70 protein-coding genes and 1 pseudogene (1 of these 71 cut by a window edge) are annotated in these 51,210 nt (G+C 61.5%); 33 read left to right on the top strand and 38 right to left on the bottom strand.

What is annotated here, in order from left to right:
* Positions 1–299 precede the first annotated feature (299 nt).
* The 7 genes from nusG to ACOZK4_RS06380 all read right to left on the bottom strand — a co-directional run bounded on the left by nusG (position 300) and on the right by ACOZK4_RS06380 (position 3,434).
* Entirely contained in the window at positions 300–920 is a 621-nt protein-coding gene (nusG, locus tag ACOZK4_RS06350; protein WP_421591110.1) for a transcription termination/antitermination protein NusG, read from the bottom strand.
* 81 nt (positions 921–1,001) lie between these two features.
* Positions 1,002–1,220 carry a hypothetical protein gene (locus ACOZK4_RS06355; protein ID WP_421591111.1) on the bottom strand — a complete coding sequence of 73 codons (219 nt, stop codon included), beginning with the start codon at positions 1,218–1,220 and terminating at the stop codon, positions 1,002–1,004.
* A 2-nt stretch (positions 1,221–1,222) separates the two neighbouring features.
* The gene (locus tag ACOZK4_RS06360; RefSeq protein WP_421591113.1) at positions 1,223–1,762 is read right to left on the bottom strand and encodes a hypothetical protein; all 540 of its coding nucleotides are present in this window, start codon (positions 1,760–1,762) and stop codon (positions 1,223–1,225) included.
* Positions 1,759–2,400, bottom strand: coding sequence for a hypothetical protein (locus ACOZK4_RS06365; RefSeq protein WP_421591114.1), 642 nt, complete (start codon positions 2,398–2,400; stop codon positions 1,759–1,761). The genes ACOZK4_RS06360 and ACOZK4_RS06365 overlap by 4 nt, the downstream gene beginning before the upstream one ends.
* A complete protein-coding gene (locus ACOZK4_RS06370; protein ID WP_421591115.1) occupies positions 2,393–2,920 on the bottom strand; it encodes a hypothetical protein in 528 nt (175 codons plus the stop codon). Before ACOZK4_RS06370 ends, ACOZK4_RS06365 begins: the two co-directional genes overlap by 8 nt.
* The gene (locus ACOZK4_RS06375) at positions 2,917–3,216 is read right to left on the bottom strand and encodes a hypothetical protein (RefSeq protein ID WP_421591116.1); all 300 of its coding nucleotides are present in this window, start codon (positions 3,214–3,216) and stop codon (positions 2,917–2,919) included. Before ACOZK4_RS06375 ends, ACOZK4_RS06370 begins: the two co-directional genes overlap by 4 nt.
* A complete protein-coding gene (locus tag ACOZK4_RS06380) occupies positions 3,213–3,434 on the bottom strand; it encodes a hypothetical protein (RefSeq protein WP_421591117.1) in 222 nt (73 codons plus the stop codon). Before ACOZK4_RS06380 ends, ACOZK4_RS06375 begins: the two co-directional genes overlap by 4 nt.
* A gap of 80 nt (positions 3,435–3,514) precedes the next feature.
* Here ACOZK4_RS06380 and ACOZK4_RS06385 point away from each other — a divergent pair, with 80 nt between their 5' ends.
* On the top strand, positions 3,515–4,141 hold the full coding sequence (locus ACOZK4_RS06385) for a hypothetical protein (protein WP_421591119.1): 627 nt from the start codon (positions 3,515–3,517) through the stop codon (positions 4,139–4,141).
* Positions 4,142–4,143: 2 nt separating this feature from the next.
* On the opposite strand, the gene ACOZK4_RS06390 is transcribed toward ACOZK4_RS06385, so the two are convergent.
* From ACOZK4_RS06390 to ACOZK4_RS06430, 9 genes and pseudogenes are all read right to left on the bottom strand, one after another.
* Positions 4,144–4,329: a hypothetical protein gene (locus ACOZK4_RS06390; RefSeq protein ID WP_050743132.1), complete on the bottom strand. Its 186-nt coding sequence runs from the start codon at positions 4,327–4,329 to the stop codon at positions 4,144–4,146.
* The gene (locus ACOZK4_RS06395) at positions 4,326–4,691 is read right to left on the bottom strand and encodes a hypothetical protein (protein ID WP_421591120.1); all 366 of its coding nucleotides are present in this window, start codon (positions 4,689–4,691) and stop codon (positions 4,326–4,328) included. The genes ACOZK4_RS06390 and ACOZK4_RS06395 overlap by 4 nt, the downstream gene beginning before the upstream one ends.
* Before the next feature lie 2 nt (positions 4,692–4,693).
* Positions 4,694–6,814: a DNA cytosine methyltransferase gene (locus tag ACOZK4_RS06400; RefSeq protein WP_421591122.1), complete on the bottom strand. Its 2,121-nt coding sequence runs from the start codon at positions 6,812–6,814 to the stop codon at positions 4,694–4,696.
* 27 nt (positions 6,815–6,841) lie between these two features.
* Complete coding sequence (locus ACOZK4_RS06405; RefSeq protein WP_421591123.1) at positions 6,842–7,270, bottom strand: hypothetical protein; 429 nt, start codon at positions 7,268–7,270, stop codon at positions 6,842–6,844.
* Between the two features lie 318 nt (positions 7,271–7,588).
* Positions 7,589–7,759 (bottom strand): hypothetical protein, encoded by a 171-nt coding sequence (locus ACOZK4_RS06410; protein ID WP_421591125.1) that lies wholly within the window; start codon positions 7,757–7,759, stop codon positions 7,589–7,591.
* A 127-nt stretch (positions 7,760–7,886) separates the two neighbouring features.
* Positions 7,887–8,213: a hypothetical protein gene (locus tag ACOZK4_RS06415; RefSeq protein ID WP_421591126.1), complete on the bottom strand. Its 327-nt coding sequence runs from the start codon at positions 8,211–8,213 to the stop codon at positions 7,887–7,889.
* Between the two features lie 665 nt (positions 8,214–8,878).
* Positions 8,879–9,121 (bottom strand): annotated as a pseudogene (locus ACOZK4_RS06420) (DUF2312 domain-containing protein); the annotation flags it as partial.
* Between the two features lie 3 nt (positions 9,122–9,124).
* On the bottom strand, positions 9,125–9,418 hold the full coding sequence (locus ACOZK4_RS06425; RefSeq protein WP_421591128.1) for a hypothetical protein: 294 nt from the start codon (positions 9,416–9,418) through the stop codon (positions 9,125–9,127).
* 83 nt (positions 9,419–9,501) lie between these two features.
* Complete coding sequence (locus ACOZK4_RS06430) at positions 9,502–9,723, bottom strand: helix-turn-helix domain-containing protein (protein WP_130519891.1); 222 nt, start codon at positions 9,721–9,723, stop codon at positions 9,502–9,504.
* Between the two features lie 93 nt (positions 9,724–9,816).
* Here ACOZK4_RS06430 and ACOZK4_RS06435 point away from each other — a divergent pair, with 93 nt between their 5' ends.
* A complete protein-coding gene (locus ACOZK4_RS06435) occupies positions 9,817–10,164 on the top strand; it encodes a helix-turn-helix domain-containing protein (protein WP_421591130.1) in 348 nt (115 codons plus the stop codon).
* On the opposite strand, the gene ACOZK4_RS06440 is transcribed toward ACOZK4_RS06435, so the two are convergent.
* Positions 10,115–10,372, bottom strand: a complete 258-nt coding sequence (locus tag ACOZK4_RS06440; protein WP_421591132.1) for a hypothetical protein — start codon at positions 10,370–10,372, stop codon at positions 10,115–10,117. The genes ACOZK4_RS06435 and ACOZK4_RS06440 overlap by 50 nt on opposite strands.
* Before the next feature lie 16 nt (positions 10,373–10,388).
* Complete coding sequence (locus ACOZK4_RS06445) at positions 10,389–10,637, bottom strand: hypothetical protein (RefSeq protein ID WP_421591134.1); 249 nt, start codon at positions 10,635–10,637, stop codon at positions 10,389–10,391.
* 306 nt (positions 10,638–10,943) lie between these two features.
* Between ACOZK4_RS06445 and ACOZK4_RS06450 the strand changes: the two genes are divergently transcribed.
* The 22 genes from ACOZK4_RS06450 (at position 10,944) to ACOZK4_RS06555 (ending at position 22,487) form a co-directional block, all read left to right on the top strand.
* The gene (locus ACOZK4_RS06450) at positions 10,944–11,438 is read left to right on the top strand and encodes a hypothetical protein (RefSeq protein WP_421591135.1); all 495 of its coding nucleotides are present in this window, start codon (positions 10,944–10,946) and stop codon (positions 11,436–11,438) included.
* Positions 11,439–11,526: 88 nt separating this feature from the next.
* The gene (locus ACOZK4_RS06455) at positions 11,527–11,817 is read left to right on the top strand and encodes a helix-turn-helix domain-containing protein (RefSeq protein ID WP_421591214.1); all 291 of its coding nucleotides are present in this window, start codon (positions 11,527–11,529) and stop codon (positions 11,815–11,817) included.
* Positions 11,818–12,403: 586 nt separating this feature from the next.
* Positions 12,404–13,135: a methyltransferase gene (locus tag ACOZK4_RS06460; protein ID WP_421591137.1), complete on the top strand. Its 732-nt coding sequence runs from the start codon at positions 12,404–12,406 to the stop codon at positions 13,133–13,135.
* Positions 13,136–13,200: 65 nt separating this feature from the next.
* Positions 13,201–13,545: a hypothetical protein gene (locus ACOZK4_RS06465; RefSeq protein WP_421591138.1), complete on the top strand. Its 345-nt coding sequence runs from the start codon at positions 13,201–13,203 to the stop codon at positions 13,543–13,545.
* A gap of 5 nt (positions 13,546–13,550) precedes the next feature.
* Complete coding sequence (locus ACOZK4_RS06470; protein WP_421591140.1) at positions 13,551–13,775, top strand: hypothetical protein; 225 nt, start codon at positions 13,551–13,553, stop codon at positions 13,773–13,775.
* Positions 13,768–14,007 carry a hypothetical protein gene (locus ACOZK4_RS06475; RefSeq protein ID WP_421591141.1) on the top strand — a complete coding sequence of 80 codons (240 nt, stop codon included), beginning with the start codon at positions 13,768–13,770 and terminating at the stop codon, positions 14,005–14,007. Before ACOZK4_RS06470 ends, ACOZK4_RS06475 begins: the two co-directional genes overlap by 8 nt.
* A 10-nt stretch (positions 14,008–14,017) precedes the next feature.
* Complete coding sequence (locus tag ACOZK4_RS06480; RefSeq protein WP_421591142.1) at positions 14,018–15,040, top strand: hypothetical protein; 1,023 nt, start codon at positions 14,018–14,020, stop codon at positions 15,038–15,040.
* Entirely contained in the window at positions 15,040–15,996 is a 957-nt protein-coding gene (locus tag ACOZK4_RS06485; RefSeq protein ID WP_421591144.1) for a hypothetical protein, read from the top strand. Before ACOZK4_RS06480 ends, ACOZK4_RS06485 begins: the two co-directional genes overlap by 1 nt.
* A 2-nt stretch (positions 15,997–15,998) precedes the next feature.
* Positions 15,999–16,409 carry a recombination protein NinB gene (locus ACOZK4_RS06490; RefSeq protein ID WP_421591145.1) on the top strand — a complete coding sequence of 137 codons (411 nt, stop codon included), beginning with the start codon at positions 15,999–16,001 and terminating at the stop codon, positions 16,407–16,409.
* Positions 16,406–16,612 (top strand): hypothetical protein, encoded by a 207-nt coding sequence (locus ACOZK4_RS06495; RefSeq protein WP_421591147.1) that lies wholly within the window; start codon positions 16,406–16,408, stop codon positions 16,610–16,612. Before ACOZK4_RS06490 ends, ACOZK4_RS06495 begins: the two co-directional genes overlap by 4 nt.
* Complete coding sequence (locus tag ACOZK4_RS06500; RefSeq protein WP_421591149.1) at positions 16,612–17,040, top strand: DUF968 domain-containing protein; 429 nt, start codon at positions 16,612–16,614, stop codon at positions 17,038–17,040. The genes ACOZK4_RS06495 and ACOZK4_RS06500 overlap by 1 nt, the downstream gene beginning before the upstream one ends.
* Positions 17,037–17,507, top strand: a complete 471-nt coding sequence (locus tag ACOZK4_RS06505) for a hypothetical protein (RefSeq protein WP_421591151.1) — start codon at positions 17,037–17,039, stop codon at positions 17,505–17,507. The genes ACOZK4_RS06500 and ACOZK4_RS06505 overlap by 4 nt, the downstream gene beginning before the upstream one ends.
* Positions 17,504–17,728, top strand: coding sequence for a hypothetical protein (locus tag ACOZK4_RS06510; protein WP_421591153.1), 225 nt, complete (start codon positions 17,504–17,506; stop codon positions 17,726–17,728). Before ACOZK4_RS06505 ends, ACOZK4_RS06510 begins: the two co-directional genes overlap by 4 nt.
* Positions 17,725–18,150, top strand: coding sequence for a hypothetical protein (locus ACOZK4_RS06515; protein ID WP_421591155.1), 426 nt, complete (start codon positions 17,725–17,727; stop codon positions 18,148–18,150). Before ACOZK4_RS06510 ends, ACOZK4_RS06515 begins: the two co-directional genes overlap by 4 nt.
* Entirely contained in the window at positions 18,137–18,490 is a 354-nt protein-coding gene (locus ACOZK4_RS06520) for a hypothetical protein (RefSeq protein WP_421591157.1), read from the top strand. Before ACOZK4_RS06515 ends, ACOZK4_RS06520 begins: the two co-directional genes overlap by 14 nt.
* Positions 18,477–19,484 carry a Lar family restriction alleviation protein gene (locus ACOZK4_RS06525; RefSeq protein WP_421591158.1) on the top strand — a complete coding sequence of 336 codons (1,008 nt, stop codon included), beginning with the start codon at positions 18,477–18,479 and terminating at the stop codon, positions 19,482–19,484. Before ACOZK4_RS06520 ends, ACOZK4_RS06525 begins: the two co-directional genes overlap by 14 nt.
* On the top strand, positions 19,477–20,181 hold the full coding sequence (locus ACOZK4_RS06530) for a hypothetical protein (RefSeq protein WP_421591159.1): 705 nt from the start codon (positions 19,477–19,479) through the stop codon (positions 20,179–20,181). Before ACOZK4_RS06525 ends, ACOZK4_RS06530 begins: the two co-directional genes overlap by 8 nt.
* Positions 20,171–20,518 carry a hypothetical protein gene (locus tag ACOZK4_RS06535; protein ID WP_421591160.1) on the top strand — a complete coding sequence of 116 codons (348 nt, stop codon included), beginning with the start codon at positions 20,171–20,173 and terminating at the stop codon, positions 20,516–20,518. Before ACOZK4_RS06530 ends, ACOZK4_RS06535 begins: the two co-directional genes overlap by 11 nt.
* Positions 20,515–20,718, top strand: coding sequence for a hypothetical protein (locus tag ACOZK4_RS06540; RefSeq protein WP_421591162.1), 204 nt, complete (start codon positions 20,515–20,517; stop codon positions 20,716–20,718). Before ACOZK4_RS06535 ends, ACOZK4_RS06540 begins: the two co-directional genes overlap by 4 nt.
* Positions 20,711–21,016: a helix-turn-helix domain-containing protein gene (locus ACOZK4_RS06545; RefSeq protein ID WP_409530316.1), complete on the top strand. Its 306-nt coding sequence runs from the start codon at positions 20,711–20,713 to the stop codon at positions 21,014–21,016. Before ACOZK4_RS06540 ends, ACOZK4_RS06545 begins: the two co-directional genes overlap by 8 nt.
* Positions 20,908–22,032, top strand: a complete 1,125-nt coding sequence (locus ACOZK4_RS06550; protein WP_421591163.1) for a tyrosine-type recombinase/integrase — start codon at positions 20,908–20,910, stop codon at positions 22,030–22,032. The genes ACOZK4_RS06545 and ACOZK4_RS06550 overlap by 109 nt, the downstream gene beginning before the upstream one ends.
* A 203-nt stretch (positions 22,033–22,235) precedes the next feature.
* Complete coding sequence (locus ACOZK4_RS06555; protein WP_313522432.1) at positions 22,236–22,487, top strand: GlsB/YeaQ/YmgE family stress response membrane protein; 252 nt, start codon at positions 22,236–22,238, stop codon at positions 22,485–22,487.
* 90 nt (positions 22,488–22,577) lie between these two features.
* Here the strand turns inward: ACOZK4_RS06555 and ACOZK4_RS06560 are convergent, their stop codons facing one another.
* Positions 22,578–23,591: a porin gene (locus ACOZK4_RS06560; protein WP_421591164.1), complete on the bottom strand. Its 1,014-nt coding sequence runs from the start codon at positions 23,589–23,591 to the stop codon at positions 22,578–22,580.
* 681 nt (positions 23,592–24,272) lie between these two features.
* Between ACOZK4_RS06560 and ACOZK4_RS06565 the strand changes: the two genes are divergently transcribed.
* Complete coding sequence (locus ACOZK4_RS06565; RefSeq protein WP_421591165.1) at positions 24,273–26,651, top strand: galactosyltransferase-related protein; 2,379 nt, start codon at positions 24,273–24,275, stop codon at positions 26,649–26,651.
* 146 nt (positions 26,652–26,797) lie between these two features.
* Here the strand turns inward: ACOZK4_RS06565 and ACOZK4_RS06570 are convergent, their stop codons facing one another.
* From ACOZK4_RS06570 to ACOZK4_RS06595, 6 genes are all read right to left on the bottom strand, one after another.
* On the bottom strand, positions 26,798–27,328 hold the full coding sequence (locus ACOZK4_RS06570) for a MerR family transcriptional regulator (RefSeq protein WP_313522429.1): 531 nt from the start codon (positions 27,326–27,328) through the stop codon (positions 26,798–26,800).
* 214 nt (positions 27,329–27,542) lie between these two features.
* Positions 27,543–27,881 carry an integration host factor subunit alpha gene (locus tag ACOZK4_RS06575; protein ID WP_244760596.1) on the bottom strand — a complete coding sequence of 113 codons (339 nt, stop codon included), beginning with the start codon at positions 27,879–27,881 and terminating at the stop codon, positions 27,543–27,545.
* A gap of 99 nt (positions 27,882–27,980) precedes the next feature.
* Positions 27,981–28,952: a beta-ketoacyl-ACP synthase III gene (locus ACOZK4_RS06580; protein ID WP_421591166.1), complete on the bottom strand. Its 972-nt coding sequence runs from the start codon at positions 28,950–28,952 to the stop codon at positions 27,981–27,983.
* A 1-nt stretch (position 28,953) separates the two neighbouring features.
* The gene (gene plsX, locus ACOZK4_RS06585) at positions 28,954–30,012 is read right to left on the bottom strand and encodes a phosphate acyltransferase PlsX (protein ID WP_421591167.1); all 1,059 of its coding nucleotides are present in this window, start codon (positions 30,010–30,012) and stop codon (positions 28,954–28,956) included.
* Positions 30,013–30,130: 118 nt separating this feature from the next.
* Positions 30,131–30,685 carry a YceD family protein gene (locus ACOZK4_RS06590; RefSeq protein ID WP_421591168.1) on the bottom strand — a complete coding sequence of 185 codons (555 nt, stop codon included), beginning with the start codon at positions 30,683–30,685 and terminating at the stop codon, positions 30,131–30,133.
* Between the two features lie 21 nt (positions 30,686–30,706).
* On the bottom strand, positions 30,707–31,261 hold the full coding sequence (locus ACOZK4_RS06595) for a ubiquinol-cytochrome C chaperone family protein (protein ID WP_313522447.1): 555 nt from the start codon (positions 31,259–31,261) through the stop codon (positions 30,707–30,709).
* Between the two features lie 152 nt (positions 31,262–31,413).
* Between ACOZK4_RS06595 and ACOZK4_RS06600 the strand changes: the two genes are divergently transcribed.
* Positions 31,414–31,884 (top strand): outer membrane protein assembly factor BamE, encoded by a 471-nt coding sequence (locus tag ACOZK4_RS06600; protein ID WP_421591216.1) that lies wholly within the window; start codon positions 31,414–31,416, stop codon positions 31,882–31,884.
* 77 nt (positions 31,885–31,961) lie between these two features.
* Here ACOZK4_RS06600 and ACOZK4_RS06605 read toward each other — a convergent pair whose 3' ends face one another.
* The 4 genes from ACOZK4_RS06605 to ribH all read right to left on the bottom strand — a co-directional run bounded on the left by ACOZK4_RS06605 (position 31,962) and on the right by ribH (position 36,483).
* Positions 31,962–34,097, bottom strand: coding sequence for a sodium-translocating pyrophosphatase (locus tag ACOZK4_RS06605; protein ID WP_421591169.1), 2,136 nt, complete (start codon positions 34,095–34,097; stop codon positions 31,962–31,964).
* 193 nt (positions 34,098–34,290) lie between these two features.
* Positions 34,291–35,517, bottom strand: a complete 1,227-nt coding sequence (locus tag ACOZK4_RS06610; RefSeq protein ID WP_421591170.1) for an MFS transporter — start codon at positions 35,515–35,517, stop codon at positions 34,291–34,293.
* A 25-nt stretch (positions 35,518–35,542) separates the two neighbouring features.
* Positions 35,543–36,025 (bottom strand): transcription antitermination factor NusB, encoded by a 483-nt coding sequence (nusB, locus tag ACOZK4_RS06615; protein ID WP_313522423.1) that lies wholly within the window; start codon positions 36,023–36,025, stop codon positions 35,543–35,545.
* A complete protein-coding gene (gene ribH, locus ACOZK4_RS06620; protein WP_313522422.1) occupies positions 36,022–36,483 on the bottom strand; it encodes a 6,7-dimethyl-8-ribityllumazine synthase in 462 nt (153 codons plus the stop codon). The genes nusB and ribH overlap by 4 nt, the downstream gene beginning before the upstream one ends.
* A gap of 188 nt (positions 36,484–36,671) precedes the next feature.
* Here ribH and ACOZK4_RS06625 point away from each other — a divergent pair, with 188 nt between their 5' ends.
* Complete coding sequence (locus ACOZK4_RS06625) at positions 36,672–37,175, top strand: cupin domain-containing protein (protein WP_421591172.1); 504 nt, start codon at positions 36,672–36,674, stop codon at positions 37,173–37,175.
* A gap of 4 nt (positions 37,176–37,179) precedes the next feature.
* Here the strand turns inward: ACOZK4_RS06625 and ACOZK4_RS06630 are convergent, their stop codons facing one another.
* The 8 genes from ACOZK4_RS06630 to ACOZK4_RS06665 form a co-directional block, all read right to left on the bottom strand.
* A complete protein-coding gene (locus ACOZK4_RS06630) occupies positions 37,180–38,316 on the bottom strand; it encodes a GGDEF domain-containing protein (protein WP_421591173.1) in 1,137 nt (378 codons plus the stop codon).
* 133 nt (positions 38,317–38,449) lie between these two features.
* A complete protein-coding gene (locus tag ACOZK4_RS06635) occupies positions 38,450–39,064 on the bottom strand; it encodes a riboflavin synthase (RefSeq protein ID WP_421591175.1) in 615 nt (204 codons plus the stop codon).
* Entirely contained in the window at positions 39,064–40,164 is a 1,101-nt protein-coding gene (gene ribD, locus ACOZK4_RS06640) for a bifunctional diaminohydroxyphosphoribosylaminopyrimidine deaminase/5-amino-6-(5-phosphoribosylamino)uracil reductase RibD (RefSeq protein WP_421591176.1), read from the bottom strand. Before ribD ends, ACOZK4_RS06635 begins: the two co-directional genes overlap by 1 nt.
* Positions 40,165–40,644, bottom strand: coding sequence for a transcriptional regulator NrdR (nrdR, locus tag ACOZK4_RS06645; protein ID WP_117369545.1), 480 nt, complete (start codon positions 40,642–40,644; stop codon positions 40,165–40,167).
* 67 nt (positions 40,645–40,711) lie between these two features.
* Entirely contained in the window at positions 40,712–42,010 is a 1,299-nt protein-coding gene (glyA, locus tag ACOZK4_RS06650) for a serine hydroxymethyltransferase (protein ID WP_421591178.1), read from the bottom strand.
* Positions 42,011–42,203: 193 nt separating this feature from the next.
* On the bottom strand, positions 42,204–43,529 hold the full coding sequence (locus ACOZK4_RS06655; protein WP_421591179.1) for a L,D-transpeptidase family protein: 1,326 nt from the start codon (positions 43,527–43,529) through the stop codon (positions 42,204–42,206).
* A gap of 318 nt (positions 43,530–43,847) precedes the next feature.
* A complete protein-coding gene (gene ldtR / locus ACOZK4_RS06660; protein ID WP_298106054.1) occupies positions 43,848–44,360 on the bottom strand; it encodes a transcriptional regulator LdtR in 513 nt (170 codons plus the stop codon).
* A gap of 130 nt (positions 44,361–44,490) precedes the next feature.
* The gene (locus tag ACOZK4_RS06665) at positions 44,491–44,928 is read right to left on the bottom strand and encodes a DUF6163 family protein (protein WP_313522415.1); all 438 of its coding nucleotides are present in this window, start codon (positions 44,926–44,928) and stop codon (positions 44,491–44,493) included.
* Between the two features lie 154 nt (positions 44,929–45,082).
* Here ACOZK4_RS06665 and hemB point away from each other — a divergent pair, with 154 nt between their 5' ends.
* The 6 genes from hemB (at position 45,083) to ACOZK4_RS06695 (ending at position 49,127) form a co-directional block, all read left to right on the top strand.
* Positions 45,083–46,099 carry a porphobilinogen synthase gene (gene hemB, locus ACOZK4_RS06670; protein WP_421591180.1) on the top strand — a complete coding sequence of 339 codons (1,017 nt, stop codon included), beginning with the start codon at positions 45,083–45,085 and terminating at the stop codon, positions 46,097–46,099.
* A 98-nt stretch (positions 46,100–46,197) separates the two neighbouring features.
* On the top strand, positions 46,198–46,662 hold the full coding sequence (locus ACOZK4_RS06675; protein WP_313522413.1) for an RDD family protein: 465 nt from the start codon (positions 46,198–46,200) through the stop codon (positions 46,660–46,662).
* A gap of 99 nt (positions 46,663–46,761) precedes the next feature.
* A complete protein-coding gene (locus tag ACOZK4_RS06680; RefSeq protein WP_421591181.1) occupies positions 46,762–47,526 on the top strand; it encodes an arginyltransferase in 765 nt (254 codons plus the stop codon).
* Positions 47,527–47,544: 18 nt separating this feature from the next.
* Positions 47,545–48,462 carry a DMT family transporter gene (locus ACOZK4_RS06685; RefSeq protein ID WP_421591182.1) on the top strand — a complete coding sequence of 306 codons (918 nt, stop codon included), beginning with the start codon at positions 47,545–47,547 and terminating at the stop codon, positions 48,460–48,462.
* 54 nt (positions 48,463–48,516) lie between these two features.
* Positions 48,517–48,738 carry an AbrB/MazE/SpoVT family DNA-binding domain-containing protein gene (locus ACOZK4_RS06690; protein ID WP_421591183.1) on the top strand — a complete coding sequence of 74 codons (222 nt, stop codon included), beginning with the start codon at positions 48,517–48,519 and terminating at the stop codon, positions 48,736–48,738.
* Positions 48,735–49,127: a type II toxin-antitoxin system death-on-curing family toxin gene (locus ACOZK4_RS06695; protein WP_421591184.1), complete on the top strand. Its 393-nt coding sequence runs from the start codon at positions 48,735–48,737 to the stop codon at positions 49,125–49,127. The genes ACOZK4_RS06690 and ACOZK4_RS06695 overlap by 4 nt, the downstream gene beginning before the upstream one ends.
* On the opposite strand, the gene parC is transcribed toward ACOZK4_RS06695, so the two are convergent.
* Positions 49,128–51,210, bottom strand: the 3' portion of a protein-coding gene (gene parC / locus ACOZK4_RS06700) for a DNA topoisomerase IV subunit A (protein WP_313522410.1). Its footprint extends 170 nt past the window's final position; only the last 2,083 of its 2,253 coding nucleotides appear in the window; its start codon lies off the right edge, out of view; it ends in the stop codon at positions 49,128–49,130. It lies immediately after the preceding gene.

The following is a 51,210-nucleotide window of genomic DNA, read 5'->3' on the forward strand; positions in this document are numbered from 1 at the left end:
ATCGACCTCTCGGAAGAGGAACAGCCGACCATTCCGACAAGCAGGGCAATTGCCAACATGATACTTCGCCATGATGCGATCGTGGATGGGTCGGGAAGGAATGTCTAGGCACGAAGAATGGGCTACCCTCCCGGCTTGGCCGCTGGTGACAGTTGCGTATCCGTCACTTGGGTGTGCGGGGCGCAGCGGCTTCCCCTTGGTTTTCGGCAAAATAACGCTACGCGACCGGGAGGCGAAACCCGTCTGGGGACCGGCGATACCGCTCTGAACATCCCATAAATCAGCCTTGTGGAACCTTTCTACACTGCTTCGGCAAAGTCGGCAATATCAAGCTCTACAGGGATAAGGCCGTTCAGGGTTTCAATCACTGCTTTTATGGTATTGCGGCCGGTAGCGTCGGTGACGAAGCCGCTCATGCCCGCGAGATACCCATGGCCGCCGACGGTGACGCGGCGGTTCTTCGGGAAAAGCTCCCTCGCCTCGCGACGCGTCAGCTTCCGGTCGCGCTGCCTTTCCTTCTGGATGCGAGCGAGCCGGCGGCGCTCCATCTGCTCCACCTCGCGCTCCTCGGCGTCGCGGATGCTTTTCACATCCCCTGTGCTGATCCGCATCGGCATGCCTGCGATTCCGAGGATGGAGGAAACGCCTTCGCATTCGGACAGTGCCCAGAAGCTGTGCGGGTCATTGACGAACGAATAGCCGACCATGAGGGGGAAGCGTTTAACGATGAACTCTTCCGTTTTGTGGTGGCGGATCTCGCGATAAGTCGAAGGCATGAAGATATCGAACCCGGCGTCGCGGAGATTGCGTTCGATGATGAATTCGCCCTTGCGGTCGGCCGCCTCGCCTACCCTGGGCTTGGCCTGGCGCTGTGTTCCCGGCCGGGTCTTCACAGCGTACCAACGTTCATTGCTTGCCATGGTCTTGTTCCTCGTGTTGCCGCCGTTCAGTTCGTGGTCAGTGCGTCGTCGATCATCGCCCGCCAGATTTCTTCGACCTCTTCAAGCGTAAGCGCGATGTCGTCGCGCTCGCTGCGGACAAGGCCCTTCAGGACCATGTTGGGTGGTCGGCTCCCGCAGCGCATCGACCGCTGCGCGCGCTATGCGGCGATAGTTGTCAGCCGATTGCTCTTTCGACCCCATCGCCGGCCATGGGAATGCCTCGCTCCACACGTCGTCGGCCTCGTAGATCGCCTTGGCGACTTCCTCGATCTTGCTCATTCTCATCTCCCCTCGCCGCAGAGCATGGAAACCCGCGGCATGGTGTGGACCTCACCAGTGACGTACGTCCGCTTGACGTGGTGGATGACGATGTTGTCGCCGAGATTGGTTTCGTTCCGGACCGACCGCACCGGTTCGGGCAAGCGATGCTCTGGGAAAAGATCGGGCCGGGTCGCGATACGCGTATAGGCTGTGCTCGGCTTGACGCCCGTCACCTCGGCGATCTTGTTAGCGTTGGCGCCGCCCATCCAGAGCCCCGCAGCCTGCTTAAGCCAATATTCGGGCACTTCGACGTGGCGGCCGTCTTCTGACTTTCTGCCGGTGTTGAGCCGGCTCGGAAAGCGGTGACGATGTTTGCTGGCAACGGCGGAGACGCTGCCCCGTGCCACGCCAAGTCGCTCTGCGATGGCCGGGCAGGTGAAGCCCTCCGCCCACATCTTGGCGGCCAGGGCGATCTTCTCCTCTGTCCATTCGAACGTGATCCGCTTTGCGGGGACGCCCTTCTTGGTGATGTAGGTCTCAGGTTTGGATTGGATGTTCATGACCGTTTTCCTTTCACAAGGCGGGTTTCCGGGAGCTTCGAGACGTGCGGGCGGCGAACGCGCAGCTTGTCCAATTCGGCTTTGGTTTCGGGTGTCGTGCCGATGTGCGCGCGGCCGGTGACGGGCAGCGGTGCGCCAGCTTTGGCGGCGGCGAGCATGGCGCGAACGCGAGCGCGAACATCTGGGTCGGCGCGCTCGACGGCGAGCGCCGCGCGACGTGCCTCGTCCTCGGCTCGCTCGAACAAGCGCTCCGCCTCGTTGCGCAGCCCGTTCTTCTCGCCGACGAATGGCGCGATGATCGCCCTGGCATGTCGCGCGAATTCTGCGCAGGTCGGCATGAACTGGCCGGTGTGGTTCTCGACACGACCGGCGAGGAAGTCGTTCGTCGCTTCGGATACCGCCCATTCCGGAAGGTCTCCGCACGCCGTTTTGAACTCTCTGGCAAAATCGGCCATCTCGACGTCCGGCTGCGGTCGAAGCTGGCCCCGCAATCGGACGGCGGCATCACGCAGGGCTCCCGTATCGCAGCGCCGAAGCAGCATATCGATTTCAGCGACACGCGCCGCGATCTCCCTCGCCCGTCGGCGATATCGCTCGGGAAGGCGCTCGAAGACGTCAGCAGGGACGAGATCAGCCATCGATGAAAGCCTCCTTCAGTTCGATGATGTCGGATTTTTTTTGCGCGCCAGCGCCGGAAGAAAAATTTCTTAATTTTTCTGACTGGCTCTTAGCTCTTGGCTTATGGGGCTTATCCTCCCCCATATCCCTACCCTTATCCGACGCGGAATTTCCCGAAGGATTTGAAAGGCTTGGGTTGCCGCCCTTTTTGCCATTGTTTCGCGCTGTAGCGGCTTTTCGCGCGTCCCGGATCATTCTCCGGGAGTAGATGCGACCTTGCCGATCGCGGGAGAACACGCCGTTTCGTTCCAGTTCGCCCAACAGGGAAGCGATCTCGGATTCCTGGCGCCCGGTCAAAAGAGCGAGCCCGGTTTCATCGAGACCCTTGCCTGCTACCGCGACGTAGCCGATCGGGTCGTGTGCTGCCGCAATGCAGAGCATGCGCATCCAGAGGCCTTGCGCCGCGAAGGAGCTAAGGCGAACGGCGTGATCGGTCTCCCAATCCTGCCAGAAGAATTTTGACCATATGACGCCGCTCATGAGGCTTCCCCCCGCGCGACCGACTGGGAGAACGCCACGGCATCATCGACGCTATGAAGCGTGAACACGGGTGAGCCGCGCCAATCGTCAGCGAATGACTTCTGGTTGGCGTTTAGGCCTTTGCCATAACCCTTTGTGCCGGTCTTCACCTCGACGAGGTAGTTTCGGCCGCGGAATCCGCAGAGGAGATCTACCGGCTTGTCGAGGCGATAAACGCTAAAGCCGACGCGCTCCAGCACGGCTACAATCGCCGGCTCGGAGGCATCACGTTTCGCGTTGTGGCGGGGCATGCTCATGCTGCCACCTGGGCTTTCTCGCGCACAAGCCTGAGCGCGTGACGCGCTACCATCTGCCTGCACCTTTGATTGATGTGCTTTTGCTGGCGAGGCGTCAGGGGCTTGTAATCCATCATGTAGTTCTTGAGACGGTCGGCGTCCTGGTCGCGGATGCGGAGGACTTCCGCAAGCTGGAGAACGTCGGGGCCGTGAAGGGCAAAGGCGGCAGTGAAGGTCATGCCGCCACCTGGCAATCTGAACTATTGCGTAACGAACAGCGGTGAGGTGTTAATCCGCAGGTGGCAAACAGGGGATTTTCATGTGTGACAAGCGTTTCTGCGTAACTGTGCTTACGGTCCTGTCGCTCGGCATGTTCATACTTTTCATGCGGTTCCTGCCAGAGCTCGCAAACTGGCCAGAGTGGCCACTGTGCGACGAACCAGACTGCAACGTCCAAGGTTGGCTCAGCGCAACAAGCGGATGGGCAGGTTTCATCGCGGCGGGTGTCGCTGTAGGGCTGACTTGGAGACAGCTCAGCCAGCAGCGGAAGCAAACGGACTTCATGCTTGGCGACGCCCCTCCTACAATGGACGTCACGCCAGACCTTGATGATCCCACCGAAATGGTCGTCCGAATTGTGAACTGGAACAGACGTGCGGTCTTCATAAAGTCCATAAGGCTGAACGTAGGAAACGCGATGGGCGTCATGGAGCTTAAGCTCGATGACCGAGTGGTCGAGCTTGCTAAAGCGAGGTGGCCCTTCCCGCTCAGAGGCTGGGAGGATCGGAACCAAGAAGGGCCGCACGTGCTGCAGCTGAAAATATCCGCTGCTAGCGGGAATGAGCTGATACGTGTTTGGCCGAACACCGCGGAGGTTTCGGTTGGTATTCAGATGCTCGACACAAAGCATCGGCTGCAAAAGCTTTCCGCATCCGTTCATCCGTAAGGTCATGCCGCCTCCCCGCGCGCTGACAGATTCGCCAGCGCGCGTTTGCAGCGGTTGCAAAGGCGCGTGACAATGGCGAGCCTCTGAAGCTTCACGCCGTTGTCGGCCTTGCCCATGCTTCCCCTGAGGCGGAAAATCTGCGCCTCGAGCTCAGCGATTTCTTCTCGGAGAAGTTCCGCGTCGGTCAATTATCCGGCCTCCGCTCTGGCAACGGACGCTCGGCCGGCTCGAAAAGCCGGCAAGCCTTGGCGCAATGGGGAATGAGCCGGTTCGCCTTGTTCAGGATAGGCCGGTTGCACTTCGCCTTCTTCAGACCGAGAGGCGTCAGCTTGTGCTTCTTGCCGAAATAGCCGGGATCGGTGGCTACGCGCTCTTTGCCCCCCCCTACCAGCTTGCGCCACTTCCACGCATGCCAGAACCGGCATTCACGGCAGGTGCGGCCTTCAGGTCCCGTGCCGGCGATATGGGCCTGGCCGAGATAGGTGTCGGCGATCGGGCGATGGATTTCCTTGGCAGTCATATGCTCGCTGAAAAGGAGATGCTGCGCCATGGCTATTCTGCTGCCTCCTTGAATTGGGAAATGTGCTGGCAGTTCGCCGCGACGATGGCGGCGGCGACCGGCGGCGAAACCGAGTTTCCGACGCAGGAGACCTGAACGTTCTTGGGGAACGGACGGCCGTTGGTGTCGGCGTCGATCTTGTAATCGGCAGGAAAGCCTTGAGCCGAATAGAGTTCGCGCGGTTTCAGCATCCGCATGCCGATATCAACGATGACGAACTCAGCATCACCAACGGTCAGCGTGACAAATTCGCGATCATCCCAGAAACCGTAGGAACGAAGGAAGGCGGCAACCTCGCGGGCGCGGTCGTGCTGGTCTTCGGTGAACGGCGGCGCGCTAAGTACAGCTTCGACGTGGCCATGGCGATCCTTCGTCGTGATCGTCCGAGCCGGCTGGTTCTCTTCACCGCCATCACCGGTCCCGTAGTATGCCTGCAGGAATGGGGCGACCACGGCCGACTTATTGACGCCTGCCGTCACGGTTGCCGACGGCTCGTCGACCCCATGGCCGACGCTCTGGCCGAACTGGCGAGAGACGAACGCCGAGACCACGCCCTGCTGTGCGCCGGTCGCCGTGACGGTGGAAACTGGCTCGGACGCCTCGCGGCCGGGGTTCACGCCCCCGATGCGGCGGCTGTCGTTGTTGTGCTGCGCGACGAAGACTGCGGCCGTGCAAACATCGGCCTTGGCCGTAACCGTAGCCAGCGGTTCATCGCCGCCGCGCGGGCGGCTTTGACCGGCCCGGCCGCCGCAACCGACAAGGGTCGGGATAATGACGGCGTTCTGGTCTTTCTTGCTGGCCGTGATGGTGTGGTGTGGATCCTCGACCGAGCGGTTCGCGCCGCCCTGCTGCGCATAGGTCAGGACCGGGGCGACGAGCGACAGGCCAGCGCCGCCGGCAGTGATCGTGTGGGAGGGCTCGTCAGCGCCGTTGAACGGCTTGCCGGAGTTCCGCATGGTCATGAGGTGTGGCGCGACCACGGCTGAATGTTCGCCCTTGGCGAGAACGACCGGATGCGGTTCCGTGACGGGCCGGTCTCGGCGGGTTTTGCCCTTCATGCTCATGAGCGAAGGGGCGATCATACCCAGTGGCGCAGCGCCGCCCGGCTTCTTGATGTAGCTGTTGGCCGTGATCGTCGACACGGGCTCATCCATCGCGCTACCGGTCGCTCCGGTATTGAAGCGCGTGAGCGAGGGCGAGATGACCGCCTTTTCGCCCCGATGTGCTCCGGTGATGGTGTTGAACGGCCGGTCTAGATCCTCTGTGCGAACGCCATGCGTCAGGTTCACAAGGAAAGGTCGCGCAGCGTCGAGAACATAGCGTTTCGTGCCGCGCGCGACGCGGGCCATGGTGGCGTCGGCCAGCGGGCGGATCGCGCGCAAGCCGAACTTGCTCATGATCTCGTCTGACGTGTCGAAGATCGACGGGCACGGCAGAGACCAGTCAATGACCTCGGCGGCCGTGCGCCAAGCCTGCTTCCGCCCGGCGATGACTTCGCGATCCGTCGGCGCACCATGCGTCGGCTCGGGCCAGACAATCGGCTGGCCGTCGCGGCGGGCGATGACGAAGAGGCGCTTGCGGATTGTCGGCGCGCCATAGTCGCAAGCGCGAAGCTCGCGGTGCTGGAGCTTGTAGCCTGCCCGCTTCATCGCCTTGCACCATTTCTGGAAGGTCTGGCCTCGGCTGTCGGGGCATGGCATCAGGCCCCGCTCGGTTTCAATGAGCGGCCCCCATTCCTTCCACTCCTCGACGTTCTCCATGATGATGACGTCGGGCTTTGCGCGCTCGGCCCATAGGACGATCACCCACGCCAGATCTCGGATGTTGCGCTCGACCGGCTTGCCGCCCTTGGCTTTCGAGAAGTGCTTGCAGTCAGGCGAGAACCAAGCCAGGCCGACGTGTTTGCCGGCGACGTAATCCAGCGGATCAACCTTGAAGATGTTTTCCGACAGGTGCAGTGTTTCGGGGTGGTTTGCCGCATGCAGCGCCAAGGCATCGGCGTTGTGGTTGATCGCGATGTCCGGCGAGCGGCCAAGGGCCATCTCGATACCGGTGGACGCGCCGCCGCCGCCGGCAAAGCTGTCAACGATCAACGGTGCATTGTTCTGCAGCATGCTCAATCCCCCACGATCCAGTCGGCCCTATCGGCCCATTTCCGAGAACGGTCGCGCCAGCGCTTCGCGATGCGCAGCCGCCTCAAAAGCGGCAATCTTTTCATCCAGCGAAGCCAGACGGGCGGTAAGTTCTTGCTGTTCACGTCTGCTCTCCTCGACCAGAGCTGCCCGAAGGGCGTCCATTTCTTCACTGTCGATCCGCCGCGCCTTGCCTTCCCAGATCGAGCGAACCCGACGCATGGTGAAGTCCTTCCGAACGCGGCGGCTGATAAATCGATGCGCCTCATAGAATGCGGCCTCTACCTTCCCGTATCGCCGCACCGGGAAAGCGTCTCTGAGTAGATTTTGGGCCGCACAAATGTCAGTCATGCCCTTCTTCCTGCTTGAACCTTCCTTGTCGTTCTTCGACAAATTCTTGCGGTCGTTTGACGCCACCGTGTCGGCCTCCTGTGCCATTGTTCTCGTGCTTAAGGAGAACTGTCATGGACAGGATCACTACTGAGAAACGAGATGGCTCCGATGAGCTTGCCGGCTCTTGTGAAGCCATCTCGTCCGGCCCGCCTGGGTCGAACCGTCTAATTCCATTCCCTCGCAGTGCCGCCGCATTGGCTGCTGAGGGTTCAGAGGGCGCCGGGGTTTCCTCGGCTTCGGCGTCCTCGTTCGTTCCGTTGGGAGATGCCGTGCACGCAGTCGTTCTGCGGCTTCGAGGCGATTACCCAAGGATGAAGGTGTTGGCCGGCGCGCCGAGGGAGGAGGAGCGAGCGCGCCGGCCGTTCAATCGGCCGCCGGGTGGGGATAAGCCTGCCGATTGAAATGGAGTTGGTCGCCTTCGACGGCGCCGGAATACTCGTTGCGCTCGTCGTCTCGACCGGCCCATTCGAAGGCCAAGGCGCACGCACCGCAGAGAATTACGAAAGCGACGATGCCCCAGACGATCCAGTTCATGATGCGCTCCTGAGGTTGGCTTCCGCCTCGGAACGGTTCCGACCAGAAGCGGACTTCCCGGTATCGGTATCGACAATGATGACCGTGCCGTCTTCGGTGTGGGTGACGCGAAATCGCGGAGCCTGGGTCATGCCAGCACCTCGTCAAACATCGGTCGCTCGGATTGGCCGGCGCCGAAAATGTCGAAAGCGGCGACCATCTCGTAGTCGGGCTTGCCGCACTGGCGGGCCTTCACCATGCCGCCGATGGCGCCAGCACGGCGCGCGGCGGCAACTGTGTTTCGGGATTTGAAGCGGCGGCCATGGTAGGCGCCGAAAGACAAAACCTCTTCCCGCTCGGCGCCGAGGTTCATGGCGATGTGGCGGGCGGACATTAAGCACTCAATGCCGCCGTCGATCTGGGCGAGCTTCTGTTCAGTCGAGGCCCGAGACCACCATGAAGATTTCCCGGTCATTCTGCTGCCTCCAGTTCAGCCGCTGCCATTTCGCAGGCGCGGCAATGCTTCCGGCCGTAGCCGCCGCACGTCTCGCCGGGATTCCGGCAGAGCGGGCGGATGCTGGATTTTGCGGCGAGAGCGCATGCGGCGCCCTCCCCTGTGTTCGAGGTCGGGATATCCCGTTCTCCCATGGAGATACCGGTTACTTCATGATCGCCTCCTTTGAGAGGTTGATCGGCCGGGCGGTCGGACGACGACGGTTCAACGCCATCGGCGTTCGCCAGTCCGGCCTTGCCGTTCACTGCAGCGATTGCGCCGTCGTCCGATTGGGGAATGGTATTGGTGGCTTGCCCCGATTGGGCGTTGCAGTATGCCGACGTTTCGTCGGACCGGCCTGGAGTGCGCTGAACCGCATCCATTTTTTCGCCGCCGGCATCGGGACTTGGTATGCTCGGTTCGCCACCGGAAACCGCCAAGGCTGCGGGCCGGCTGTTATTGGAAACGACGCTTTCTTCGGCCTCGCGCGTCGTCGACGAGGAGGAGACGGAGGGCGAGCCGTCCGAAGTTCTGATGTCTTCGTGCTTGGTGAGGATGGACAGGCCGCCGTCCGACCGCAGGGCCATGGCGGGCTGACGCTCGACCGGCGCGGACTTGCGCGGCTCGTCATAGCCGGCCGGTTCGTCGACCATGCCGAGAGCGATCATGTACATGTCGAGAATAGCTTCCTGCTCGGCGCGCTCATCCCGATCCTGTTTGCGGATGGAAATGAGCTTGCGCAGGACCTTGGTGTCAAAGCCGGTACCCTTGGCCTCGCCGTAGACATCCTTGATGTCATCGGCGATGGTCTTCTTCTCTTCCTCAAGTCGTTCGATACGCTCGATGAAGGCGCGAAGCTGGTCACGGGCTACTGGGTTTGCATCGGACATGGGTTAGGCTCCCGGCTTCGTGTTGACGAGATCGAGGTATCGCTTCACCTGACCGGTGAGCCCTTCGAGATCGGAGGAGTTGCTGTACGAGAGCGAGCGGTTGATGCGGACGACCGCCTTCAATGCCGCGATATCGATGTTCGCCACGCGCGCCTCGGCAAAGACGAGGCTCTTCAACCGGTTCTGCTCGTCCATGCGCTCTTCAATGGCGACAAGGCGACCCAGGAGGCTGCGGACATCGGCGTCGTGGTTGCTCATTCGGTGGGCGAATTCGGAAGGGCTATCGAAGTCGCGCATCGGCTAAACCTCCTCTTCGAGGTTCAGCCAGCGCATGAAGGCGGAGTGTACCTGATCGTCTATGACGGTGATGGCCTCGGGGCTCATGCGGCGGCCCCAGGCTGCGCGACAAGCCCAGCGAGATCGGGGCGAAGCTCATGAGGGGGAATGCCCGTGGCCTCGGAAACGGCCTGCAGGTTTTCAGCCGGGATCCGGCGCTTGCCAGTCTCGTATCGAGACCATTGCACGCCGCTCACGCCGACAAGATCACCGGCTTCTTCGATGCTGAGTTTACGCGCCTTGCGCCATGTCCTGATCTTTTCCATAGCGCGAAATTACCATATTGGCAATTTCAGTCAACGGAGAAAATTACCATTTTGGCTATTCTGTGCCAAATGCCCGAAAAGTAGATTGCCAACATGGCAAACACGAAGACGGCATCGGAGCCAAAAGGCATCTTCATCAGAGAGTTGATGGAGGCTCGCGGGCTCAAGAACAAAGACGTAGCCGAAGCTATCGGCACGAGCGACGTTAACGTGTCGCGGCTTCTGAGTGGGCAGCGCGGTCTTGATCTTGACTGGCTGCATGCATTCGCACGCGCGCTTGAGGTACCGATCTGGGAACTGTTTCAGCCACCGGGGCGAAACGGGAAAGTCTCCGGCGAAGCCGAGGTGAAAGCCCTCCTAAAGCGAATTGAGGGCCTTCCTGACGAAGCTGTCAGCCACGTGTGGCGGTTGATTGACGGTTACGTTTCAGACGCCGAGTGATATGGACGAACGGCTCCTCATGGTCGATTTGCACTCGCCATTCCCCACCATGTAGAATCGCCATGGCGATCGAGATTTCGGCCGCCTTCCGTTTAATGACAGTTTGCATCTCCTGTTCAGTCCCGACACCGGGGCCATAGAGGAGTTCAGCGACGATCTCCTCAGCCTTGGTATCGTATTTTCGCCTGATCTGGTGGACGATCGCCATGATACGTGCGGCCCTCCTAGATGGGCTGCATATTGCCGACTTCCTCCGGCTTCTCGTCGCCATGGAAGTAGATTAGCTTCGGCTCTCCGAAATCCCCGCTCTCAGGATCGCCTTCCATCACTGTTGCGAACACCATGGGTTTGGTCAGCGCCAGCCGCTCGGCCATCCGGCGGGCTTGAATCACGCTATTTGCCTGGACCGCGATATCGGCCTTCATGCCGCGCTTGGCCGGTGAGAAGGACTGAACCACGAAAAACTCTGCCATGTTCATGCTCCTTGGGCTTTTGAACTGGCCTTAGCATGACTCGAAAACGTGAACAGAACAAGAACATAATTAGGAAAATAGTCATACTCGTTAACGGCTACCAGATATTGCGATTGCACGCATTGGGAGTCGCTTTTTCTTGTACCGAGGCGGAATCACGCTATCTTGCGTGACGGGCGTGTCAAAGAGATCTGTATCGTGCATCAAGGCGCGGGACCGCGTGCAACGCTCGGCGGCTGAATACTGCCGAGAGGCTTCGGAAATTTCAGCGTTTAACCAATTGTTCACACGAGTTTGTTGACTTATATGGCAACATTGTTAGAGCTGGCTGAAAACGATCAGCTTGTAAAAATTGAAGTCGAGCTTGATGGGGCGGAACAAGCTTGGCGCACCCTGTATGGGACCCCAGAATTCGTTGCGTGGCTAAATGACACCTTACCGGCTCTAGAAACGACGATACCTGGCGGCGACATCGAACCAGACGAACAAGTTGACGCGTGCTTTCACGAATACGTAATCGGCTCGGATATGGACCCAGACCTACGCTTTAAAAAACTTCATAGGACACCAGACCTCCATATTTGGGAATTTAAAACATTGGATGTTCGAATATTTGGTTGGGTGCCGGAGAAAGACGTTTTCATATGTTGCTACGGAGATACGAAGGACGAGATTGAATTAAAAAATGCATACGGCGCCTATATGGCTCGCACGCACTTCATACGAACTCAGCTTGATCTCGACGAACCCAAAAGCATTGAGAGTTACAATTATGACGACGTCCTATCGGATGCCAACTAGCGACAGGAAGCGGAAGAACGGCCGGTTTGTCGCTAAGGTGCATCGTGAGATACAGAATGCCTTTACTGAGGCGGCGAAAACTGAAGGAATGACGCAGCGTAAGCTCGCTCAGATGCTCGACGTAGATAAAGCTGCATTAAATCGGCGGTTGACTGGAGCTACGAACCTGACCCTGAGATCGATTGCGGATTTAGCGTGGGCGCTTGACGCAGACATCGAATTCTCAATGCGCCGAAAGGATGCATCAGCATCTCGCAATTACTTCGTACAACGCGAAGAGAAATGGCAAACGTCTGAGCGCGAGGCGAGGTCGCCGAGCGCTAATAATGAGATCTCTGTGCCTGTGGTGAACCGAGTACAAGGAACCCAGAAGTGGTAGCCGCGCGAATTCTTTACTGTGACGACATAAGAGTCGAGCACAATGGGAAGTTTCTTCTTATAGGAGTTTATGCGGGTAGTGCGCAGATCGCCGCCGCCGCCACACACGTTCATCTGGGCACTTATATCGAAATATTTGGGCTTCACGCAGGGGTACACAAGATCGAGCTTTTGGTTCTGTATGGGAAACCGGGAGAGCAACATACGGTTTCGTCTGCCACATTTGACATGAATGTTACCGATCCAAACCTGCCTGCAGTGCTTTATCCTACGGGCCTTAGCATTGAAGCTAAGCAAGACGGGATAGTCGACATACAAGTGATAGTGGACGGTGCAGGGGTAGAAAGCGTTGGCTCTCTGGTTGTCCGGCGGGCTCTCGAGTCGCCACCTCCAAACAACGCTTGAGACCGAAATGATTTATTGCCCGCCCTCACCGGCGGGCTTTTTCGTGGGCGCGATTCTGGCTAGTTTCGGCACCCGCTCAACAAAATTACCAATTCGGCAATTTGCTTATTGACGGTTACTTACCATTTCGGTAATTTCTCCTCATCACCTCCCGACCACCGGGAAAGACGAGGAGTAAGGGAATGCCGCAAATTGCCGAGAATGTGCTGAAGGTTCTGGACGCCGCCGTTGTGGAGGGCTCGCGCGTCTTCCTCACCGGTCAGCTTGACCGCAAACTCTACACCGAGACCGACAAGGTCTTGCAGGCCGCTGGCGGCAAGTGGAACCGTTCGGCAAAGGCGCACGTCTTCGAAGGCGATGCCAATGACGCTCTGGAACCGATCATCCTCACCGGCGAGTACAGCCGCACCAAGCAGGACTTTGGCCAGTTCGACACGCCTTCCGAGCTCGCCGAAACCGTCGTTGATCTCGCAGACGTTCAGGCCGGCATGTCCGTCCTTGAACCCAGCGCTGGCATCGGTCGCATTGCCGCCGCTGCCCGTCAGGCCGGCGCGCACGTAACCTGCTGGGAAATCGACGCTAAACGTGCCGAAAAGCTGACGGATTACCCGCTGAACATCGGTGACTTTCTCGCCGCCGAGCCGATCAAGGCGTTTGATCGCGTCGTGATGAACCCGCCCTTCGCGAAGCAGCATGACATCCGCCACGTCATGCACGCCTTCAAGTTCCTGCAGCCGGGCGGCCGCCTCGTCGCGATCATGTCGGCGAGCGTCACGTTCCGCGACAACAAGCTTACGGCTGAGTTCCGCGAGTTCGTCGCGGCGAACGGCGGCACCATCAAGCGCCTGCCCGAAGGGTCGTTCAAGTCCAGCGGAACCGACGTCAACACCTGCATCGTCAGCATCGACGCCTGATCCCCTTCGGCATCCGCCTCTCCCATGCGGCGGATATCGAAGACGATCACCTGAGGAAGCCACCCATGCAGACCGAAGCAGACCGCATTGCCACTGGCCTTCGCCTGACGACGAACCGGATCGGCACGCTTATCAGCGCCATCCGTGGTGACGGTCGCCGTGGTCGTGACGCCTCCGTCCGCGCTGCGGAATACCTCGCAGAGATGCGCCGCAACTACGCGAACATCGTCCGCGCCGAAGAGATCGGCGCCAATGTTTCCGCCTTCACTGAAATGAACCCCATCCCGTATCGCTCGCAGCTCGTGGGTCTTTCCGAAGCTGAACGCAATGCACGCAAGTGGCTCGGTGTGCGGGAATGCCTGAGCCTGCCGGTCATCGAGCCGGTTCGCTTCCTCGAAGCTGCGGAGTGATGGCGATGGCTGACCGTATGACCAGTATCCGCCTGCCCGGTTCCAAGCATGTCGGCCTCGCCGACCACGGCCGGAGGACCCGCGAGGAAATGATCACGATGATCCGCTCGCACGCCGAGCACCAGAAGGCCGTCGCCGACGCGATCCTGTCGGCTTCTGACGATGCCTTCCTCGTCGAAACCTACACAGGCGTTTTCGTCCAGCGCAATCGCGAGGTGGTTCATGCTTGACCGCTGCGACCTCAACCCAGCCGGCGAATGCTCCTGCATCGCCTCCAACGTCCCCTGCAAGGTTCAGGCCCCGCTTGATCTCGGCACTTTTCGCGGGACGAACCACCCCGGCCCGCTGGACGGATACCCGGAGACGGCGCGCGACACCGCGATCGGTCTCACCATCCTCGCCTTCATCGTTTTCGCAATCATCGTCGGCCTCGGCGCGCAGGTCGCGCCAGCCACAATCTAAGGAGCAAAGCATGTCTCAGGAAAACCCATGGGCTTGGTGGCAGGCCGCGCTCGCTGGCAACATTGGCCCGATGCATGAAGGCCAGCCCGAGCAGGGCTATTACCGCACGCGTTTCAAAGGTGGCCAGTGGGAGCCCGTCGCTCTCTGGTTCGAGAACGGACAGTGGCACGCGATGCGCGGCGAGCGTATGGTCGACGCCGCCGACGCTTGGAACTTCTGCCGAACGCACCCCGTATCCTACGAGGCGTACCAGAAGGCAATCGAAGGCGCGGGCTGGGACGATGAGCCGCCGGCGCCGACCATCGGCCATAACCTGCCGGCCGACCCGTTCGAAGCGCTCACACTCGAATACCAATCCGAGAAGGAACAGGCCGAGGCGTTCATGACGACGCCGATCACGACGCAGGATCAGGCCGACAAGGCCGCGATCTGGTCGAAGCGGCTCGCCATGATCGCGAAGAAGGCTGCCGACCTGCACAAGGTCGAGAAGCAGCCGTCGCTCGACGAGGGCCGACGCGTCGACGACAAGTGGCGCGGCCTCAAGGAAGAGCCGGTCGACATGAGCAAGAAGCTCAAGCGGCACCTGGACGCCTACCTGCAGGAGCAGCAGCGCCGTGAGCAGGAGCGCCAGCGCAAGGCACGCGAGGAAGCTGACCGCATTGCCCGCGAAGCCGAAGAGGCGCGCATCGCCGCCGAGAAGGCTGCGGCCAAGAAGGTTGCCGACGGCATTTCCGACGCTGCGGCCATCGCCGAACATAACGATCGCATGGCCGAGGCTGATCGGCTCGCACAGCAAGCAGCCGATGCCGAGCGCGAAGCGCAGGCTCGCAACACCAGCGCCGGCCGCACCGGTGCGCGCGTTGCTCTCCGCACCTTCACCTATGCCGAGATCACGGACTTCGATGCTCTGCTGATGGCGCTCAAGGATCGCTCCGAGATCCGCGAACTGGTCGAGACGCTCGCCAACCGCGCCGCGCGCTCCGGCGTCGAACTGGCCGGCATGGCGATCCGTTCTGAACAGAGGGCCGCATAATGAACGCTCATGTCCCTGCACTGGCCGGCGGCGGCCAAGTCATTGCCATCGTCCCACAGACGTTCGAAGAAACCATGCGCGTCGCCCGAGCCGTCGTCGCCTCCGGCCTCGCGCCGGCGGCGCTGATCGGGAAGAAGACCGGAGACGATGCGGCGGCTGCCGTTGCGGTTTGCATCATGTCTGGTGCCGAGCTTGGCATGAAACCGATGGTCAGCCTCCGCAGCTTTACCGTCATCAACGGCAAGCCCGCGCTCTACGGCGATGGTCTGATCAATGTCGTCCGTCAGTCGGGCAAGGTCGCATTCCTCAAAACCGGCTACGAAATGCGTGATGGCCAGATGATCGGCTATTGCCATGCCAAGCGCAGCGATACCGGCGAGGAAAGTCGCGTCGAGTTCACCCAGGCACAGGCTGAACGCGCTGGCCTTTGGGACGATCGGCCGACCATCCGCAAGCAGGTTTGGGAGAACAACCAGAAGATCTGGAAGGACAACCAGCCGAACGACGCCCCTTGGTACAAATTCCGCGAACGTATGATTGCATGGCGCGCGGCCGGCTACTGCCTTCGCGAACTGTTCGGCGACGTGCTGGGCGGCATCCGCGACGAGTACGAGGCGCGCGAAATCGCCGACCACGAAGAGCTGCGCGACATCACGCCGGTCGAGCGCCCCGCGCCGCCGAAGCCGCCTGCCCCGCCCGCGCCGCCGACGGCCAAGGTGATCGAAGCCGAGCCGGAGCATACGACCTGCGATCCTGAATTTGACCTCGGCAACTTCCTTGAAGAACTGGAAACGTCGCTGGCAACGGCGAAGGATTCTGCGTCGGCCGCCGAGATTTGGAACGACTACGACGCGCCGGCCATTCTCGAGAGCAACGGCCATGCCGACATGATCGACACGGCGTACGCGATGCGCGACCGCGCCTATGCCAAGCTCGAACCGTACAACGGGGGCTGACCATGGGTAGAGCCCTTCTCGTCCTCGCCAATGAAGCCATTCGCCGGAAGGCGGTGGACTGGATCATCCGCGCGCCGGCGGAAACCCGCGTCGAGTTCAAAGGACCGAAGCGCACCACGCCGCAGAACGATCGCATGTGGGCGATGCTCACCGATCTGTCGCTGCAACTCGCGTGGCACGGCCAGCAACTCACGCCCGACGACTGGAAGCTCGTCATGCTCGACGCGCTGCGCCGGGAGAAGAGCGAGCAGCTTCGGCTCGTTCCCAACACCGATGGCACCGGCTTCGTTGCGCTCGGCACGTCGTCGTCCGACCTGTCTAAGGAAGAGATGACGGATCTGATCGAGGTCATCTTTGCCTTTGGCGCGCGCCACGACGTCATTTGGGCGGATCCGAAAGCGAGGGCAGCATGACCAGCGCCATCCGCGTTCCTCGAATCGTCTCCGACATCATGTGGCTGTTTCACAAGCGCCACGGCGGCATGAGCAAGCTGCCGGCATGGCGGAAGGCCTCGGAAGACCTCGCCACCGCCAAGCGTACGGGCAGCACCCAGGCTATCCACCGCGCCCGCAAGGAAATGCGTCAGGCCGTCCTCGATGATCTGAGGAGGGTGTAATGGCTATGCGCATCAACACAGCGGCTTTCCGCACTGATCCCGAGCCGCCAAAGCGCCGGCCGAAGAAGCGGAGCGACTATCTCGCGTTCCTCCACGAGCTGCCGTGCGTCGTCACCGGTCGGATGGGAGTTCAGGCCGCGCACCTCTCCTATGCCAACGTGTTCCACGGCCATTTCGGTCGAGGCAAACAGACTAAGGCGCCGGACCGGTTCGCCCTGCCCCTTTGCCCAGAAGAACACGCCGCCCAGCACGCGATGAACGAGCGCGCCTACTGGGAGAGCAAGGGCATCGAGCCGCACGCGCTGGCGAACACCCTCTTCGGGCTCTGGAGCGACTTCGATGAGCCCGAGGCGATCACCTACTGCACGAACCGCATCATGCAGGGCCTGGCCGTTGCCGGCCGCCTGCCTTCGAGGGATTCGGCATGACCAGCACCGACAGCAAGAAGATTGAAGACGGCGGGCCGGACCTGTCGGCTCTCATAGAGAAGCTGGAGAAGGCGGAAGGGCCGGATCGGGAACTGGATGAAGCAATCTGGCTCGCTGTGATCCCGGGGGCTTCCCGCAAAAACCTGCTGGCCGATCACCCGGACGAAAAACCGCTATGGGAATATCACGACGTAGAGCGCAACCTCTGTTTTCGCGGCGGGATCATCCCATCCTACACATCCTCCATCGACGCTGCCGTATCTCTGGCAGAGCGAGTGCTGCCGGGATGGGTCGTTGACCATATCGGCCAGGATTACGCCGGCGACATACCGGTGTTGCGAGGTCTTGGCTGGTGCGTCGAGCTGATGAACGGCGAACATCACGTTGTTGGTCAGTCAAAATCTCTCGCCATCGCCCTCGTCCTTGCAACCCTCCGCGCCCTCCAGTCAAAAGGCGGTGAAGCATGAGGCCGTACGATGTAAAGACCGACGCCGACATATTGGCGATGGAGAGCGACAACCATCCGCAAGATGCCACGGTTTGGGTCATCCTGAACGATGTAGACAATGTTTCGCTACATGCGCCGGCACTCCCCGATGGGCGGTCTCAATGGGTCACCATTCCCCGCGACCAGTTCAACGCGATTGTCGATTGGTACATGAAAGACCAGTCCAGAGGTGAAGCATGACCACCCCCTCCTCCCCCGTAGACAGCATAGCGAAGGCGATGGAAGGCGTGACGCCGGGACCGTGGAACGACAGCCGTGATATTCGAATCCGCGGCCAGCACGATGTCGGCCTTAGCATCTGCTTCGTCAACTGCGAGAACGGCTCTCGGACCGACCGCGAGGCAAGAGCCAACGCCGCCTACATCGCCGCTTGCTCCCCCGACCGCATGCGTGAAGTCCTCGACCTCGCCCGCCAGGCAGAGGCGATGAAGCGGGAGATGGCGGAGAAGGACGCGGAGATCGCCCGCCTGCGTGACGCTCTGAAATTCTACGCCACGCCCAGCATTTACCTTCCTCACCCGCTCGGCCCCGCCTTTGACCGAAGGACGAGCCTGTATCACGCGGCGAAAGACGCGCTAGGGGGAACCCATGCGCGTGATTGAGCAACGTCGCGGCTACCTCCACGGGACCCACAAGGGCGCGACGATTGAGATCGAGCGCGATCCGTGCCCCGGTGAGCCGGAGCGAAAATTCTATATCCGAGTTCGCTGGAAGGATGGCGGCTACCTATACGACGGCTGGTCTCCCGAAGGCGTCGACACGATGGCCGAAGCCAAGCGGGACGCAATCAAGGGGGCATGCCTCAACTCAAAGAGCAGCAGCCCCATCGTCGAAGACCTTTCCTATCAATGCGATGCGTGTTCGACGCCAGGCTATGGGCCCGATGCCCGTTGCCTCTGCACGCCCATCAAAACTATCGGAGGCGGCAATGCAGAAGACTGAGCGAGTAACCGACGAGATTGTCGAGCTGAAGCCGTGCCCGTTCTGTGGCGGTGAAGCGTTACAGTGCGGCAACAACGAACATAACCCGCGCCACTGGATCATGTGCCGGGATTGCCATGCGTGTCCCGGCGGCGACGTTCCCGATCTTTGTGAAGCCGTATCTACCTGGAACAGTCGTTCCTCTGCAGAGGAGAAGGTGGTGGAGGGGCCTATCGCAAGCTTCGCATGGAATGAAGGCGTGGAAAGCGCGCCATATTCCACGACAGTTCTCGCAACCTATTTCGACATGGAAATCGGCGAATGGATCATAAAGATTTTCGTCGCCGAACGGCCCACCGCGCCTTTCACGCACTGGATGTGGATTGCAAGCCCCGGTGAAGCGGCCGAGCTTCCGTGGCGGAATATGGATAGCGCGCCTCGCACCGGAGAGGAGTTCATCGCAAGGACAGGACCGGGCTACCCATCCTTCTCGTGTTTTTGGGACGGCGAAGGCTTCTCGCACTATGACAAGCACGATGGCTTCATACGGTACCCGGCGACAGAGTGGTTGCCAATGCCGACCGCCGCCCAGCAGGATTGCGAGACGCGCATCAGGAGCGCCCTTGTCGATGTCCCGGCGGTAGAGAGCGAGCCGGTGGCGTGGATGTTTGAGGGAGATGCGTGGGGCCGTGAGGTCATGCTTTCTGAGCAGGAAGCTATCGACCGCAAGGAGCGCCTCTCGCGCACATGGGATATTACGATTACCCCCCTCTACACCCACCCTCCCCGCTCATCGCTCATCCAATCCGAAGAGGGGGAGATCACGCTCACCATCAAGGAAGCCGAGAAGCTTGCCGCGCGCCTTGAGTTTGATGCGTCTTGGGACAAATGCGGCGACGGCTACTATTCCATCAAGAACCAGCTTCGCGCCCTTTCCACCCCTCCCTCACCCTATGGGGGAGACAATGGGGATGGTTCCGCCACAGGTACGAACGGAGGCCAGGACAATGGCTAAACCCTACAACGTCACGCCCCAGATGATCCGCGATACCGCAGGATGGGAACACATCGACGAGGAATTGCGCTCGATGCTGCGGGTCGCCGCCGATGCGCTTGACGCCAGCGAAGCGGAACTCAAAGGCCGTGGGCCAAGCTGGCGGTGCTTCCATTGTGACGAGGTGTTCACGACGGAGCACGCAGCACGCTTGCATTTCGGCGAAACCGAATGCCAGGACCCGGCTTGCCAGATCAAGGCCGGTGCGGAGATGAGCATGCTTGAAGCTCTCCGTCGCGCGGAAGAGGAAGCACGCAAAGCCGTCATCGCCATGCACGAGGAAGGCACGGACGGCTGGACAGCCTTCCGCAGGCTCGAAGGCCGCACCCGCCAAAACGCGGAAGCGGCCGAGAACCTTGGCTATGAGCGCGGTTTACGTGATGGGCGCGCCGAAGCACCTCAGCTCTTCGGCCCGTACGCTCATCTCAACGGTCACCGCGCGCTTTCCGAGGATAGCTGGACTGTCGAAGACGATCCGATCTCGAACGACGTGGAGTATTTCTCCATACCGCTGTTCGCCAAGGTCGATGTGAAATTTCCCGTCACCTACGGCGAGCCGGATGCGGCGGCATACGAAGCTTACGCCGACGAGCTGCGCGCGCTCGCCACAAACGCAACTGGATCCTCCTCCACCGATGGAGGCAAGCATGGCGGGTGAACTGGTAGAGCTGATCCGCGGCAGGATCGACGCTGATTTCGACGGAGAGTGCCACCTGACGAAGGACGAGGCGCTTTCGATCATTGGCCTCATCGAGCATCTTCGCGACAACTCCCGCATCGAAGCGCTCGAACGCGAGAACGCCACCCTACGCGAAGCGCTTGATCCGTTTGCAAAATACAAGACGGCAGACGGCCTGCCGAATGGTTTCCTTCGGATACCGGACAGCCACCCGGTCTTGTTCAACGGGCTCGGGAGCGACATCGAATTCGTAGTTACCGTTGCCGACTTCCGGCGGGCCGCCGCTGCCATCCGCAATATGGGAGGGGGCGAATGAACCTGGCCGACCTCTTAACACCACCCAGAGAGTGCCAAGCCAAAGGCATGCCGCTACAGGACAAGCGCAAAGGCTTCATATGGTTCTGCACGCTTGCGCGAAAGAACTTCGCTAAGGGCCGGTCAAAGCCTGATTGTTTCTGTGCGGCTATGCTTGCCGCCGGCCGCGACGCTCTGGAGAAGGAGCGCGGCGATGGGTGAGATATCGACCGATCTTCTGACGCCTGACCAAGCGGCCCAGCTCCTCACCATTTCAACAAAAACCTTGCGCGCCCATGTGAAGGCGGGTGAGATTGCATTCATCCCGACCGGCAGGGGCGAGAAGCGCGTTAGGATGGGGTTCGCCCGCAAGGACATCCTGGACTTCATCGAAAGCCGCAGGAAACGCGAATGTCCATCTATAAGCCAGCCAAAAGCCCGTATTACTCATACGACTTCGTCGTCGAAGGTCGTCGCTTTTTCGGCTCTACAAAGGCCAAAACCAAGAAAGACGCCCTAGCGTTTGAGGCACAAGCCCGGCAGCAAGCCAAAAAGGACGTTGCGGAAGAGCGGAAGACGGGCAACGGGCCGCTGACTATGGATACAGCCGCCGGCCGGTTCTGGAACGAGGTCGGCCAGCACCACGCAAATTCTGCGACCACCTTCACCGACCTCGAGCGCCTGGTAAATCGTCTAGGACGCACGACGCGCCTTGACGCGATCGGAGACGCAGAAGTAGCGGCGCTCGTGGCTTGGCGTCGGTCGAACACAGTGCGCGACCGTACGAAACATCGTGACGGGACTGAAGTGCCCACGATTTCGAACGCGACCGTCAACAGGTCAACGACCATTCTGCTTCGGTCGATCTTCTCGCGCGCCAAGCGGACATGGCGCTACTCGTTTCCAAAAGAGCCGAATTGGCGAGACCACATCCTGAAGGAGCCGAAAGAGCGCGTGCGCGAGCTCGACGAAACCGAGGCCGACGCTTTGGATGGGGCCGTCCGCGACGACTATGCCAAATGGTTCGAGTTCGCCCGCATATCCGGCCGGCGACGGGTGGAAACGCTCATTAAGTGGAGCGACGTCAACATATTCGCCAAGCGGATCACGACGACGGGGAAAGGCGGCGCGCTTATCTCAACACCGATAACACCAGAAATAGCCGAGATCCTGAAGGCTTGCGACGGTCATCACGACGAGTACGTGTTTACCTATCTTTGCCAGCGCCCGCGGGGCGACCAGAAGAAGGGCCAGCGCTACCCGATAACGGCCGAAGGGGCAAAGACCCAATGGCGCAGGCTTGTCGCTAAGGCAGGGGTGGAAGATTTTCGTTTCCACGATATCCGCCACGACGTCGCGACAAAGCTCCTCAGGTCAACAGGAAACTTGAAACTGGTACAGAGAGCGCTTAATCATTCCGATATCAAAACGACGACGAAATACGCTCACGTTTTGGATGATGAAGTGGCCGCCGCGCTGGAAAATGTTTCAAAGTCCCGGAAAAAATCCCGGACCAGCAAACCGAAGCTTGCATAAGGCGCTGTTGCCTTTATTGAAATTAGCAACGCGGCCCTCCGTCTGGGGGTCAAGGGGTCGTGGGTTCGAATCCCGCCATTCCGACCATTTCTCTCCTAAATATTTCCCCACGCCCGCAGTTCCAAAATGGAACTTTGCGGCGCTTTACGCGTTCTCTCCCCGGCTATTATTACCGGTAGCTTTTGAAGCTTGAGGAGACGGGAATGGAAGACGCAGGAATCGGCTGGATCGCGGCCATCATCATCGGCGGTATCGCCGGCTGGCTCGCCGAGATGTTCATGAAGAGCAACATGGGCGTTCTAATGAACATCGTGCTCGGCATCGTCGGCGCGGCCGTGGCAAACCTCGTGCTCAGCCTGATCGGCGTCTCGCTCGGCGGGTGGATCGGCTATCTCATAGCCGGCTTCGCCGGCGCTTGCATCCTAATTGCCATCGCGCGCGCTATACGGCGCTAAAGCCAGTCACGTCACGGACTGTTTCAAAAAACGAACCCGGCCCTGCATTTGCGGGACCGGGCCGTCAGCCGACTGGAGGATCAGGCCAACTTAGAACGAGCGCTGGAAGCGGACGATACCGCCCCATGCGCTGCCGTCGGCATCGCGGTCGCGATAGACCACTTCCGGCGTGACGACGAAGCCCGGAACGACCGTGAAGGCGACGTTGGCATTGGCAACGAAGGTTTCGCTGTCGTCGTAAGCGAGCTGTGCGTTGAGCTTGACGCGCTCGGTCAGGCCGACCGACGCACCACCCCAGACAGCCCAGTCGCCATCCCAAGTCGCGTAATCGTTGCGGAAATCACCATTGGTGTTCCAGCCGGCCATAACGAAGGCCGAGAAGCTGCCGAAGTCACCATCGAGACGCGCCTTGATCGCGCCTTCTTCGAGGCTCGAATCGTAACCGCCAAGAACGCGAGCCTTGAAAGATTCACCAGCGTAACCAACGCCACCAACAATGTTCGGGACGTAGTCGTTACCGGCATCAGCAAAATCTTCAAGCGAGAGAACGGCGGTGATACCGTTGTCGGACTTGTAATTGTACTGGATGACATTGGCTTCATCGGGACCGAAGTCGATGAGGTCATCGACAAGGACCGCACCCGCATTGTCAGTGAACGTGATGAAGGCCGACTCCGTCTTACCAACGCGGAAGCCGGCGAGGTCGATATAAGCATGGCGCAGTTCAGTCGTGTTATTGCCTTGGCGCCAGTTGAAGCGAAGCTCCGCATAGGTTTTCAGAGCGCCGTATTCGGTGTCCGAAGCCGTAGAGATGCGCAGGTCGAAGCGCGAGCGCGTGTCCCATTCGTCGCCGAGCGAACCGTTTGCCTCATTGGCATTAAGGCCAAGCAATTCGCCGCCGCGGACGTCCATGCGAACGTAGCCGCCAATCTTGAGGCAGGTTTCCGTGCCCGGAATATAGAAGTAACCGGTGCCGAACGCGTCGCAGACGCGGACATATTCCATCGGCTCAGGCTCGGCAGCGACGATAGCGTCTGCGGCGTGAGCGCCCGAAACCGTAACGAGGGCAGCGGCGGAGCCGATGAGAAAGCCCTTGATGTTCATTTTTAATCTCCGTTTGATTCATGAGGCCGGACCCCTCTCCACAAGACGATCTGCCTCGCGGATGCCCCGGCCACCGGCAAGCGGAAGTGCAATCCCGCAGCCGGCTGGCGGGAAATTACCCAGACCGAGAATGGCCTCAATCGCCAAAGCGAATTGTGACTGGAGTGTGACGATGGTGGACGGTCCGAGCGTTGCCGGAAAGACACGCATTTCGCGCATGCGACAGTTTTGTGACATACTTTTGTGAATTTTATGAAGTTATTTCAACAGGATAATAAATAGAATAACACTCATTGGTTGAATTCTATGTGACACGATCAGGTAAACGGGAACGTGCTGCGGAGGCCATTCAGGCTCGATTCCTGTGCGGACAAGACGGTTCGGCCGACGACGTGACGTCTGCCTCATCCGACATTTCCAGCAAGGTCATCCCTGAAGGGAACCGATGCCGGAGCTGTCATTTTCCTGTGGGCTCATCGCTACATCGCGACACCCTTTCGGCGCGCAAATCCATGATCGCCAGTGAATCCAGCGCGAGGGCGGCGTACTTGAAGAACCACGCCGCCCTCGGAGGATCGACTGTAATCAAACTGTCAAAAACAGCAGCTAAGCGATGCTTCAATCGATGATTGGCGGCATGTCGTGCCGCCGTAACGCAGGCCTTCAGGGGAAGCGACGCTCATGCAAAAAGACACTGCCGGGCTGGTTATCAACTCGACCATTACGCAACCCGTTCTGACAGTCATCATCACGATCCGGGCCGCCGCCCACTATGATATGGTTGGCCGCCTGCGCAATCGTCTGCTGGACACCCGCATTCCCTCCGCCGTCTCGTTCCTTGTCGTCGATGAGGGCTCGCAGCGCGAGGACGCGCTGCGGATGATGGCGATCTGCGAGGAGCTCGGCTTCGACTATCTGCGGGTCGACAGCGACAAGGCGAATTTCTGCGCCGCGACAGCTCGCAATATCGGCGTTTCCTGCGCACGCTCGACCTTCGTCATGCATGAGGACGTGGATCTCTTCCCCTATCCGGGTTTTTATCAGGACCTGCTCGACGAGATCGTGCTGCAGAACCTGCACGATCATTCCGACCGCTTCATCACCGTGCCGGCGCTCTATCTTTCCGAACAGGCGACCGAGAATGCCCTCACGGGAAACCTGTCCAAGAACGCGATCGTGCATGACTTCCTGACCGGCGGCAATCTCGTCACGACGTTCCTGCCGGCAAGCTCCGTCATCATCGTCAACCGCATGTATTATCTCGCCATCGGCGGGTACAACGATCAGTTCAATGGCTGGGGTCTTGAAGACCTCGAATATGCCTATCGGCTCGTGCGCGCCAATCAACAGTTCGTCTCGCCCAAAGATCATACTTGGCTGATCGAGAGCGGCTACAGCAGCCATTCGGCCTATCGCGGCTGGCGGGCGCAGTTCCGCTTGCATGCCGAGCTGCTGTCACGCAAAGGCATCTTCATCTTCCATGCCCATCACCTGAAAGATCCGGCCTGGCGTAACAAGGAGCAGCATCAGGAAAATAAGGCCCTGTTTCGCGCCTGCATAGAACGCTTCGATGCGGAGGGACATTTCCTTCCGGCGCTGGCCGCGCAGGACAAGGGCAAGTCGCTTATCTTCGGCAAGGGCACTTTCGCCTACAACCCCTCCCTCATGCCACTCTGGGGCGAGCTGGAGGTGAAGGGGTACGAGGCTTTCGCCGATATCGATATCGTCGACTATATCCGCACGAACAACATCAATCGCGTGATCTTCACCAATCCTTATGCCAGCGAGCGCCGGCGGGAGACCTATGCCAGGATACGCGACGCTGGCATCCCCTATCTCGTGGTGGAACGCGGAGCGCTGACCGACTCGATGTTCATCGACGACACCGGCTTCTGCTGCGAGAGCACGCGTTATCGGCGCGAGCACTGGCCTGCCACGCTCGATGAAAACCGTCTCCAGCGCGTCAAGGACTATATTGCCTCAGAAACGTCATCATCGTCGACGCTTGAAAAGCAGGGAACACGCCTCGGCGTGCGCGCCGCCCTTCAGAAGCTCGGCCTGCCGCGCGACAAGAAAGTGCTTTTCGTCCCCTTCCAGTCGCGCGCCGACACGACAGTCAACTTCTTTGCCGGCGGGATCGGCTCCTTCGACAACTTCGTCTCACTCGTACGCGATGTCACCCGGGCGCTTCCTGCCGACTGGGTCGTCCTGTTCAAGAACCACCCGCTTTCGTCCGTGCAGGAAGAAATTCCCGGCGCGATCGATGTCGGCGACATGCACATCAAGGATCTGCTCGACATCACGGACTATATTCTCCTGATGAATTCCGGCGTCGGCGTCCTGTCGATTCTCTTCGGAAAGCCGGCGATCCACACCGCCCAGGCCTTCTATTCGGATCCGGGGCTCAATCGGGAGGCCTATACGGTCGAAACGGTGCTCTCTCTTCTGCGCGAGGGCTTCACCGTCGATCAGGACAGCCGGCAGCGCTTCCTTTCCTACCTGATCGAGGACTTCTACTCCTTCGGCACCTTCACCGTCTCCGAGCGGATGAACACCGACAAGGCACGCCTCACCATCACCGACCGGATCGACTATTATCGCGTCAATTTTCTTGGCGAACGCATCCTCGATGTCGGCGACGCGACCATGCTGACCAACGTCAAGGCGCCGGTCTACGATCTCTATCGAGAGTCGCTCGTTTCCCAGAAACTGGCCCCCCCCAAGAAACCGGCAGCCCCCGCCAAAGCCTGGAACCCGCAGAAGCCGCCGGCAATCGTTGCGGCTGGGCGTGCGGCTTTCGAACAGCAGCGTTTTGCCGAAGCCGCCGCACTGTTCGATCAGGTCTCCAGCCTTCTTCCCAAGAAACCGAACCACTATCGCCAGGCCGCAGAGGCTTTCTACAAACACGGAGAAACCCAGAAAGCCATCGCGCGCCTTGAAAAGGCACGCGAGCTCGCGCCGGAAAACAAGGCTATCCGCCGGCGGATAAAGGAAATGGGACGGTCGCCGCTGCTTCAGCGACTTTTGCCCGGCACCCCCTTCCCCGTCGTGGCGAAATAACCGAAGGCGCCGATAGGATATCGGCGCGAATGGAACACCAAGAGAGATGCCGATTGGCCCGGTCCTTGTGCCGGGCTTTTCCGTTTCGAAGACCATCCACCGGATTTGAATTCAGCCGACCCTGTCGCGCGTCAGGCGATGGAGCCTCAGCGCACCTGATCGAGCAGGCGCTTGCACTCCAGAAGATCGTAAAGCGCCTCCTGCAGGAGGGCGCGGTCTTCCTTGCCGACGCTGGTCTTGCCGAGCGAGATTTCCGGCGCGTCGTCACCGCCGCCGACGAAGGAGAAGAAGCGACGGCTGGTCGGGGCCTTGGCGCGACCGACGATCTGGTCCTCGTCGCTGCCGGCCTTCGGCGGCGTCGGTTCCTCGTGGCTTGCTGCGGCCAGCGCCTCGACGGTCGCCAGATCGCCGCTGGCAATCGCAGCGACGAATTTGTTGCCGTTGAGCTTCAGGAGCTTCTGCACCCCCTTGATCGTATAGCCGTGATCATAGAGCAGATGGCGGATGCCCTTCAGGAGATCCACATCCTCGGGACGGTAGTAACGACGCCCGCCGCCGCGCTTCATCGGCTTGATCTGCGTGAAGCGCGTTTCCCAGAAGCGCAGCACGTGCTGCGGCAGGTCGAGATCGTCGGCGACCTCGCTGATGGTGCGGAAAGCGTCCGGACTCTTGTCCATTCTGTCCTCGATGAATGTTCACGGCGGCCGCGCGAGAAGCGCGCTGCCGAATCGTATTCATTTCAGCGGCTTGCGGGGCGATATTCAAGTTTCAAATTGCCGAGGGAGCGCCAACAGGCATAAAAAGTACCGAAACCTGCGGCAAACGGGCAGCACAGCGGCCGCTTCGGCCGTGAAATTACCTATCGAGGAACGACGGCAACGCGGTCGTAGTTCAGGATGCGGGGGAAGCCGGCTTCTGCTTAGCCTTGCGCGAGAGGTGCTGCTTGAGCACCCGCTGCTTCAGCACGTTCGAGGCCTTGAAGGTCATGACGCGGCGCGGCGAGATCGGTACTTCCTCACCGGTCTTCGGATTGCGGCCGATGCGTTCGTTCTTGTCGCGCACCTGGAAGGTCGCGAAGGAGGAGAGTTTCACGCTCTCACCCCGGACGATGGCGTTGCAGATCTCGTCGATCACGGTTTCGACAAGCTCCGCCGATTCGGTTCTGGAAAGGCCGACCTTTCGGAAAACCGATTCGGCCAAATCTGCGCGTGTCACCGTCTTGCCGCTCATCGTCCCTCACCGATTTCCTATTGAAAGCGTATGGTTAGTGGCAGGAGAGTATTGTCCTTGCCCCTTCCGGTCAAGCGGTGCGACGGCGACGCCGCTCCCCTACCAGCGAAGCAGCACCGCGCCCCAGGTAAAGCCGCCGCCCATGGCCTCCAGAAGCACGATATCGCCTTCTTTGATTCGCCCGTCACTCGCCGCCGCGGCCAGCGCCAGCGGGATCGACGCGGCCGACGTATTGCCGTGCTGATCGACGGTGACGACGACCTTTTCCAAGGGAATGCCGAGCTTCTTGGCCGAACCGTCGATGATGCGCTTGTTGGCCTGATGCGGCACCAGCCAGTCGATATCGTCGGCCGTGAGGCCGGTCGCATCGAAGGAGGAGTAGACCACGTCGGTGATCATGCCTACGGCGTGCTTGAAAACCTCGCGGCCCTCCATGCGCAGATGGCCGACCGTGCCCGTCGTGGATGGGCCGCCATCGACGAAGAGCTTGTCGCGGTGTGCACCGTCGGAACGGAGCTGCGTCGTCAGCACGCCGCGGTCCGCATTGGTCCCCGCGCCCTCCTGCGCTTCCAGCACGATAGCGCCGGCGCCGTCGCCGAACAGCACGCAGGTCGTGCGGTCGGTCCAGTCGAGAATGCGCGAGAAGGTTTCCGCACCGATAACCAGCACGCGCTTGGCAAGGCCGCCGCGGATATAGGCATCCGCCGTGGTCACCGCATAGACGAAGCCGGAACAGACGGCCTGGACGTCGAAGGCGAAGCCGTGATGCATGCCGAGGCGGTTCTGAATGTTGACCGCGGTCGCCGGGAAGGTGTTGTCGGGCGTCGAGGTCGCGACGATGATGAGGTCGATATCGGCGGCCGTCAGGCCGGCCTTGTCGAGTGCGGCGCGCGCGGCGCCCTCGCCGAGCGAGGCGGTCGTCTCGCCTTCGCCTGCGATATAACGCTGCTGGATGCCGGTGCGCTGCACGATCCATTCGTCGGACGTGTCGACCATGCTTTCCAGTTCGGCATTGGTGAGTACCCGCTTCGGAAGCGCTGTTCCGAAACCGCGGACCACTGAACGGATCATTCTATACCTCGTCGCTCATGCTCTGGGCAGCGCCTTCAACGGGGCGGCCGGCATGATACTTCTGCAAATCGTTTTCGATCTTCTGCTTCAGGCCGTTGCGGGCCATGTCGTAACCAACGTCGACAGCTGCCGCGAAGCCCTCGGCATCAGTGCCGCCATGGCTCTTGATGACGATGCCGTTGAGGCCGAGGAACACGCCGCCATTAACCTTGCGCGGGTCCATCTTCTCGCGCACGCGGTCGAAGGCGCTCTTGGCCAGAATATAGCCGAGCTTGGCAAGCCAGGTGCGCGACATGGCCGCCCGCAGGTATTCCGCTATCTGCCGCGCCGTGCCTTCCGCCGCCTTCAAGGCGATGTTGCCGGCAAAACCTTCCGTGACCACCACGTCCACCGTGCCGCGACCGATATCGTCGCCTTCCACGAAACCGTAGTAGTCGATCGTGTCGAAATTGGCCTCGCGGATCAGCTGGCCGGCGGCCTTCACCTCTTCCTGGCCCTTGATCTCTTCCACGCCGACATTGAGCAGGCCGAGTGTCGGCCTGTCGATCTCGAACAGCGCGCGCGCCATGGCGCCGCCCATCAAAGCGAAGTCGAACAGCTGGTTGGCGTCCGCACCGATCGTCGCGCCGATGTCGAGCACGATGCTTTCGCCCTTCAGCGTCGGCCAGATGCCGGCGATCGCCGGGCGTTCGATATTGGCCATCATGCGCAGGCAGAATTTCGACATGGCCATCAGCGCGCCGGTATTGCCGGCGGAAACCGCGACGTCGGCCTGGTCCTTGGCGACCGCATCGACCGCCTGCCACATCGAGGATTTGCCGCGGCCACGGCGCAAGGCCTGGCTCGGCTTCTCGTCCATCGCGACGGCGACGTCGCAATGGTGGAAGGTGCTCGCGGCCTTCAGCTTCCGGTGCTGCGCCAGGATCGGTTCGCATTCAGCGGCATTGCCGAAAAGGACGAAGCGGATTTCAGGATGGCGCTCAAGGGCCTTGGCTGCGCCAGGAATAGCGACCTTCGGACCGAAATCGCCTCCCATGACGTCAATGGAAATTCTGACCACGCGTGTCTTGCCTTAGTTCTCGTTTTCCAGCGGCGGAGAAGCCACCGCAGCGGAATTGCGCCAAAATACCGCTTTTCGCGGGGTGCACAACTGAATTATCAGGCGCTCATGAAGCCGTTCAGTCTTTTTTCCAGTCCTTCAGAACGGCAAAAGGCGACGGTTTTTTGTCCTCCTTGTCGCTGCTTTCGATATGGCCGGAAAAGGCGATGTCGGGCTTGCGCGGATAGGGCTCGATGGCGAGCGCCGCATATTCGGCGGCTACGGCGCCGGCATCGATCGTATCGCCGGTGAAGATTTCCGGCGCATCCGGCCCGTTGGGATCGAGCAGCATCTCGCCGGTCTCGGTGGCAACAGGCATGCGCGCAAGCTTGGACCCTTCTGGCACGAAGACCACTTCGACCGGCTCGTCGATATGGGCCTCGACGGGATCGAGCGTCACCACGCAGGCCTGCACGATATCCGCCGTGACGCGGCCCTTGAGCCGCACGCCGTCCCGCTTCCAGCGCTGCACGGTGAAGGTCGCGGCAAGCGCCTTCACCTCGAGCACGGACCAGAGCTCGGCCAGACCGGCCCGTTCCTTGTCATTGGCGCTCAGCGTCACCTCGACCGGATTTGCCGAGATATGCCCGACCTTGACCAGGTAGGAGAACGGCGTTTCGTCGTCTTTCTTCATCACTTCGCCTTCCGGCCGCCCTCAGGCGGCGTGTTCGTCGCGGCCGGGCTCGAGAACCGTGAGCACGCCCGTCTTGATGTCATCGTCGCCGACGGCGGCCATCGCCGCCTCCGCCGCGAAGAGATAGTCGGCAAGACCCGCCATCACAGGCGCGCCCTCGCCCCCCTCGGGATGAATGTTGCGCCTGAGCGCTGCCGCAAGCCCCTCGCGGTTGCCGCTGTCGAGTGCTGCCGCATAGGATTCCAGCCGGCCGTAGAACATGCCGGCGAATTTCTTCATGCGCTTGGGTACGCCGACATCGCCGACGCCGAGCTCGCGAATCGAGTGGTCGACGTCCTCGAAGAAGGCATCGACGATCTCCTGGGCGATTTCCTGGCCCGACGTGCCGCCGGTCCGCGTGCGACGGAAATAAAGGATCAGCATCGCCGAAAGCATCTCGAAGCGCCCCATGACGGTGTCGGGAACGTCAAGCGCTTCATAGAGATAGGGATGGCGCGCGGCCGTCGTCAGCGTCGCATACTGCTTTTCGACGATGCGCCGGTTGCCGTTTTTTTTGCCGAACAGGCCGAAAATCATCATAAAGCCTAGTTTTGCCCGATTCAAACCATGGAGCCGTTGCAAGTCATGTTGCATGAGGCTTGAAGCTGGTTTACCGAAGCAGGCATGAATTGCAATGGCTGCGCGGCCATCATAGTCCCTGGGATGTTGTGAAGAGAGATTCTGTGAAGATGAAGCTGTTGCGTAACGCCGCCATTGCCGCCACCCTCTCCGCGTCCATCCTCGCAGGCTGCCAGGGCACCGGCGAAGTCCTTAACCAGGGCTATATCGTGGACGAGCAGACGCTGGCGCTGGCTCCGGTCGGCTCTTCGCGCGAGCAGGTTCTCCTGTCCCTCGGCTCGCCGTCCTCGACCGCGACCTTCGACAACGAAGTCTTCTATTACGTCTCGCAGAAGCGCACTCGTCCGGTTGCCTTCATGAAGCCGAAGCTCGTCGAGCAAAGCATCCTTGCCGTCTATTTCAACAAGGACGGTAATGTGGAGCGCCTTGCGCACTACACGCTGCAGGACGGCAAGGTCTTCGACATGATCTCGCGCGTCACACCGACCGGCGGCGCCGAACTGACCTTCCTCGGCCAGCTGCTGAAGGGCGGCGCGAACCCGGCCAGCATGGTGCAGAACGCGCTCGGCGCACAGAAGTAAGCCCGGCTTCTTCTCTCGATGGAATCAAAAAACCGCGGGGATCGCTCCCCGCGGTTTTCTTTTGAGCGCCGTACCGGTCAGGCGAGAACGGCGAGCAGCAGCAAGGCCACGATATTGGTGATCTTGATGGCCGGGTTCACGGCGGGGCCGGCCGTGTCCTTGTAGGGGTCGCCGACGGTATCCCCGGTGACGGAGGCCTTGTGGGCTTCCGAACCCTTCATGTGACGCGTGCCGTCCTTATCGACGAAACCGTCTTCAAAGCTCTTCTTGGCATTGTCCCAGGCGCCGCCGCCCGAGGTCATGGAGATCGCCACGAACAGGCCGTTGACGATAACGCCGAGCAGCGAGGCGCCGAGTGCCGCGAAGGCAGAGGCCTTCGAGCCTGATATCAGCAGCACGCCGAAATAGACGACGAGCGGCGCCAGCACCGGCAGCAGCGACGGCACGACCATTTCCCGAATGGCGGCCTTGGTGAGAAGGTCGACTGCACGGCCGTAGTCCGGACGCTCCGTGCCCGCCATGATGCCGGGCTTTTCGCGGAACTGCCGGCGCACTTCCTCAACGATCGAACCCGCCGCCCGGCCGACGGCGGTCATCGCGATGCCGCCGAAGAGATAGGGGATGAGACCGCCGAAGATCAGGCCGGCGACCACGTAGGGGTTGGAGAGATCGAAGGAGATCGTGCCGACGTCGGCGAAGTACGGATACTTGTCGCCATTGGCCGCGAAATAGGCCAGGTCGTTCGAATAGGCGGCGAAGAGCACCAGCGCGCCGAGGCCCGCCGAACCGATCGCGTAGCCCTTGGTGACGGCCTTGGTCGTATTGCCGACGGCATCGAGCGCGTCGGTGGACTTGCGCACTTCCGGCGGCAGGTGGGACATTTCGGCGATGCCGCCGGCATTGTCCGTGACCGGGCCGAAGGCGTCGAGCGCCACGATCATGCCGGCAATGCCGAGCATGCCCGTCACCGCGATCCCGGTGCCGAACAGGCCGGCGAGCTGGTAGGTGGAGATGATGCCGCCGACGATGACGATTGCCGGCAGTGCCGTCGATTCCAGCGAAACGGCAAGGCCCTGGATGACATTGGTGCCGTGGCCGGTCACCGAAGCCTGGGCGATGGAGTTCACCGGGCGCTTGTTGGTGCCGGTGTAGTATTCGGTGATCACGACGATGAGCGCCGTCACCACGAGGCCGAGGAGGCCGCAGATGAAGAGGTTCGTGCCCGTGATCTCCTTGCCGGCGACGGTGCCGATCGTGCCCCAGCCGACCGTCAGCGAGGTCGCGGCACCAAGGCCAAGGATCGACAGCAGGCCGGTGACGATGAGGCCCTTGTAGAGAGCGCCCATGATCGAGCCGTTCGCGCCGAGCTTGACGAAGAACGAGCCGATGATCGAGGTGATGATGCAGGCACCGCAGATGGCCAGCGGATAGATCATGGCGGATGCCAGGACCGGCGTGCCGGCAAAGAAGATGGCTGCCAGAACCATGGTGGCGACGACCGTCACCGCATAGGTCTCGAAAAGGTCGGCCGCCATGCCGGCGCAGTCGCCGACATTGTCGCCCACATTGTCGGCGATGGTTGCCGGGTTGCGCGGATCGTCTTCGGGAATGCCGGCTTCCACTTTGCCGACGAGGTCGCCGCCGACGTCGGCACCCTTGGTGAAGATACCGCCGCCGAGACGGGCGAAGATGGAGATGAGCGAAGCGCCGAAGCCGAGCGCGACGAGCGCATCAATGACCTCGCGGGAGGCCGGCTCCTGGCCGAGAACGCCGGTGAGGATCCAGTAGTAGATGGACACGCCCAGAAGGGCGAGGCCGGCCACCAGCATGCCGGTGATCGCACCCGACTTGAAGGCGATGTCGAGGCCGGAGGACAGACTGACGGACGCGGCCTGCGCCGTGCGCACGTTTGCGCGGACGGACACATGCATGCCGATAAACCCGGCAACCCCGGACAGGACGGCGCCGATCAGAAACCCGATCGCGGCCGTTGCGGAAAGAAGCAGCCAGGTGCCGACGAAAACGACGACCCCGACGAGAGCAATGGTCTTGTACTGCCGGGTGAGGTAGGCCTGCGCCCCTTCCCGGATATAACCTGCAATTTCCTGCATGCGGGCATTCCCCTGGTCGGCGGCAAGCACCGACCGTGTCGCCCAGATGGCATAAACCACCGAGAGCAAACCGCATGCGATAACGCCAAACAATATGGTCATTTCGCTCTGTCCTCCTAGGAAACCACGGGGTCCTCTCCCCGCAGCCGATATGCGCCCGCTCCTGCTTGCCTCCTCACAAGACAGGGGCCGGCGCGCGGCCAGAGTGCGTTTGCGAATCGGTTGCGTCAAGTCGCCGCACTGCGGCAACCACTTCTAGAAAACGGATTTTTTGGCGGCGACCGATCTGAACCGATTAGACGGTGGCGCGGCGATTGCGGAAAAGCAAAAGCAGGACGAGAGCGAGGCTGATGCCCGTGATCGGCCAGAACAAAAGGTTGATCGTCTGCCAGCCATAGGCGTTGAACACCTTGCCCGAGGAGAACGAGGCGAGCGCCACCGCACCGAACAGGATGATGTCGTGGAAGCCCTGCACCTTGTCGGCCTCGTGCGGCCGGTAGCTGGAGGCGACGATGGCGGTGGCGCCGATGAAGCCGAAGTTCCAGCCGACACCCAGCAGGATCAGCGCCCCCCAGAAGTTCCAGAGTTCGATGCCCGCATGCGCCACGGTCGCGCAGCCCATGAGGATGACGAGGCCGGCGGCCACAACCTTCTCCGCGCCGAAACGCTGGATCAGCATGCCGGTGAAGAAGCTCGGCGCGAACATGGCGAGCACGTGCCACTGGATGCCGAGTGTGGCCATTTCCGGCGAGAAGCCGCAGCCGATGACCATGGCAAGCGGCGCGCCGGTCATCATGAAGGTCATCAGCGCATAGGTGGAGATGCCGCAGATCATGCCCGTGAGGAAGCGCTGCGTCAGCACGATCTCGCTGAGCGGCCGGGCCGCCTGCCCGCTCGCCACGCCCGCCGCCTTATGGTCGGGCAGACGCAGGAACAAGAAAAGCACGATGGCGGAAAGGCAGAGCGGCGCGAGCGCCACGAAGGCACCGGCAAACAGCACCGGCTCGAACAGGTCCTTGGTGAGGATCACCACCTGCGGGCCAAGGATGGCGGAGATGACGCCGCCGGCCAGGATCCAAGAGATGGCGCGCGGCTTGTAGAAGGAGGGCGAGGCATCGGCGGCCGCAAAGCGGATTTTTTGCGTGAATCCGCCGGAAATGCCGATCAGCACGAAGCCAGCGGCAAACAACCAGAAATCGCTGCGGAAGAGCGCAATGGCGGCAAGGATACCGCCGGCAGCGCCGATCAGGGCGCCGACGATGAAACCATAGGCACGGCCGAGTATGCGGGCGGCGATCGCCACGAAGACGGCGCCAAGCGCCACGCCGATATTGAAGCCTGTCAGCGGCGCGGTTGCCAGCGACTTGTCCTCGCCGAGCAGGTTGTAGCCGGCGAGCCCGCCGATCGAGAAGGCAATCGGTCCGGCAGAGGCAAGCAGCGCCTGCGCAAACATCAAAAGGAAGACATTGCGGCGTGCGGCCGAAAGCTGCCGTTCAAGACCTTCGACCGACCCCGTGCTCATGCTGCCTACCGTTATTTGCGTGTGCTTATTTTCGCGCGTCGGGCCGAAGTTGCTTGGCGATCCGGTCCAGCACCGCATTCACCAGCTTGGGCTCTTCATCCTCGAAGAATGCCTTGGCGATCTCGACATATTCCGTGACGATCACCGCGATCGGCACGTCCTTGCGTTCCTTCAGCTCGAAGGTGCCGGCGCGCAGGATGGCGCGTACGGTGGAATCAAGACGCGACAGCGCCCAGTCGTCCTGAAGGGCGGTGCCGATCAGCGGATCGAGCAGGCGCTGGTCGCGCACGACGCCCGAGACGATCGAGCGGAACCACGAGGCATCGGCCTTCAGATAGGTATCGCCGTCGACTTCCTGGCCGAGACGGTGCGTCTCGTATTCGGCGACGACTTCGAGCACGCCCGAACCGCCGATATCCATCTGGTAGAGCGCCTGCACGGCGGCAAGGCGTGCCGCGCCGCGCTGGTTGGCCGGCTTCACCGGCTGCTGGTCTTTGTCCGTGCTCACTGTTCGCCGCCCAGTTTCTTCTTCAGATCGATCATCGTCAGGGCCGCGCGGGCGGCAAAACCGCCCTTGTCGCCCTCCGAGCGGCGGGCGCGCGCCCAGGCCTGCTCGTCGTTCTCGACGGTCAGGATGCCGTTGCCGATCGGCAGGCTTTCGCTGACGGCGAGATCCATGAGCGCACGGCTCGATTCATTGGCGACGATATCGAAATGGTAGGTCTCGCCACGGATGACCATGCCGAGCGCGACGAAACCGTCATACCAGGTGCCGCCGTTTTCCATGCCGTCCAGCGCCATGGCGACGGCCGCGGGGATTTCGAGCGCGCCCATGACGGTCACGATATCATAGGTGGCACCGGCGGCATCGAGCGCGCCCTTGGCGCCGTCGAGCATCGCATCGGCCATGTCGTCGTAGAAGCGTGCCTCGACGATGAGGAGATGGGGGTTATCGGTGTTGGCCATGAGTCACCTGAAATTTGGAGGCAGGCCACGCAAATGCGGGCGGAAGCGGGGTCAAACCACGACGGGCGGGGCTTGGCAAGAGTTTTCCACCGGATGCGGCCATTTGGGCCTCCCCGCCACGCGTCACCCGGCATTGACATCACGGAACAAAATGGGAACAATACAGCATTGTCAAGAGGAAGACAGGAATGAGCACCCAAGCATCGCCCATCGTCACGCTTGCCAAATTGAAACTGGAGCACTGGACGCAGGGCAGTCTCTACGAAAGCACCGACACGGCCTTCGGCAAGGCACTCGGCCTGAAGAATCTTGGGATCGGCTACAGCGAGGTGCCGCCGGGCAAGTCCAGCTGTCCGTTCCACAACCACCATGTCGAGGATGAGCTTTTCGTCATCCTGGAAGGCCACGGCACCTATCGTTTCGGCGAGGAGCGGCACCTGTTCGGCCCCGGCGATGTGCTGGGCGCGCCGGCCGGCGGACCAGCGACAGCGCATCAGATCATCAACACCGGCACGGTTCCGCTAAAGTACCTCGCGATCTCCTCGATGGCCGCGACCGAGATCTGCGAATATCCGGATTCGGGGAAGTTCCTGGCAAAGACCCGCCCGGCCACCGGCGGCCCAACGAACTTCACCAGTATCCGCCGCTATGGCGAGGAGGTCGATTACTGGGAGGGCGAACCCGGCGCGTGAGGCATCAGGCGGCGAGCGAGACGCGATTGCGGCCAGCGCGCTTTGCCGCGTAGAGCGCCTTGTCGGCATTGCTGAGCAGGCTGTCGAAACTGCTGCTGTCATCCCGGCCGAAGGCGATGCCGGCGCTCACCGTGCAGGTGATGCTGCACCGGCCGATCGGGATGAGCTTTGCCGCAAAGTCCATGCGGATGCGCTCGGCGGTGCGCTGGGCGCGATCCGGAAGCGTGCGGTCGAGCACGACGGCGAATTCCTCGCCGCCGAGGCGGGCGATGCAGGCAGCGTCACCGCAGGCGTCACGCAGGACATCGGCAAAGACCTTCAGCACCACGTCGCCCGCGGCGTGGCCGTAGCGGTCGTTGACGGATTTGAAATCGTCGAGGTCGAAGGCGATGGCCGCCATATGCGGGGTCACGGCTTGCGCGTCATAGCGATCGAACAGCGCACGGCGGTTCAACAGGCCGGTCAACGCGTCCGTCATGGCGGCGCGATGATGATTGCCGGCAACGCGCCACTGGTTGAGCGCCAGCGACATGGCGCCGATTCCGGTGATGCCCATGATCGCCACGATCAGATTGAGGTTTTCGGCCCAATTGTCGGGCGCATGGCCCATCACCCATTTACCGTCATGGATGAGCACGCCCGCACACAGCAGGAAGGACAGCGCCGTCAGCAGGTAGAGGATCACGATGCCGGTCAGCGGCAAGGGCGCTTCCGCCCTGCTCCACCAATATTCACGCGCGGTCGCGACGACGCAGGCCGTGATCAGCAGGTTGAGCGCAATGAAGGCAAGACCGTCATAACCGCCGACAAGCCATGGCAGGGACATCGTCGCGCAGGCGGCACACACGCCGATGATGCGCCGGCGCCCGCTCTCACCCGTGCGGAAGCGATAAGCCGCGCCGTAAATGAAGGAAAAGCCGAGAAACTGCAGCAGGAAGGCCAGGCAGCCGACAGGAACGCTCGGGCGCTCGATATACAGGCTGTAGATCACCACCGCCGGCACGATGCAGCCGATACCGATGGACCACGAGAGCAGGAAGCGCTCGACCTTCGCCGAGAGCCAGGAGGCAAAGAGCGTTGCCGACAGGCAAAAGCCTGCAAGGCCGATGGCGAGTAACAATGTGTTGTAGTCGGGTGCCATCCCCAGAGGCCTCCAGCAATCCAATGAGCGGACACTAGAAGCCGAGAGGTATCGATATCGTTACCGTGACAGTCGCAAACGCCGCACCCTGCCGTTCCGATTTGGAACGGTCCGGGCGGGAGTCACGCGCCGGTCACGCCTTGGTGGGAAATTCCGCAAGCCGCGCCGCATAACGCGCCATGGTGTCCACTTCGAAATTGACGAAATCACCGGCCTTGCGCTCGCCCCAGGTCGTAACTTCAAGCGTATGGCGGATAAGAAGCACGTCGAAAACCGCACCGTCGACCGCATTGACGGTCAATGACGTGCCATCGAGCGCGACGGAGCCCTTCGGCGCGACGAATCGCTCCAGCCCTTCGGGTGCGCGAATGCGGAAGCGCGTCGCGTCGCCCTCGGCCTCGACGGAAAGGATTTCCGCCTTGCCATCGACATGGCCGGAGACGATATGGCCGCCAAGCTCGTCGCCGATCTTCAGCGAGCGCTCAAGATTGATCTTCGTGCCGGCCTTCCAGCCGGCAATCGTCGTCAGGCGCAGCGCTTCTTCCCAGGCCTCGACCTCGAACCAGCGGGCATTGGCGCCCTCTTCCGGCAGGGCCGTGACGGTGAGGCAGGTGCCGGAATGGGCGATGGACGCGCCCATGTCGATCGTCGCCGGATCATAGTTCGTGCGCACGCGCAGCCGAACCCCCGCGTTCATGGGCTCGACCTTCTCGACCGTTCCAATATCCGTGACAATGCCTGTGAACATCACTCGTCTCTTTCGTATTCTTCAAGAAGATCCGCGCCGTAGCGCACCGTGCCGCGAAGCGAAAAGCCCGCCGGCATCTGCTCGGACACACATGGGGATGCGACCCCGCCCTTGCCAAGGGTGACTGCGCCGTTGAACAGCAGGATGCGATCGACAAGTCCCGCATCGAGGAAGGATTGCGCCGTGCGCGCGCCACCCTCGACAAGCAGGGAGGAAATCCCGCGCGTGGCAAGTGCGGTCAGCAGCGCCTCGAGCCGGCGCGGATCGCAGATCAGAACCTCGACGCCCAGCGTTTCCAGGGCATCCTGCCGCGCGGCAAACGCCGGATCGTCCTTGCCGTCCTTCGCCGTCACCACGATGACCGGCACCAGCAGAGCCGTTCGCGCAAGCTTCGACGCCGGCGGCAGTTCCAGCCGCGGATCGAGCACGATGCGTACGGGGGAACGCTTTTCGAGGCCCGGCAGCCGGCAGGTCAATTCGGGATCGTCGACGAGCGCCGTGCCGATGCCGACGAGGATCGCATCGGTCTCGGCACGCAGCACATGCACCTGGCCACGCGAAATCGGTCCTGATATCGCCACTTGCCCCGCGCCGAGATGGCCGAGCATGCCATCCGCGGAAACGGCAAGTTTCAGAGTCACATAAGGCCGCTTCTTCGTCTGGCGAGTCAGGTACGCAGCAAGTGCTGCCTTGCCGTCGGCTTCCAGAACACCGGTATCGACCGCGATGCCCGCATCCCGCAGCATGGACAGCCCCCTGCCAGCGACGCGCTCGTCCGGATCGGTCACGGCGACGACGACGCGGGCAACGCCGGAGGCGATAAGCGCATCGGCGCAGGGCGGCGTCTTGCCATGGTGCGAGCAGGGTTCGAGCGTGACATAGGCCGTAGCGCCGCGCGCAGCATCGCCGGCCATGGCCAGCGCCTGCGTTTCCGCATGCGGCCGGCCACCCGGCGCCGTTACGGCAGAACCGACGATCACGCCGTCCTTGACGATAAGGCAAGCGACGGAAGGATTGGTGGCGGTCAGGCCGAGATTGCGGCGGCAGAGGCGGATCGCCGTTGCCATGAAGCGTTCGTCGCTGGACACGACGCCCGACATCTAGCCGTCAGCGCCCGGATCACGGGCGATCTTGGCGGCGACTTCGGAGAGAATCTTTTCGAAGTCGTCGACATGGGAAAAGTCGCGATAGACCGACGCGTAGCGCACGAAGGCCACATCATCGAGCGCCTTCAAGGCTTCCAGCACCTGAAGGCCGATCTCTTCGGAAGAGATTTCCGTCTCGCCGGAGCTTTCCAGCCGGCGGACGATGCCGGAGACCGCGCGTTCGATACGGTCCCGGTCGACCGGCCGCTTGCGAAGCGCGATCTCGAAGGATTTCAGGAGCTTGTCACGGTCGAAGGGGGCCTTGCGGCCCGTCTTCTTGGCAACCATCAGCTCCCGCAGCTGCACCCGTTCGAAGGTCGTGAACCGCCCCCCGCAATCCGGGCAGATGCGCCGGCGGCGAATGGCAGCCCCGTCCTCTGCGGGACGGGAATCCTTCACCTGCGTATCTTCCGAACCGCAATAGGGGCAGCGCATGAACTATCCTTGTTTTACGCGGTTCCAGACGGAAAACCGCGCGACACTTTTCCTGGAACCGCTATCCTTACAGATAGGGGTACATCGGGAAGCGGTCCGTCAGCTTGACGACCTTTTCCCGGACGGCGGCTTCAACGCCGGCATTGCCCTCGTCGGAATTGGCGACCTTCAGGCCATCGAGAACCTCGACGATCAGATTGCCGATTTCCTGGAACTCGGCTTCCTTGAAGCCGCGGGTCGTACCGGCCGGCGTACCGAGGCGGACACCGGAGGTGACGAAGGGCTTTTCGGGGTCGAACGGGATGCCATTCTTGTTGCAGGTGACGTAGGCGCGGCCAAGCGCTGCTTCCGCCCGCTTGCCGGTCGCGTTCTTCTTGCGAAGGTCGACGAGCATCAGGTGGTTGTCGGTACCGCCCGAAACGATGTCGAGGCCGCCGGCCTTCAACGTTTCGGCGAGCGTCTTGGCGTTCTTGACGACCTGCGCGGCGTAGTCCTGGAATTCCGGCTGCAGCGCTTCACCGAAGGCAACGGCCTTTGCGGCGATGATGTGCATCAGCGGGCCGCCCTGGAGACCCGGGAAGACGGCCGAGTTGATCTTCTTGGCGATATCCTCGTCGTTGGTCAGAACGACGCCGCCGCGCGGGCCGCGGAGCGACTTGTGCGTCGTGGTCGTGGCAACGTGGCAATGCGGGAACGGCGACGGATGCTGGCCACCGGCGACGAGGCCGGCGATGTGGGCCATGTCGACCATGAGGTACGCGCCGACTTCATCGGCGATCTCGCGGAAACGCTTCCAGTCCCAGATGCGGGAGTAAGCGGTGCCGCCGGCGATGATGAGCTTCGGCTTGTTCTTGCGGGCCTTCTCGGCAACGTCGTCCATGTCGAGCAGGTGGTCGCCTTCGCGCACGCCGTAGGACACGACGTTGAACCACTTGCCGGACATGTTGACCGGCGAACCGTGCGTCAGGTGGCCGCCCGAATTGAGGTCGAGGCCCATGAAGGTGTCGCCCGGCTGCAGCAGCGCGAGGAAGACGGCTTGGTTCATCTGCGAACCGGAGTTCGGCTGAACGTTGGCGAAGTTGACGCCGAACAGCTTCTTGGCGCGCTCGATGGCGAGTTCTTCTGCGATATCGACGAACTGGCAGCCGCCATAGTAGCGCTTGCCCGGATAGCCCTCGGCATACTTGTTCGTCATGATCGAGCCCTGGGCCTCGAGCACGGCGCGCGAAACGATATTTTCGGACGCGATCAGCTCGATTTCATGGCGCTGGCGACCGAGTTCCTTCTGGATCGAGCCGAAAATGTCCGGGTCGGTATCGGCAAGGGAACGCGTGAAGAAAACTTCGGTGGCGGAAGACTGGCTCATCCTCGAGGCTCCTTAAGGGTGGGTGGCACGGTGTTTATCGTCCTCGCATGGCAAGGGCAATATCCGCTCCACGGTTTGCGCCATTTCCGCGCGTGTTATGCGATAAAAACGACAAGGTGCCCGAGGCCGGAAAAACAAAGGCCCCGCATTCCCTGGGGAATGCGGGGCCTTTGAAAAAGTCAGACAAATCGCCTTATTGCGGCAGCAGGTCCTCGTCCGGGGAGCCGGCCGGCTTTTCCGTGCCGATGCCGCTCTGGAGCGCCAGTTCGGTCGCGCCGTCCATCTGGTAGATATCGTCGCGGAACTGGACGACGCGGTCGCGGGCCGACCAGGCCGAGATATAGACGAAATAGACCGGAACTTCGACGGCCAGTTTGATCGGCGTGTTGACGCGCGTGTTGATGACCTGCTCGATCTGACCGCGCGACCAGCCGGGCGTATCGCGCAGCAGCCAGGTCGTGAGGTCGCGCACGTTCTGCACGCGCACGCAGCCGGACGATTCGAAGCGCATGAGCTTGTTGAACAGGCCCTGCTGGGGCGTGTCGTGCATGTATTCGTTGTTCGGGTTGTGGAAGTTGATCTTCGTCGAGGACATGGCGTTGATCTTGCCCGGGTCCTGGCGGAACATCAGGTTCGGCGCCTTTTCGGCGTTCCAGTCAACCGTTTCCGGCGCCACTTCCTGGCCCTTTCCGTCGATCAGGCGGATGTTGTTGCGCGCCAGATAGGTCGGGTCCTTGCGCATCAAAGGCACGATGTCCTTTTCGACGATCGAGCGCGGCGCGGTCCAGTAGGGGTTGAGGGTGACGTCGTAGATCTTGGAATTCAGGATGTGCGTCGGGCGGCTCAGGCGGCCGACCACGGCGACGTGACGCGACACGACGCGGCCGTTCTCCACCGCCTCGATATAGGCGGCCGGAATGTTCACCATGACATAGCGCTGGCCGAGATCGCCCGACATGGTCTGCAGACGCACCTGATTGGTGTTCAGCTGGGCAAGGCGGGTCGTGGCAGGCACGTTAATCGCCTTCAGCGTATATTCGCCGAGCACACCGTCCTGCGGCAGGCCGTGGCGGGCCTGGAAGCGCTTGACCGCGCCATCGACGTAGGAATCGAAGGAATTGGAAACGCCGGCGGAACGCGAAAGGTCACCGGAAATGATCAGGCGCTGACGCAGCGCCTGCACGGCGGGATCGACCACGCCGAGTTCCAGCTTCACGCTGGAGCTGACCTGCGGCCAGCCACCGCTGGACACGATCTGCTGGTAATCGGAAATCGCCTGTTGGATATTCGGGATCGCGCCGGAGCCGAGGATCGGATTGTTGGACTGAACGCCGGCGGAGGAACGCGACGCCTGGGCATCGAACTGATCGTCCCAGTTGCCGCGGCGGGGAGCATTGAGGACGTCGTCAAGGGCCGTCTGGGCCAGCACGGGGCCGGCAACGGCGGCAGCGCCGAAAGTTGCAGCGGAGCGCAGGAATGCGCGGCGCGAGAACACATCAATTCCGGTTTTGCGAGACATCTATCCTACCATCTCCTGAAACGCCGTTCAAAGCGGCGGGTGCGCCTGGGCACATGACCCAAGGTCCATACCCGATGCAGCTATCATGAACAGGGTTAACAAACGCAAACCGGCCCTGCCGCCCGCGCATACCTTAAGCCCAGCGTCCGGGTGTCACAGCAATATGGCCAATTCGTGTCTCAGCGCCTTTCGCAGGACGGGAAGCCCATGGAAACACACGAAGATGTGAGGTCCAGCCCGCTGATCGTGAACGGCAAAAGCCGGACGCGCAGGGAACGCGGCCGGCTTTTATGGAGGAGGTCGAAAGGATGTCCGGGATTACAGGCGATAGAGGATCGAGTCGTTCCAGAAGCGGTCGAGACGCTGGAGCAGCTTGTTCATCTGGTTGAACTCGCCTTCGCCGATGCCGCCGACCTTCTGGATCGAGCCGATATGGCGCTCATAGAGCTTGGCGACGGTCTCGGCGATGTCCTGGCCGCTTTCCGTCAGGCTGATGCGGACCGAACGACGGTCGATGCGCGAGCGCTGGTGGTTGATGAAGCCGAGGTCGACCAGCTTCTTGACGTTGTAGGAGACGTTCGAGCCGAGGTAATAGCCGCGCGAGCGCAGCTCACCGGCGGTCAGTTCCGAGTTGCCGATGTTGAAGAGGAGCAGCGCCTGAACGGCGTTGACATCGGAGCGACCGGCGCGGTCGAACTCGTCCTTGATGACGTCGAGCAGACGGCGGTGCAGACGCTCGACGAGGTGGAGGGATTCCAGATAGAGGTTGCGGATCGCATCTTCCTGCGGATCGACGACCGGGGCCTGCTGCGGCTTCATCTTGGTGTTCATCGTTACTGCCTCACTGTTTTGTTTGGCGGTGTGGTTTGTTTTCCCGCCTTGAGTGAGAACCTAACGAATGCATCTAAAATTCTACTTAAACCGCAGGCTTAACAGCGCCTTACCGAAAGGCGACCCTGTCTCAGGGTGAATCAGTTCTTACCGAACGGGCCTGTCTGCGGCGCTCGATGAAGAGCGCGATGCGGAAAAGAACGAAGAGAACGGCGATCGCGATATGCAGAAGAACCAGCGTCCGGTCGATACCGAAAATCGAGGGATAGACCTCGTGCATGGCCACTTCCGTCGCCGCTGCGACCAGCCAGATGACCGGCCCCCAGGAGACGAGAAGCCAGAGGCCCACGGCCGCCACGGGGAAGAGCACGGCCAGTGCCGTATAGGCCGCCTTCCAGGCCGGCGGCAGCAGATCGAAACGGCCCTGGCCATTAAACGAGAAGCCGGTGAGCATCGCCCAGTACTGCAGGGCAAACCACAGCGAGCCGATCGCCGCGAGCCGCAGGAACAGCACGAACAGCATTTCGATGAGGCTTGGCCTCGGGCCTTTGGCAGAATCAGCAACCATACGGCTGACAGTAAGGGCAAGACGGGCCGGCATAAAGGCCGCAGGCGCCCTCCTGCACGGCCATATGCCGCAGTCCCCCTCACCGCTCGCGATTTGATTGCCGGAATGAGCGTGATATGAGGCGCAGATCGGATCGCGTAAGGGAAATGGCATCATGACCGGCAGCAGGCACATTGTCGACGATATCACCGGCGGCCGCCGCATGCGGCGCAACCGGAAGGCCGACTGGACACGCCGCCTCGTGCAGGAAAACCGCCTGACGGTGGACGACCTCATCTGGCCGGTCTTCGTCGTGCCCGGCGAGAATGTCGTCGATCCCGTCGCCGCAATGCCCGGCGTCAACCGCATGAGCATCGACAAGCTGGTGGAAACCGCAAAGGAAGCCGCCGATCTCGGCATTCCTGCCATCGCCACCTTCCCGAATATCGAGATGAGCCTGCGCGACGAAACGGGTTCGCACTGTCTCGTGTCCAACAATCTCATCAACGAGGCGACGCGCGCCATCAAGAAGGCCGTGCCCCATATCGGCGTCATCACCGATGTCGCACTCGATCCCTTCACCAGCCACGGCCATGACGGCGTGCTGCGTGGCGATGTCATCGTCAATGACGAGACGGTGGATCTGGTGGCCAAGGCCGCCGTGCTCCAGGCCGATGCCGGCTCCGACATCATCGCGCCGTCGGAAATGATGGACGGCCGCATCGGCGCCATCCGTCATGCGCTGGATGCCGCGGGGCACCAGAATGTCGGCATCATGTCCTATGCCACGAAATTTGCCTCCGCCTTCTACGGCCCCTATCGCGACGCGATCGGCACCGGCGGCCTGCTGAAGGGCGACAAGAAGACCTATTACATCGACCCTGCCAACGGCACCGAGGCGATCCGCGACGCGGCCCTCGACGTCGAGGAAGGCGCCGACATGCTAATGGTCAAGCCCGGCCTGCCCTATCTCGATATCTGCTGGCGCATGAAGGAAGCCTTCGGCCTGCCCGTCTTCGCCTACCAGGTCTCCGGCGAATACAGCCAGATCAAGGCCGCCGCGATGAACGGCTGGATCGATGGCGAACGCGTGATGCTGGAAACGCTGCTCGCTTTCAAGCGCGCCGGCTGCGACGGCATTCTCACCTATTTCGCGATGGACGTGGCACGGTATCTGGCAAAGAAGGGCTGATCGGGAGTTCTGTCTCCCCATTCCTGCTTTCCGGCGCCCGTTGTTTTCCCCGAAACCATCCCCATATGTTCTGCATGTTCCACCACGGAGACAGGCAGATGAGCGCTGATTTCAATGAAACGCGGGTTCCGACGACGGATTGGCAGGCCTATCGCGGCGTGCTGTCGCGGCGGATTTTTGCGTTTCTGATCGATTACGCGATCGTCGCGCTTCTCTGGATTCCGGCCGCCGTCATCGTCTTCTTCCTGGGCATCCTGACGCTCGGCCTCGGCTTCTTCCTTTACCCTGCCCTCTTCGCCATCGTCGCCATGCTCTATTTCGGCCTGACGATGGGCGGGCCTTCACAGGCGAGTGCGGGCATGAACGTGATGGGCCTTGCGCTCGCTCGCGTCGATGGCCGCCCGGTGGATTTCCTGACCGCGATCGTGCATCTCGTGCTGTTCTGGATCGGCAATGCCGTGCTCACGCCGTTCATCGTGCTCGTCGGCCTGTTCACCGACCGTGGCCGCCTGCTGCATGACCTGCTACTGGGCACCGTCGTGGTTCGCCGCGACCGCTATTGATCAGCGGGCGCGGGCGAATTCCTCTAGTTGACCTTTTTTTGAACTAGGCCATGCTATTGGCATTATGTGTCACAAAGCGATGGAGTCGCCTCACGGCCGATGAATACGCAGGCAACACCCTCTCCGCAGTTCTATCTGACCGCGCCTGCGGCCTGTCCCTACCTGCCGCAGGAGATGGAAAGGAAGGTGTTTACCCATCTGGTGGGTGAACGGGCGCCGGAACTCAACGATCTCCTGACCCAGGGCGGCTTCCGCCGCTCGCAGAACATCGCCTACCGCCCCGCCTGCGAAAGCTGCCGCGCCTGCATTTCCGTCCGCATCCTCGTCAACGAGTTTCAGCCGCGCCGCTCGATGCGCCGGGTGCTGGCGACGAATGCCGATCTCATCGCACACGAATACCCTGCCGAGCCTTCGAGCGAGCAATACAGCCTCTTCCGTCAGTATCTCGACGCCCGCCACCAGAAGGGCGGCATGTCCGATATGTCCGTGCTCGACTATGCGATGATGGTGGAGGACACGCACGTCAACACCAAGATCGTCGAATACCGCAAGCGCGAGGAAGGCTCCGGCCTGCAGGAGCGTCCGCAGGGCGAACTGCTCGCCGTGGCGCTGACCGATCGCATGGGCGACGGCCTGTCGATGGTCTATTCCTTCTACAATCCGGAGCTTGCCGACCGTTCCTTCGGCACCTTCATGATCCTCGACCACATCAGGCGCGCTAAGGCGCTCGGCCTGCCGCATGTCTATCTCGGCTATTGGGTCAAGGGATCGCGCAAAATGGACTATAAAACAAAGTTTTTGCCGCAGGAGCACCTGATGCCGCGCGGTTGGGAGCGCTATGATGAGCAAGATACTGCCTCTTAGCATCGATTCGGTCCCATCGTGTCCCAGACAAGCGATCCCGCCCTTCACCGCAAGGGTCTTCTCATTACCGCCATCGGCGGCCTTGCCCTCTCCTTCGACATCCCGCTGATCCGCTCCGCCAACGGCGAAGTCTGGTCGGTGCTGGCGACACGCAGCATCGCGACCTTCGTGATGGCGATCCTCGCCTGGTCCGTGCTGCGTTTCGCGCTCGGCAAACGCGTGGCGCTGGTTCCCGGGCCGATGGGCCTGTTCATCGGCCTGCTCTACGGCATCAACTCACTGACCTTCATGCTGGCGGTGTTCAACACCTCCACGGCCAATGTCGTGTTCATCCTCGCCTTCACGTCGATGTTCGCGGCAATCCTCTCCTGGATCTTCCTCGGCGAGCGCCCCTCGAACGCGACGCTGGTCACCATGGCGGCCATGGTCGCGGGCGTTGCGCTGATCGTGCATGACGGTCTGGAAAGCGGAAACTTCTTCGGCGACGCCATGGCGGCCTCATCGGCCTTCCTGCTCGCTTCCGCCATTACGCTCAGCCGCCGCAGCGGTCTCGACATGGGCTTCGTGCCGCTCATCACCGCGATCTTTCCCGGCATCGCCGCGTTGATCCTGCTGCCCGACACCGGCTTCCAGATCGCAGCCCCCGGCTTCATCCTGTTCAACGGGCTCATCATGATCCCGCTCGCCTTCTTCTGCCTGGCCACCGGTCCGCGTTATCTCTCGGCGCCGGAAGTCGGCATGTTCTACCTGCTGGAAACCGTTCTCGCGCCCATCTGGGTCTGGATCGTCTTTGCCGAAACACCCACCACACAGACCCTCATCGGCGGCTCCATCCTCATCCTTGCTTTGCTTGCCCATTCCCTCTGGCAAATGCGCTCCAAGGCCCGCGCCGCCCGGAAAGGCGAAACGGCTACGGAGTTTCCGTTTACGGGGTGAGGCTTGAGATCGGCCCCACACAATGTTATAACTTAGTTATAACGGAGCAAGGCCATGAATATCACCATTCGCAAGATCGGCAATTCTGAAGGCATCATCATCCCGAAGGACGTCCTCGACCGCATGGGCGTCAAGGCGGGGGATGAACTGACGTTGAAGGAAGAAAGCGGTCAAATTCAGCTTATTCCCCAGAACGCCGATCTGGCGGAACAACTCAGGGCCGCCCGCATGGGTATGGAAAAGTATCGCGTCGCCCTCCGCGAACTCGCCAAATGAGTGACATCAAGTGGCTGACCCGCCAAGCTGTTGAGGTCATGCACGAAGAACAGATTCTTGAGCACGGCGGGCTTGGCGGGCTCAAAGACGAGAACGCTCTGGAGGCAGCTCTCGCCCGCCCGCTCAACAAGGCAGCATATAGCATGCCGGACCTTTTCGAATTGGCGGCCGCTTATCTTTACGGCATCGTGCGCAATCATCCCTTCTCTGACGGGAACAAGCGCACCGGCTTTCTTGCCGCGTTTACATTCCTGATCCTCAACGGCTTCCTGATCGAAGCGTCGCAAGCCGATGTCATCGCTTTCGTCCTAGCCGTCGCCGCAGGCGAGATCGATGAGGAGGGCGCGACGCGCTTCCTGCGCGACGTCAGCGTCCCCTATTCCGGCTGATCAGCCGCTGAACTTGCCGCTTCTCGGAAACCCCTTCGGCACCGTGCGGCCTGCCGTCGCGCGGTCGGCGAGCCATTCGGCGAGTTCTTCCTTCGTGCGCACGAAGTTGCGGCCGGCGCTGTCGTCCCAGGTGAGGCCGTCGGCGATGGCGAAGCAGCGCAGGTCGGAGATGCCGCCGTCCTTGTAGCGCTGGAGGCGAACGCCCTTGCCGCGTGACATTTCCGGCAGCTGCGCCAGCGGGAAGACCAACATCTTGCGGTTTTCGCCGACGACCGCGACGTGGTCGCCACGCACCGGCACCACGAGTTTGGCTTCATCGGGCATGCCGACATTCATCACCTGCTTGCCCTTGCGGGTATTGGCGACCATCTCAGTTTCCGCAACGACGAAGCCGTTGCCGGCCTGCGAGGCGATGACGACCTTGCGATGCGGATCGTGTACGAAGGCGGTCAGAACGTCCTGATCGTTTTCCATATCGACCATGATGCGCAGCGGCTCGCCATGGCCGCGACCGCCCGGCAGCTTGTCGGCGCCGAGCGTGTAAACCTTGCCGCCCGTCGTCACGATCAGCACCTTGTCCGTCGTCTGTGCCGGGAAGGCCACCTTGAGCGCATCACCCTCCTTGAACTGGAGACCGGATGTGTCGGCGATATGGCCCTTCAGCGCGCGGATCCAGCCCTTTTCCGAGATGACGACCGTCACCGGCTCCTTCTCGATCATCGCCTGCTGGATCGCCTCGACATCGGCTTCCGGCGCGCTGGCGAACTGGGTGCGGCGGCGGCCGAGTTCGGTCGCCTTGGCGAATTTCTTGCGGACCTCGCCGATTTCCCACGCGACGGTCTGCCACTGCTTCTCGTCCGAAGCGAGCAGCGATTCGATCTCGGCCTTCTCCTTCGACAGGCTGTCGAATTCCGTGCGGATTTCGAATTCCTCGAGCTTGCGCAGCGAGCGCAGGCGCATATTGAGGATCGCCTCGGCCTGCACGTCCGTCAGCGAGAAGGTTTCCATGAGGGAGACCTTCGGCTCGTCCTCCTCGCGGATGATGCGGATCACCTCGTCGAGGTTGAGATAGGCGATGAGGTAACCGCCGAGGATTTCGAGTCGGCGGTCTATGGCGGCGAGGCGGTGGCGCGAGCGGCGCTGCAAAACCTCGCGGCGGTGGGCGAGCCATTCGACCAGCACCTCCTTGAGGCTCATGACCTTCGGCACGCGCCCCATCGAGAGCACGTTCATGTTGAGCGGAATGCGGCTTTCCAGCTCGGAGAGCTTGAAAAGCGATTCCATCAGGATCGTCGGATCGACCGTGCGGCTCTTCGGCACCAGCACGATGCGCACGTCCTCGGCCGACTCGTCTCTGATGTCTTCGAGCAGCGGCAGCTTGCGGGCGATGAGCAGCTCGGCGATCTTCTCGATCAGGCGCGATTTCTGCACCTGATAGGGAATTTCGGTGATGACGATCTGGTAGCCGCCACGGCCGAGATCCTCTGTCTGCCATTTCGAGCGCACGCGGAAACCGCCGCGACCCGTCCGGTAGGCTTCGATGATGCTTTCGCGGCTGTCGATGATGATGCCGCCGGTCGGCAGGTCCGGGCCCTGCACGAACTCGACCAGCTTTTCCACCTCGGCATCCGGATTGCGGATGAGGTGAAGTGCTGCGTCGCACAGTTCATGCACATTGTGCGAGGGAATGGACGTCGCCATGCCCACGGCGATGCCCGAAGAACCGTTCGCAAGAAGGTTCGGGAAGGCGCCGGGCAGGACGACCGGCTCCTCGTCTTCCTCGTTGTAGGTCAGGCGGAAATCCACCGCGTCCTGATCGATGCCGTCGAGCAGCAGCGTCGCGACGTCGGTCATGCGCGCTTCGGTGTATCGGTAGGCGGCGGCGTTGTCGCCGTCAATATTGCCGAAATTCCCCTGCCCGTCGACGATCGGATAACGCTGCGAGAAATCCTGCGCGAGGCGCACCAGCGCGTCATAGACCGACTGGTCACCGTGCGGGTGGAACTTACCGATGACGTCGCCGACGATACGCGCGCATTTCTTGAAGGACGAATTGGCGCGAATGCCCATTTCGCTCATCGCG

The sequence above is a fragment of the Shinella sp. M27 genome, from assembly GCF_049199905.1.
Lineage (GTDB): Bacteria > Pseudomonadota > Alphaproteobacteria > Rhizobiales > Rhizobiaceae > Shinella.

Excerpts from the sequence above, each read along its gene's own strand:
- ACOZK4_RS06500 (WP_421591149.1), top strand. The coding sequence starts at position 16,612 with ATGGCTATGCGCATCAACACAGCGGCTTTCCGCACTGATCCCGAGCCG.
- ACOZK4_RS06675 (WP_313522413.1), top strand. The coding sequence starts at position 46,198 with ATGAGCGCTGATTTCAATGAAACGCGGGTTCCGACGACGGATTGGCAG.
- ACOZK4_RS06470 (WP_421591140.1), top strand. The coding sequence starts at position 13,551 with ATGGCTGACCGTATGACCAGTATCCGCCTGCCCGGTTCCAAGCATGTC.
- ACOZK4_RS06490 (WP_421591145.1), top strand. The coding sequence starts at position 15,999 with ATGGGTAGAGCCCTTCTCGTCCTCGCCAATGAAGCCATTCGCCGGAAG.
- ACOZK4_RS06630 (WP_421591173.1), bottom strand. The coding sequence starts at position 38,316 with ATGGCACCCGACTACAACACATTGTTACTCGCCATCGGCCTTGCAGGC.
- ACOZK4_RS06360 (WP_421591113.1), bottom strand. The coding sequence starts at position 1,762 with ATGAACATCCAATCCAAACCTGAGACCTACATCACCAAGAAGGGCGTC.
- ACOZK4_RS06425 (WP_421591128.1), bottom strand. The coding sequence starts at position 9,418 with ATGCGCGACTTCGATAGCCCTTCCGAATTCGCCCACCGAATGAGCAAC.
- hemB (WP_421591180.1), top strand. The coding sequence starts at position 45,083 with ATGACCGGCAGCAGGCACATTGTCGACGATATCACCGGCGGCCGCCGC.
- ACOZK4_RS06520 (WP_421591157.1), top strand. The coding sequence starts at position 18,137 with ATGCGCGTGATTGAGCAACGTCGCGGCTACCTCCACGGGACCCACAAG.
- ACOZK4_RS06400 (WP_421591122.1), bottom strand. The coding sequence starts at position 6,814 with ATGCTGCAGAACAATGCACCGTTGATCGTTGACAGCTTTGCCGGCGGC.
- ACOZK4_RS06600 (WP_421591216.1), top strand. The coding sequence starts at position 31,414 with ATGAAGCTGTTGCGTAACGCCGCCATTGCCGCCACCCTCTCCGCGTCC.
- ACOZK4_RS06465 (WP_421591138.1), top strand. The coding sequence starts at position 13,201 with ATGCAGACCGAAGCAGACCGCATTGCCACTGGCCTTCGCCTGACGACG.
- ACOZK4_RS06540 (WP_421591162.1), top strand. The coding sequence starts at position 20,515 with ATGAACCTGGCCGACCTCTTAACACCACCCAGAGAGTGCCAAGCCAAA.
- ribD (WP_421591176.1), bottom strand. The coding sequence starts at position 40,164 with ATGTCGGGCGTCGTGTCCAGCGACGAACGCTTCATGGCAACGGCGATC.
- ACOZK4_RS06575 (WP_244760596.1), bottom strand. The coding sequence starts at position 27,881 with ATGAGCGGCAAGACGGTGACACGCGCAGATTTGGCCGAATCGGTTTTC.
- ACOZK4_RS06395 (WP_421591120.1), bottom strand. The coding sequence starts at position 4,691 with ATGGCGCAGCATCTCCTTTTCAGCGAGCATATGACTGCCAAGGAAATC.
- ACOZK4_RS06365 (WP_421591114.1), bottom strand. The coding sequence starts at position 2,400 with ATGGCTGATCTCGTCCCTGCTGACGTCTTCGAGCGCCTTCCCGAGCGA.
- ACOZK4_RS06590 (WP_421591168.1), bottom strand. The coding sequence starts at position 30,685 with ATGAAGAAAGACGACGAAACGCCGTTCTCCTACCTGGTCAAGGTCGGG.
- ACOZK4_RS06385 (WP_421591119.1), top strand. The coding sequence starts at position 3,515 with ATGTGTGACAAGCGTTTCTGCGTAACTGTGCTTACGGTCCTGTCGCTC.
- ACOZK4_RS06485 (WP_421591144.1), top strand. The coding sequence starts at position 15,040 with ATGAACGCTCATGTCCCTGCACTGGCCGGCGGCGGCCAAGTCATTGCC.
- ACOZK4_RS06355 (WP_421591111.1), bottom strand. The coding sequence starts at position 1,220 with ATGAGCAAGATCGAGGAAGTCGCCAAGGCGATCTACGAGGCCGACGAC.
- ACOZK4_RS06495 (WP_421591147.1), top strand. The coding sequence starts at position 16,406 with ATGACCAGCGCCATCCGCGTTCCTCGAATCGTCTCCGACATCATGTGG.
- ACOZK4_RS06655 (WP_421591179.1), bottom strand. The coding sequence starts at position 43,529 with ATGTCTCGCAAAACCGGAATTGATGTGTTCTCGCGCCGCGCATTCCTG.
- ACOZK4_RS06565 (WP_421591165.1), top strand. The coding sequence starts at position 24,273 with ATGCAAAAAGACACTGCCGGGCTGGTTATCAACTCGACCATTACGCAA.
- ACOZK4_RS06475 (WP_421591141.1), top strand. The coding sequence starts at position 13,768 with ATGCTTGACCGCTGCGACCTCAACCCAGCCGGCGAATGCTCCTGCATC.
- ACOZK4_RS06625 (WP_421591172.1), top strand. The coding sequence starts at position 36,672 with ATGAGCACCCAAGCATCGCCCATCGTCACGCTTGCCAAATTGAAACTG.
- ACOZK4_RS06635 (WP_421591175.1), bottom strand. The coding sequence starts at position 39,064 with ATGTTCACAGGCATTGTCACGGATATTGGAACGGTCGAGAAGGTCGAG.
- ACOZK4_RS06375 (WP_421591116.1), bottom strand. The coding sequence starts at position 3,216 with ATGAGCATGCCCCGCCACAACGCGAAACGTGATGCCTCCGAGCCGGCG.
- ACOZK4_RS06605 (WP_421591169.1), bottom strand. The coding sequence starts at position 34,097 with ATGACCATATTGTTTGGCGTTATCGCATGCGGTTTGCTCTCGGTGGTT.
- ACOZK4_RS06570 (WP_313522429.1), bottom strand. The coding sequence starts at position 27,328 with ATGGACAAGAGTCCGGACGCTTTCCGCACCATCAGCGAGGTCGCCGAC.
- ACOZK4_RS06460 (WP_421591137.1), top strand. The coding sequence starts at position 12,404 with ATGCCGCAAATTGCCGAGAATGTGCTGAAGGTTCTGGACGCCGCCGTT.
- ACOZK4_RS06415 (WP_421591126.1), bottom strand. The coding sequence starts at position 8,213 with ATGACCGGGAAATCTTCATGGTGGTCTCGGGCCTCGACTGAACAGAAG.
- ACOZK4_RS06690 (WP_421591183.1), top strand. The coding sequence starts at position 48,517 with ATGAATATCACCATTCGCAAGATCGGCAATTCTGAAGGCATCATCATC.
- ribH (WP_313522422.1), bottom strand. The coding sequence starts at position 36,483 with ATGGCCAACACCGATAACCCCCATCTCCTCATCGTCGAGGCACGCTTC.
- ACOZK4_RS06510 (WP_421591153.1), top strand. The coding sequence starts at position 17,504 with ATGAGGCCGTACGATGTAAAGACCGACGCCGACATATTGGCGATGGAG.
- ACOZK4_RS06445 (WP_421591134.1), bottom strand. The coding sequence starts at position 10,637 with ATGGCAGAGTTTTTCGTGGTTCAGTCCTTCTCACCGGCCAAGCGCGGC.
- ACOZK4_RS06530 (WP_421591159.1), top strand. The coding sequence starts at position 19,477 with ATGGCTAAACCCTACAACGTCACGCCCCAGATGATCCGCGATACCGCA.
- ACOZK4_RS06505 (WP_421591151.1), top strand. The coding sequence starts at position 17,037 with ATGACCAGCACCGACAGCAAGAAGATTGAAGACGGCGGGCCGGACCTG.
- ACOZK4_RS06450 (WP_421591135.1), top strand. The coding sequence starts at position 10,944 with ATGGCAACATTGTTAGAGCTGGCTGAAAACGATCAGCTTGTAAAAATT.
- ACOZK4_RS06525 (WP_421591158.1), top strand. The coding sequence starts at position 18,477 with ATGCAGAAGACTGAGCGAGTAACCGACGAGATTGTCGAGCTGAAGCCG.
- ACOZK4_RS06455 (WP_421591214.1), top strand. The coding sequence starts at position 11,527 with ATGACGCAGCGTAAGCTCGCTCAGATGCTCGACGTAGATAAAGCTGCA.
- nusG (WP_421591110.1), bottom strand. The coding sequence starts at position 920 with ATGGCAAGCAATGAACGTTGGTACGCTGTGAAGACCCGGCCGGGAACA.
- glyA (WP_421591178.1), bottom strand. The coding sequence starts at position 42,010 with ATGAGCCAGTCTTCCGCCACCGAAGTTTTCTTCACGCGTTCCCTTGCC.
- ACOZK4_RS06680 (WP_421591181.1), top strand. The coding sequence starts at position 46,762 with ATGAATACGCAGGCAACACCCTCTCCGCAGTTCTATCTGACCGCGCCT.
- ACOZK4_RS06410 (WP_421591125.1), bottom strand. The coding sequence starts at position 7,759 with ATGAACTGGATCGTCTGGGGCATCGTCGCTTTCGTAATTCTCTGCGGT.
- ACOZK4_RS06405 (WP_421591123.1), bottom strand. The coding sequence starts at position 7,270 with ATGGCACAGGAGGCCGACACGGTGGCGTCAAACGACCGCAAGAATTTG.
- ACOZK4_RS06665 (WP_313522415.1), bottom strand. The coding sequence starts at position 44,928 with ATGGTTGCTGATTCTGCCAAAGGCCCGAGGCCAAGCCTCATCGAAATG.
- ACOZK4_RS06695 (WP_421591184.1), top strand. The coding sequence starts at position 48,735 with ATGAGTGACATCAAGTGGCTGACCCGCCAAGCTGTTGAGGTCATGCAC.
- ACOZK4_RS06430 (WP_130519891.1), bottom strand. The coding sequence starts at position 9,723 with ATGGAAAAGATCAGGACATGGCGCAAGGCGCGTAAACTCAGCATCGAA.
- ACOZK4_RS06440 (WP_421591132.1), bottom strand. The coding sequence starts at position 10,372 with ATGGCGATCGTCCACCAGATCAGGCGAAAATACGATACCAAGGCTGAG.
- ldtR (WP_298106054.1), bottom strand. The coding sequence starts at position 44,360 with ATGAACACCAAGATGAAGCCGCAGCAGGCCCCGGTCGTCGATCCGCAG.
- ACOZK4_RS06380 (WP_421591117.1), bottom strand. The coding sequence starts at position 3,434 with ATGACCTTCACTGCCGCCTTTGCCCTTCACGGCCCCGACGTTCTCCAG.
- ACOZK4_RS06480 (WP_421591142.1), top strand. The coding sequence starts at position 14,018 with ATGTCTCAGGAAAACCCATGGGCTTGGTGGCAGGCCGCGCTCGCTGGC.
- ACOZK4_RS06595 (WP_313522447.1), bottom strand. The coding sequence starts at position 31,261 with ATGATTTTCGGCCTGTTCGGCAAAAAAAACGGCAACCGGCGCATCGTC.
- ACOZK4_RS06535 (WP_421591160.1), top strand. The coding sequence starts at position 20,171 with ATGGCGGGTGAACTGGTAGAGCTGATCCGCGGCAGGATCGACGCTGAT.
- ACOZK4_RS06580 (WP_421591166.1), bottom strand. The coding sequence starts at position 28,952 with ATGATCCGTTCAGTGGTCCGCGGTTTCGGAACAGCGCTTCCGAAGCGG.
- ACOZK4_RS06545 (WP_409530316.1), top strand. The coding sequence starts at position 20,711 with ATGGGTGAGATATCGACCGATCTTCTGACGCCTGACCAAGCGGCCCAG.
- ACOZK4_RS06370 (WP_421591115.1), bottom strand. The coding sequence starts at position 2,920 with ATGAGCGGCGTCATATGGTCAAAATTCTTCTGGCAGGATTGGGAGACC.
- ACOZK4_RS06550 (WP_421591163.1), top strand. The coding sequence starts at position 20,908 with ATGTCCATCTATAAGCCAGCCAAAAGCCCGTATTACTCATACGACTTC.
- ACOZK4_RS06435 (WP_421591130.1), top strand. The coding sequence starts at position 9,817 with ATGGCAAACACGAAGACGGCATCGGAGCCAAAAGGCATCTTCATCAGA.
- ACOZK4_RS06610 (WP_421591170.1), bottom strand. The coding sequence starts at position 35,517 with ATGAGCACGGGGTCGGTCGAAGGTCTTGAACGGCAGCTTTCGGCCGCA.
- nrdR (WP_117369545.1), bottom strand. The coding sequence starts at position 40,644 with ATGCGCTGCCCCTATTGCGGTTCGGAAGATACGCAGGTGAAGGATTCC.
- ACOZK4_RS06560 (WP_421591164.1), bottom strand. The coding sequence starts at position 23,591 with ATGAACATCAAGGGCTTTCTCATCGGCTCCGCCGCTGCCCTCGTTACG.
- ACOZK4_RS06555 (WP_313522432.1), top strand. The coding sequence starts at position 22,236 with ATGGAAGACGCAGGAATCGGCTGGATCGCGGCCATCATCATCGGCGGT.
- ACOZK4_RS06515 (WP_421591155.1), top strand. The coding sequence starts at position 17,725 with ATGACCACCCCCTCCTCCCCCGTAGACAGCATAGCGAAGGCGATGGAA.